This is a genomic window from Balneolaceae bacterium (genome assembly GCA_034521445.1).
In the GTDB taxonomy this organism is placed as follows: Bacteria; Bacteroidota; Rhodothermia; order Balneolales; family Balneolaceae; genus JAXHMM01.
Genome location: JAXHMM010000005.1, coordinates 454,137 through 511,807 on the forward strand (window position 1 = coordinate 454,137; position 57,671 = coordinate 511,807).

At 61.1% G+C, this 57,671-nt stretch carries 47 protein-coding genes, 6 tRNA genes and 1 pseudogene (2 of these 54 cut by a window edge); 23 read left to right on the forward strand and 31 right to left on the reverse strand.

Translation table 11 applies throughout. The features are described from left to right. From U5K31_06045 to U5K31_06070, 6 genes are all read right to left on the reverse strand, one after another. Positions 1-629, reverse strand: the start of a protein-coding gene (locus U5K31_06045; protein MDZ7772289.1) for a GWxTD domain-containing protein. Its footprint begins 1,411 nt before the window's first position; only the first 629 of its 2,040 coding nucleotides appear in the window; it begins with the start codon at positions 627-629; its stop codon lies beyond the left edge, outside the window. Positions 630-730: 101 nt separating this feature from the next. Next, positions 731-2,773, reverse strand: a complete 2,043-nt coding sequence (locus tag U5K31_06050) for a GWxTD domain-containing protein (protein MDZ7772290.1) — start codon at positions 2,771-2,773, stop codon at positions 731-733. A gap of 101 nt (positions 2,774-2,874) precedes the next feature. After that, entirely contained in the window at positions 2,875-4,926 is a 2,052-nt protein-coding gene (locus U5K31_06055) for a GWxTD domain-containing protein (GenBank protein ID MDZ7772291.1), read from the reverse strand. A gap of 98 nt (positions 4,927-5,024) precedes the next feature. After that, positions 5,025-6,143 carry a 6-bladed beta-propeller gene (locus tag U5K31_06060; GenBank protein ID MDZ7772292.1) on the reverse strand — a complete coding sequence of 373 codons (1,119 nt, stop codon included), beginning with the start codon at positions 6,141-6,143 and terminating at the stop codon, positions 5,025-5,027. A 409-nt stretch (positions 6,144-6,552) separates the two neighbouring features. Then, positions 6,553-7,170: a hypothetical protein gene (locus U5K31_06065; protein ID MDZ7772293.1), complete on the reverse strand. Its 618-nt coding sequence runs from the start codon at positions 7,168-7,170 to the stop codon at positions 6,553-6,555. 114 nt (positions 7,171-7,284) lie between these two features. After that, entirely contained in the window at positions 7,285-7,683 is a 399-nt protein-coding gene (locus tag U5K31_06070) for a helix-turn-helix domain-containing protein (protein ID MDZ7772294.1), read from the reverse strand. 154 nt (positions 7,684-7,837) lie between these two features. On the opposite strand from U5K31_06070, the gene U5K31_06075 reads away from it, so the two are divergent. Continuing rightward, positions 7,838-8,077 carry an Arc family DNA-binding protein gene (locus U5K31_06075; protein ID MDZ7772295.1) on the forward strand — a complete coding sequence of 80 codons (240 nt, stop codon included), beginning with the start codon at positions 7,838-7,840 and terminating at the stop codon, positions 8,075-8,077. Between the two features lie 187 nt (positions 8,078-8,264). Here U5K31_06075 and rpoC read toward each other — a convergent pair whose 3' ends face one another. The 18 genes and pseudogenes from rpoC to queA all read right to left on the reverse strand — a co-directional run bounded on the left by rpoC (position 8,265) and on the right by queA (position 24,690). After that, the gene (gene rpoC / locus U5K31_06080; GenBank protein MDZ7772296.1) at positions 8,265-12,713 is read right to left on the reverse strand and encodes a DNA-directed RNA polymerase subunit beta'; all 4,449 of its coding nucleotides are present in this window, start codon (positions 12,711-12,713) and stop codon (positions 8,265-8,267) included. A gap of 70 nt (positions 12,714-12,783) precedes the next feature. Beyond that, positions 12,784-16,602, reverse strand: a complete 3,819-nt coding sequence (gene rpoB, locus U5K31_06085) for a DNA-directed RNA polymerase subunit beta (GenBank protein MDZ7772297.1) — start codon at positions 16,600-16,602, stop codon at positions 12,784-12,786. 180 nt (positions 16,603-16,782) lie between these two features. Continuing rightward, positions 16,783-17,157, reverse strand: coding sequence for a 50S ribosomal protein L7/L12 (gene rplL / locus U5K31_06090; GenBank protein MDZ7772298.1), 375 nt, complete (start codon positions 17,155-17,157; stop codon positions 16,783-16,785). A gap of 50 nt (positions 17,158-17,207) precedes the next feature. After that, positions 17,208-17,729 (reverse strand): 50S ribosomal protein L10, encoded by a 522-nt coding sequence (gene rplJ / locus U5K31_06095; protein ID MDZ7772299.1) that lies wholly within the window; start codon positions 17,727-17,729, stop codon positions 17,208-17,210. A 24-nt stretch (positions 17,730-17,753) separates the two neighbouring features. After that, positions 17,754-18,452, reverse strand: coding sequence for a 50S ribosomal protein L1 (gene rplA / locus U5K31_06100; protein MDZ7772300.1), 699 nt, complete (start codon positions 18,450-18,452; stop codon positions 17,754-17,756). 17 nt (positions 18,453-18,469) lie between these two features. Then, entirely contained in the window at positions 18,470-18,901 is a 432-nt protein-coding gene (gene rplK, locus U5K31_06105; GenBank protein MDZ7772301.1) for a 50S ribosomal protein L11, read from the reverse strand. A gap of 70 nt (positions 18,902-18,971) precedes the next feature. Beyond that, entirely contained in the window at positions 18,972-19,532 is a 561-nt protein-coding gene (gene nusG, locus U5K31_06110; protein ID MDZ7772302.1) for a transcription termination/antitermination protein NusG, read from the reverse strand. Next, positions 19,529-19,711, reverse strand: a complete 183-nt coding sequence (gene secE, locus U5K31_06115) for a preprotein translocase subunit SecE (protein ID MDZ7772303.1) — start codon at positions 19,709-19,711, stop codon at positions 19,529-19,531. The genes nusG and secE overlap by 4 nt, the downstream gene beginning before the upstream one ends. Positions 19,712-19,817: 106 nt before the next feature. Then, positions 19,818-19,890, reverse strand: a tRNA-Trp gene (locus U5K31_06120). A gap of 14 nt (positions 19,891-19,904) precedes the next feature. Then, positions 19,905-21,091, reverse strand: a pseudogene (gene tuf, locus U5K31_06125) (elongation factor Tu). Positions 21,092-21,152: 61 nt separating this feature from the next. Continuing rightward, positions 21,153-21,224, reverse strand: a tRNA-Thr gene (locus U5K31_06130). A 35-nt stretch (positions 21,225-21,259) separates the two neighbouring features. After that, a tRNA-Gly gene (locus U5K31_06135) sits at positions 21,260-21,332 on the reverse strand. A gap of 48 nt (positions 21,333-21,380) precedes the next feature. Beyond that, positions 21,381-21,466: transfer RNA gene (locus U5K31_06140), tRNA-Tyr, on the reverse strand. A gap of 56 nt (positions 21,467-21,522) precedes the next feature. Further along, positions 21,523-21,594 (reverse strand) — tRNA-Thr (locus U5K31_06145). Positions 21,595-21,783: 189 nt separating this feature from the next. Then, on the reverse strand, positions 21,784-22,440 hold the full coding sequence (locus U5K31_06150) for a DedA family protein (GenBank protein ID MDZ7772304.1): 657 nt from the start codon (positions 22,438-22,440) through the stop codon (positions 21,784-21,786). 19 nt (positions 22,441-22,459) lie between these two features. Next, entirely contained in the window at positions 22,460-22,951 is a 492-nt protein-coding gene (gene ispF, locus U5K31_06155) for a 2-C-methyl-D-erythritol 2,4-cyclodiphosphate synthase (protein MDZ7772305.1), read from the reverse strand. Between the two features lies 1 nt (position 22,952). Further along, positions 22,953-23,639 carry a 2-C-methyl-D-erythritol 4-phosphate cytidylyltransferase gene (gene ispD / locus U5K31_06160; protein MDZ7772306.1) on the reverse strand — a complete coding sequence of 229 codons (687 nt, stop codon included), beginning with the start codon at positions 23,637-23,639 and terminating at the stop codon, positions 22,953-22,955. 4 nt (positions 23,640-23,643) lie between these two features. Next, positions 23,644-24,690, reverse strand: a complete 1,047-nt coding sequence (gene queA / locus U5K31_06165) for a tRNA preQ1(34) S-adenosylmethionine ribosyltransferase-isomerase QueA (protein MDZ7772307.1) — start codon at positions 24,688-24,690, stop codon at positions 23,644-23,646. Positions 24,691-24,800: 110 nt separating this feature from the next. Here queA and U5K31_06170 point away from each other — a divergent pair. From U5K31_06170 to U5K31_06215, 10 genes are all read left to right on the forward strand, one after another. Further along, positions 24,801-24,888 (forward strand) — tRNA-Ser (locus U5K31_06170). A 206-nt stretch (positions 24,889-25,094) separates the two neighbouring features. Continuing rightward, positions 25,095-25,610: a hypothetical protein gene (locus tag U5K31_06175; GenBank protein MDZ7772308.1), complete on the forward strand. Its 516-nt coding sequence runs from the start codon at positions 25,095-25,097 to the stop codon at positions 25,608-25,610. A gap of 19 nt (positions 25,611-25,629) precedes the next feature. Next, positions 25,630-26,082 (forward strand): LytR C-terminal domain-containing protein, encoded by a 453-nt coding sequence (locus U5K31_06180; GenBank protein MDZ7772309.1) that lies wholly within the window; start codon positions 25,630-25,632, stop codon positions 26,080-26,082. A 6-nt stretch (positions 26,083-26,088) separates the two neighbouring features. Further along, the gene (gene rsfS, locus U5K31_06185) at positions 26,089-26,487 is read left to right on the forward strand and encodes a ribosome silencing factor (GenBank protein ID MDZ7772310.1); all 399 of its coding nucleotides are present in this window, start codon (positions 26,089-26,091) and stop codon (positions 26,485-26,487) included. Between the two features lie 54 nt (positions 26,488-26,541). Further along, entirely contained in the window at positions 26,542-27,513 is a 972-nt protein-coding gene (locus tag U5K31_06190; protein ID MDZ7772311.1) for a D-glycerate dehydrogenase, read from the forward strand. Positions 27,514-27,529: 16 nt separating this feature from the next. Further along, positions 27,530-31,387, forward strand: coding sequence for a HAMP domain-containing sensor histidine kinase (locus tag U5K31_06195; GenBank protein MDZ7772312.1), 3,858 nt, complete (start codon positions 27,530-27,532; stop codon positions 31,385-31,387). A 38-nt stretch (positions 31,388-31,425) separates the two neighbouring features. Continuing rightward, the gene (locus tag U5K31_06200) at positions 31,426-32,778 is read left to right on the forward strand and encodes an MATE family efflux transporter (protein MDZ7772313.1); all 1,353 of its coding nucleotides are present in this window, start codon (positions 31,426-31,428) and stop codon (positions 32,776-32,778) included. A gap of 94 nt (positions 32,779-32,872) precedes the next feature. Then, positions 32,873-33,982 carry a type III polyketide synthase gene (locus tag U5K31_06205; protein ID MDZ7772314.1) on the forward strand — a complete coding sequence of 370 codons (1,110 nt, stop codon included), beginning with the start codon at positions 32,873-32,875 and terminating at the stop codon, positions 33,980-33,982. Between the two features lie 3 nt (positions 33,983-33,985). Further along, positions 33,986-34,705, forward strand: a complete 720-nt coding sequence (locus U5K31_06210; protein ID MDZ7772315.1) for a methyltransferase domain-containing protein — start codon at positions 33,986-33,988, stop codon at positions 34,703-34,705. After that, positions 34,702-35,850 carry an NAD(P)/FAD-dependent oxidoreductase gene (locus tag U5K31_06215; GenBank protein MDZ7772316.1) on the forward strand — a complete coding sequence of 383 codons (1,149 nt, stop codon included), beginning with the start codon at positions 34,702-34,704 and terminating at the stop codon, positions 35,848-35,850. Before U5K31_06210 ends, U5K31_06215 begins: the two co-directional genes overlap by 4 nt. Positions 35,851-35,911: 61 nt before the next feature. Here the strand turns inward: U5K31_06215 and U5K31_06220 are convergent, their stop codons facing one another. Both U5K31_06220 and acnA read right to left on the reverse strand, forming a co-directional pair. Continuing rightward, positions 35,912-37,186: a histidine kinase dimerization/phosphoacceptor domain -containing protein gene (locus U5K31_06220; protein ID MDZ7772317.1), complete on the reverse strand. Its 1,275-nt coding sequence runs from the start codon at positions 37,184-37,186 to the stop codon at positions 35,912-35,914. Positions 37,187-37,364: 178 nt separating this feature from the next. Then, complete coding sequence (gene acnA / locus U5K31_06225; GenBank protein ID MDZ7772318.1) at positions 37,365-40,079, reverse strand: aconitate hydratase AcnA; 2,715 nt, start codon at positions 40,077-40,079, stop codon at positions 37,365-37,367. A 244-nt stretch (positions 40,080-40,323) separates the two neighbouring features. Here acnA and rplM point away from each other — a divergent pair, with 244 nt between their 5' ends. The 8 genes from rplM to U5K31_06265 all read left to right on the forward strand — a co-directional run bounded on the left by rplM (position 40,324) and on the right by U5K31_06265 (position 49,565). Further along, positions 40,324-40,767, forward strand: coding sequence for a 50S ribosomal protein L13 (gene rplM / locus U5K31_06230; GenBank protein ID MDZ7772319.1), 444 nt, complete (start codon positions 40,324-40,326; stop codon positions 40,765-40,767). A 16-nt stretch (positions 40,768-40,783) separates the two neighbouring features. After that, positions 40,784-41,170 (forward strand): 30S ribosomal protein S9, encoded by a 387-nt coding sequence (gene rpsI, locus U5K31_06235; protein MDZ7772320.1) that lies wholly within the window; start codon positions 40,784-40,786, stop codon positions 41,168-41,170. A 142-nt stretch (positions 41,171-41,312) separates the two neighbouring features. Further along, the gene (gene rpsB, locus U5K31_06240; GenBank protein ID MDZ7772321.1) at positions 41,313-42,269 is read left to right on the forward strand and encodes a 30S ribosomal protein S2; all 957 of its coding nucleotides are present in this window, start codon (positions 41,313-41,315) and stop codon (positions 42,267-42,269) included. A 53-nt stretch (positions 42,270-42,322) separates the two neighbouring features. Continuing rightward, the gene (gene tsf / locus U5K31_06245; GenBank protein MDZ7772322.1) at positions 42,323-43,156 is read left to right on the forward strand and encodes a translation elongation factor Ts; all 834 of its coding nucleotides are present in this window, start codon (positions 42,323-42,325) and stop codon (positions 43,154-43,156) included. Between the two features lie 83 nt (positions 43,157-43,239). Beyond that, on the forward strand, positions 43,240-43,974 hold the full coding sequence (gene pyrH / locus U5K31_06250; protein ID MDZ7772323.1) for a UMP kinase: 735 nt from the start codon (positions 43,240-43,242) through the stop codon (positions 43,972-43,974). A gap of 65 nt (positions 43,975-44,039) precedes the next feature. Continuing rightward, entirely contained in the window at positions 44,040-44,609 is a 570-nt protein-coding gene (gene frr, locus U5K31_06255) for a ribosome recycling factor (protein MDZ7772324.1), read from the forward strand. Positions 44,610-44,686: 77 nt separating this feature from the next. After that, complete coding sequence (smc, locus tag U5K31_06260) at positions 44,687-48,208, forward strand: chromosome segregation protein SMC (protein MDZ7772325.1); 3,522 nt, start codon at positions 44,687-44,689, stop codon at positions 48,206-48,208. Between the two features lie 112 nt (positions 48,209-48,320). Next, positions 48,321-49,565, forward strand: a complete 1,245-nt coding sequence (locus tag U5K31_06265) for a 4-hydroxy-3-methylbut-2-enyl diphosphate reductase (protein ID MDZ7772326.1) — start codon at positions 48,321-48,323, stop codon at positions 49,563-49,565. A gap of 22 nt (positions 49,566-49,587) precedes the next feature. On the opposite strand, the gene U5K31_06270 is transcribed toward U5K31_06265, so the two are convergent. The 5 genes from U5K31_06270 to U5K31_06290 form a co-directional block, all read right to left on the reverse strand. After that, positions 49,588-50,592 carry a hypothetical protein gene (locus U5K31_06270; protein MDZ7772327.1) on the reverse strand — a complete coding sequence of 335 codons (1,005 nt, stop codon included), beginning with the start codon at positions 50,590-50,592 and terminating at the stop codon, positions 49,588-49,590. A 52-nt stretch (positions 50,593-50,644) separates the two neighbouring features. Continuing rightward, on the reverse strand, positions 50,645-50,947 hold the full coding sequence (locus U5K31_06275) for a DUF721 domain-containing protein (GenBank protein MDZ7772328.1): 303 nt from the start codon (positions 50,945-50,947) through the stop codon (positions 50,645-50,647). Continuing rightward, positions 50,944-52,092, reverse strand: a complete 1,149-nt coding sequence (gene recF / locus U5K31_06280) for a DNA replication and repair protein RecF (GenBank protein MDZ7772329.1) — start codon at positions 52,090-52,092, stop codon at positions 50,944-50,946. Before recF ends, U5K31_06275 begins: the two co-directional genes overlap by 4 nt. 9 nt (positions 52,093-52,101) lie before the next feature. Next, complete coding sequence (eno, locus tag U5K31_06285; GenBank protein MDZ7772330.1) at positions 52,102-53,388, reverse strand: phosphopyruvate hydratase; 1,287 nt, start codon at positions 53,386-53,388, stop codon at positions 52,102-52,104. 76 nt (positions 53,389-53,464) lie between these two features. Further along, entirely contained in the window at positions 53,465-54,271 is an 807-nt protein-coding gene (locus U5K31_06290; GenBank protein ID MDZ7772331.1) for a hypothetical protein, read from the reverse strand. Positions 54,272-54,458: 187 nt separating this feature from the next. On the opposite strand from U5K31_06290, the gene U5K31_06295 reads away from it, so the two are divergent. The 4 genes from U5K31_06295 to folB all read left to right on the forward strand — a co-directional run. Next, positions 54,459-54,851 (forward strand): hypothetical protein, encoded by a 393-nt coding sequence (locus tag U5K31_06295; protein MDZ7772332.1) that lies wholly within the window; start codon positions 54,459-54,461, stop codon positions 54,849-54,851. A gap of 18 nt (positions 54,852-54,869) precedes the next feature. After that, positions 54,870-55,733, forward strand: coding sequence for a peptide chain release factor N(5)-glutamine methyltransferase (prmC, locus tag U5K31_06300; protein MDZ7772333.1), 864 nt, complete (start codon positions 54,870-54,872; stop codon positions 55,731-55,733). A gap of 406 nt (positions 55,734-56,139) precedes the next feature. Then, a complete protein-coding gene (gene dnaA / locus U5K31_06305; GenBank protein MDZ7772334.1) occupies positions 56,140-57,585 on the forward strand; it encodes a chromosomal replication initiator protein DnaA in 1,446 nt (481 codons plus the stop codon). An 11-nt stretch (positions 57,586-57,596) separates the two neighbouring features. After that, positions 57,597-57,671 carry the 5' portion of a dihydroneopterin aldolase gene (gene folB / locus U5K31_06310; GenBank protein ID MDZ7772335.1) on the forward strand. Its footprint extends 285 nt past the window's final position, so 75 of the gene's 360 nt are visible here — the first part of the coding sequence; the start codon lies at positions 57,597-57,599; the stop codon falls past the right edge of the window.

Below are 57,671 nucleotides of genomic sequence, written 5' to 3' on the forward strand. Positions count from 1 at the left end.
CTTGAGGCGTCCTGACCTGAAATACTAAACGTGTCGGCAAATTTGCGCTCGGGCTCCCCGTAGCGCACGTAGGCCACCCCCCGGTCGTCGGTGCCGTAGACGCTGCCGTCCCCTCTCGTGTAGTGCTCGCGGGCGTAGGCAATGCGCTGCCAGTGCTCCACCAGCCGCTCATTGTAGGGCGTGGCCGGCGTCGGGTCCACCGAGCTCCACCACCGGGTCATCCGCTCCAGCAGCGCCGGGTCATTGTCTTCCAGCAGCCGGTTCCACTCGGCCTGCCGATCATCGCCCAGCAGCGGCTCCAGGTAGGCCAGCTCGGCCATGACATGCTCTTTCTGGAAGGTTACGTCCTCCCCGGATAGCCCCCACTGGTACATCGCCGAGGCGGCCTGGTAGTAGTCCTCCATCCCCTGCTCGGTGGCCAGGCGGATGTAATTGCGGCCCACCCGCAGGCTCGGGTGGTCCAGCTCCACCTTGGCCGAAAGCCAAATGTCCAGGGCCTCCTTGTAGTCGCCGCGCTCTTCGGCCTCCAGGCCTTCTTCGAAGAGTTGCTGCGCGGTGGGGGGATCTGGCCCAGTGGCCGTGGAAACAGGAGTAAAGGAAAGGAGGAGGGCAATGAGTAGGGCTACCATGACGTATGGTTTCTTTATGAGTAGGATAGTATCATACAAAAGCTGCCGGCTAATTTCCAGTATCCTTAGATAAATCATAAGGATAACCGGGGAAAGGACTACTAATTGGCCTGCCCGGATTCCTCGGCCTCCACCACCTCAAACTCTATTTCCCGGTAGGCCTCCTGCCCGCCGGTATGGTCGGTGGCCCGCATGCGCAGCACGTACCGTCCCGGCTCAAGTCCCGCCGCCTTGATCGACAGATCCTCGGTGAAGCGGGCCTCGGCCTGCTCGAAGTTCAGGGTCAGGCTGAGCTGATCCTGCCGCTCCCGGGTCCACCCCAGGAAGTTGACCGGGCGGATTTCGTAGTCCAGGCTGAAGTCGCGGATGCCTTCCGCATTTTCTTGCAGGTGATACACCTCCACGTGCAGGGCCAGCTCCTGGCCTTCGGGGATCTGCTTGTCATTCGCTACCACGAAGGGCAGGAAACTCCCGGCAGAGGCGCTGTCCTTCAGGGCGTAGCCCAGGATCAGGTCGCCCATCTGCAGCTTCGAGGGGTCCGGGTCCAGCGGCTCCGGCTGGGGGACGGTCAGCCGCCCCAGGCCCCGCAGATGATCCGGGAAGGGCGTCTCCACCTGGGGCGCGCTTTTGGGGTTGCGATTGTGCAGCTCGGCGTAGAACACCTGTTCGGCGCTGTCGCCGGCAAAGGGAATGGTAAAGGCCGAGCCGCTGGCCACCTGCATGTCCGACCCGTCGATCCGCAGGGGCGGCCGGTAGCGGGTGCCCGAGAGCGTGCGCCCGTCGGGTCCCTGCAGGCGCACGCCGTGGAACAGCTGGTAGCTGCCTAGCATGGCACGCACCTGGGCCGAGTCGCTCAGTCCGGCAAACATCGAATCCTGGTTGGCCGCAAGATCCTCCAGGAACCGCTGCTGCGGGCGGCTCTCAAGGAAGGTGGCAAAGACCGGCCCGCCGGCCTCGCCCAGCAGCCGGTACTGGTGGACCTCCAGGGGGATATCGCCCAGGTCCTTGGTAATCGTGGAGGCCTCCTCGGGGGCCTCTTTTGCGCGCTCGCGTGCATCATGCACATGGCGCTGCTGGGCGATTTGGGGGTAGTGCTTGCCCGGAGGGTTACCCCCATTGTATCGGAATAGCTCTCTATCCAACCGGCTGAAGTTTCGGGACAAGATGGGATCCATTCCGATCATCTCCCTGTACACTAGATACTGCAACAACATGGCCGGGTTGATGGGGTAGTCGACGGCCCCGCCCATTCCCTGGTAGGCAAATCGGGAAGAGAGGGTAAACGCAGAGTTCGGGATGAGCTCATCCAGCGTCGACACCTGCCGAAAGGGACCGCCCTGTACCTCTCCAAAGAGTTGAAGCACGTTATCCCGCGTGCCCAGGTATTGACCCTCGTACACCCATACCTCGTAGCGGGGTGGGGGGATGAAAAGCTGCCGTACCGCATTCTTCATGGCACGGGCAAAAGAATAGCCTCCCCCCATGCCCCAAGCAGCCAACAATTGATTGGTCAAACTTGAGGCGTCCTGACCTGAAATACTAAACGTGTCGGCAAATTTGCGCTCGGGCTCCCCGTAGCGCACGTAGGCCACCCCCCGGTCGTCGGTGCCGTAGACGCTGCCGTCCCCTCTCGTGTAGTGCTCGCGGGCGTAGGCAATGCGCTGCCAGTGCTCCACCAGCCGCTCATTGTAGGGCGTGGCCGGCGTCGGGTCTACCGAGCTCCACCACCGGGTCATCCGCTCCAGCAGCGCCGGGTCATTGTCTTCCAGCAGCCGGTTCCACTCGGCTTGCTGATCTTCGCCCAGCAGCGGCTCCAGGTAGGCCAGCTCGGCCATGACATGCTCTTTTTGGAAGGTTACGTCCTCCCCGGATAGTCCCCACTGGTACATCGCCGAGGCGGCCTGGTAGTAGTCCTCCATCCCCTGCTCGGTGGCCAGGCGGATGTAGTTGCGGCCCACCCGCAGGCTCGGGTGGTCCAGCTCCACCTTGGCCGAAAGCCAAATGTCCAGGGCCTCCTTGTAGTCGCCGCGCTCTTCGGCCTCCAGGCCTTCTTCGAAGAGTTGCTGCGCGGTGGGGGGATCTGGCCCAGTGGCCGTGGAAACAGGAGTAAAGGGAAGAAGGAGGGCAATGAGTAGGACTACCATGAGAAATGGTTTCTTTATGAGTAGGATAGTATCATACAAAAGCTGCCGGCTAATTTCCAGTATCCTTAGATAAATCATAAGGATAACCGGGGAAAGGACTACTAATTAGCCTGCCCGGATTCCTCGGCCTCCACCACCTCAAACTCTATTTCCCGGTTGGCCTCCTGCCCACCGGTATGGTCGGTGGCCCGCATGCGCAGCACATAGCGGCCCGGCTCAAGTCCCGCCGCCTTGATCGACAGATCCTCGGTGAAGCGGGCCTCGGCCTGCTCGAAGTTCAGGGTCAGGCTGAGCTGATCCTGCCGCTCCCGGGTCCACCCCAGGAAGTTGACCGGGCGGATTTCGTAGTCCAGGCTGAAGTCGCGGATGCCTTCCGCATTTTCTTGCAGGTGATACACCTCCACGTGCAGGGCCAGCTCCTGGCCTTCGGGGATCTGCTTGTCATTCGCTACCACGAAGGGCAGGAAACTCCCGGCAGAGGCGCTGTCCTTCAGGGCGTAGCCCAGGATCAGGTCGCCCATCTGCAGCTTCGAGGGGTCCGGGTCCAGCGGCTCCGGCTGGGGGACGGTCAGCCGCCCCAGGCCCCGCAGATGATCCGGGAAGGGCGTCTCCACCTGGGGCGCGCTTTTGGGGTTGCGATTGTGCAGCTCGGCGTAGAACACCTGTTCGGCGCTGTCGCCGGCAAAGGGAATGGTAAAGGCCGAGCCGCTGGCCACCTGCATGTCCGACCCGTCGATCCGCAGCGTCGGCCGGTAGCGGGTGCCCGAGAGGGTGCGCCCGTCGGGTCCCTGCAGGCGCACGCCGTGGAACAGCTGGTAGCTGCCTAGCATGGCACGCACCTGGGCCGAGTCGCTCAGTCCGGCAAACATCGAATCCTGGTTGGCCGCAAGATCCTCCAGGAACCGCTGCTGCGGGCGGCTCTCAAGGAAGGTGGCAAAGACCGGCCCGCCGGCCTCGCCCAGCAGCCGGTACTGGTGGACCTCCAGGGGGATATCGCCCAGGTCCTTGGTAATCGTGGAGGCCTCCTCGGGGGCCTCTTTTGCGCGCTCGCGTGCATCATGCACATGGCGCTGCTGGGCGATTTGGGGGTAGTGCTTGCCAGGCCCCGGTGGCAGACCAACCCCATTGTATTTGTGCAATTTTTGGTCAAGCTGCATAAAATCTCGAGCAAATATGGGATCCATAGATGCTACTTCTTTATATATCATTTGCTGCAGGAGCATAGCTGGATTGATTCTTAAATCGGTTGACCCAAACAGTCCTTGGTAAGCATGTCTTGAAGTAAGAGTAAACGCGGAATTTGGTATAAGCTCATCCAGCGCCGATATCTGCTGAAAGGAACCGCCCTGTACCTCTCCAAAGAGTTGAAGCATGTTATCCTGCGTGCCCAGGTATTGACCCTCATAAATCCATACCTCATAGCGGGGCGGGGGGATGAAAAGCTGCCGTACCGCGTTCTCCATAGCACGCGCAAAGGTTTCATTTGGGGGACGATTCCAAGCCACTAAGAGTTGATTGGTCAAACGTGAGGCGTCCTGACCTGAAATACTAAACGTGTCGGCAAATTTGCGCTCGGGCTCCCCGTAGCGCACGTAGGCCACCCCCCGGTCGTCGGTGCCGTAGACGCTGCCGTCCCCTCTCGTGTAGTGCTCGCGGGCGTAGGCAATGCGCTGCCAGTGCTCCACCAGCCGCTCATTGTAGGGCGTGGCCGGCGTCGGGTCTACCGAGCTCCACCACCGGGTCATCCGCTCCAGCAGCGCCGGGTCATTGTCTTCCAGCAGCCGGTTCCACTCGGCTTGCTGATCTTCGCCCAGCAGCGGCTCCAGGTAGGCCAGCTCGGCCATGACATGCTCTTTTTGGAAGGTTACGTCCTCCCCGGATAGTCCCCACTGGTACATCGCCGAGGCGGCCTGGTAGTAGTCCTCCATCCCCTGCTCGGTGGCCAGGCGTATGTAGTTGCGGCCCACCCGCAGGCTCGGGTGGTCCAGCTCCACCTTGGCCGAAAGCCAAATGTCCAGGGCCTCCTTGTAGTCGCCGCGCTCTTCGGCCTCCAGGCCTTCTTCGAAGAGTTGCTGCGCGGTAGGGGGATCCGGCAACGTGGTTCCGGGAGCATGCGTGAAGGTAAGAAGGAGGACAATGAGAAAAACAGTCATAATACTGTTATTTCGTTATGACAGGGGATATATGTTACCAGTAATATTTCGAACCGGTGTCCATATTATTCAACAAGTGTCCATGACCATTAACAAATTTAATCAAGTGTCAAAGACGCTCGGTATACCTTCTGCATGGTACTATCTTCTCCCACAAAATAAAAATGACCTGTTTTATCAAGAGCCAATACTCTATTTAAGGTAATTGAATCGCTATCATTCTCAACCAATGAGGGGATGGTTGCAAATGATACCAATTTATCGTTAGTATCAAATATTTCTAATCCAATATTTGTATCTCCATTATTGGTATAACTGACAAAATGATACGTCCTATTTTCTTTCCTGAATAATCCAAGACTCCTATTTATAATTCTCCCAAATAATGTTTGACCACGATAGGACAACTGATAATTAAACGGTTCTTCTTTTTCCCTTAAAGGGTCAATTTGCAGCGCCTGATATCCCTCGATCTCAGTGTCAAATATCCAGGTCCCATCTTCCGGCAGATACTTGTACCTGTAAAGGGTTCCGGCATAGAGAAAGGGAGTAAGATACAAGTTCTGCTCATCATCAAATACAAAGTGCCCCGGCTTGCCTTGCGACAGATAGTTAAAATCAACAGATGAACTATACTTCAAATTCTCATAGCTGCCGAAGCAACTAATCTTTTGATATTCAGAGTTATAAAGATGGAACAGACAGTCACTATCCTCAGCTTCATCGTACAGTTTATATAAGAAAAGATACCTGGTTTCATTGTTACCAAGTACCGGCAAGAAATTTCCCCGTGGAAATACAGGACTTATCGGATAGTATGAATTACCGACCTCCCCCTCCGGAGTAAAGGTAGATATAATGCGATTGATCCCATCTACTACCATTAGTTGGTACTCGCCGTCCGCTGCCTGAATGATTTGGAAGTCATTGACATCCATAAATTCCCCTGCCCCTCTGCCACGACTTCCAATGCCCCTAATAAATGTACCCGTGCTGTCAAACTTGTGTATCGTTAATCTGGACTTATCAGAAATATACATATTTTTGTTTTCATCAATCCGTAACTCATGAATGACCCCCAATGGTCTTCTTATACCATCAATAGTCCCTTCACTATCAATCGCCACTTCAACTTCGGGATATACTATCGTTTCATTCACTTTTCGATTATCGTGTTCCACGCCACTACTGCAGCCTGCAACAACTGCAAATATCACAATAAAATATATACAGCTTGGTCTCATTCTGAAAAGAAATTAATGAAAACGCATGAATTATGGGCTTCCCGTGACTGTACACGGGATGCCCATAGTATACTACACCTCACACGGTATTTGGGGCCCGCTTGGAGGCTGGATGCAATCACACTCAGGACCGAATGGCATACATTCATACCACACGTTGCCATCAACTTCATGTCTAATAACCATACACCCAGCTGTACCCGCCTCAGTTAGAGTTGAACATGAAAAGCCAGGCTCGTTTGGGTATAAGCAGACGTAGCAATCCTCCTCACCATATGCATTGACGGTGTTGTAACTGATAAATGACGCAGCACATATACAGAGTGCAACGGCCAGTCTGATTAGTCGTTTTCTAGTTTTCATAGCGGTACCTCGATTTTGGTTAGTTGGTATTTGGAGTGGCTCCTATTGCTTCATTGATGGTGCTCATCTTTGATCCTACGCTGGTTATTCGGGTAGCCAGGTAACTTCGATGGACTACCTCCCGGGCATGCAGGTCAGCGAACACCAGCATTTGGTAGGTCGGTAGTTCCTGCCCCTGAAAGGTGGCTATCCTGTCAATCTGGCTATTTCTGCCTATGCGGGAGGGCACATCGTATGCAGCAATCTCCAGAAACCGAGCGGCGGCTGCCGCATCCGACTCTCCTACAATGACTACGGGCTGAATGGCGACGTCTTCCCGCTCTTGGAGCAGACTGATGTACTCATGTACTTCATTGATGCAGGGGGTGCAAACCTTGGAGTTGACCAGTAAAAGGGCCAGGTAGTCCGAATCATCTAAATTGTAGCGTGAACGGTCAGCTTCCGGCCGGTAGGGCTCCAACTCTTCGAACAGGCCGGCAGGTTCTATAGGGATCTTCCGGGTCGTGATCTCCTCCAGTTGCGTTTCCCGTTGCCGATGCTCGCGCTGGTTTTGGATTTCGATCACCGTCAATCCCAGGAAGTAGGCGGCGAATCCCAACAGGAGTGTGATTCCGGTATAATAAAAGAGCTTTTGCATGAGCGAGGGAGCCTTGATAAGCTTCTACAATCAAGCTATTCCCCGCAACCCGTGCTGTCAATTTATTTTAGTACCTATTTTTACTCCGATGAATTACTACATCAAACAGATTAGTTATTCTTTCGCTCTCGATTTCAGAATATCCACTTTCTGTTTCCACTCCTCATATACTTGTTGCCGGGTATGAGTGTTCAGGCTGCGATAGGCGCGGGGACTCATCCTAATTTGATTGTTCAAAAACGCGTTCAGACTGTTTTGTCCGCTATGGCCGATTTCGATGGCAACAAAATGACACTTTTTGTCGGGATACTCCTTTAAAAGATGCAGGGCCCGTTTCATCTTTATTTGCAGGTGCGCTTTTTTGGGAGGGAGTTGATACCGCTTTATAAAGTGCCGGTAAAAGTTCTTGGGATTTTCATATCCGCATTCTTCGGCCCACGTACTTACCCCGCGGATAGTCGACAAATCATTTTCCAGGATCTCGATGGATTGCTTAATGTTCTTCTCGCCCATGGTCAGCCTCTTGCACATTGGTTATATCCCTTGCAAAGAGCGGCGTTCTGGTGCTTACATGTACGTTCTCTTGGAAAACGCCTACTATATATGTACAATTTACACGAGGGGGGGGCTAATGCAAATATTTGAAATACGATACAAACCGACACACATGCCCAGCATAACTGTCAAAAATATACCTGAAGATATCTACGGGAAGGTGAAGGAACAAGCTGCCGCTCATCACCGGAGCATCAACAGCGAAATCATCGCCTGCCTGGTAAAGAGCGTCACTTCTACCAGACCTACTCCAGAAACCATTCGCCAACAGGCACGGAGGGCTCGTGCGATTGCCAGGGGAAGTCTATCTGCGGAAGAGATCAGAAAAGCCATTGAGGAGGGACGCGCATGATCGTGGCGGATGCCAGTATCTTGGCGCCATTCTGGAAGAAGAGCTGGGGATCCCCCTGGTTACCAACGATACCCAATTGGTAAAACTATTTCCCGACATCGCCCGGTCCCCCGGGCAGTTTCTAGAAAATTAAGCCTCCCGGCGATAACCGGGAGGCTTTTCGTAAAGTTGCGTTGTAATCTGAAGCCTAGGAGTCGTCCTCTTCGGTTTCGGCGGCTTTCTCGGTTTCGGCTTCGTCGGCCTCTCCGTCTCCGGATTCCTCGGCCTCGGCTTCCTCCTCTTCGGCTGCGGTGTCTTCGGCCTTGGCGGCTGCTTCCTCGGCCTCCCCGGAGCCTTCCCCGTTGCCCTCGGCGTCTTTGCCGGCGCTGAGTTCTTCGAAGATTTTGGCCACTTCCTGCTCCTCTTCGTCGAGGTCTTTTTTAGAGCCCACGATAAGGTCGTCGTACTTGCGGAGACCGGAGCCGGCAGGCACCTTGTGTCCGACGACGACGTTCTCCTTGAGTCCCTGCAGGTGGTCCTTCTTGGCTTCGATGGCCGCCTGGGTAAGCACCTTGGTGGTCTCCTGGAAGGAGGCCGCCGACAGCCAGCTCTCGGTGGAGAGGGCCGCGCGGGTGATGCCCAGCAGGATGGGTTTGGAAATGGCCGGTTCGGCCTCGCGGGTCTCAAGCTCCGCCTCACCTTCCTTGATCAGCTCGTTGTTGGCATCACGTACCTCGCGGCGGTCCAGGATGGCGCCCTGTTTCAGGTCGGATCCGCCGGGATCGGTGACCACGAACTTGCCGATAAGCTCATCGTTGCGGTTGTTCAGCTCGAAGCGGTCCACCTTGTCCCCTTCCAGGAACATGGTGTCGCCCGGATCGGTGACTTCCACCTTCTGCATCATGGTGCGCACGATCACCTCGATGTGCTTGTCGTTGATCTGCACGCCCTGCAGGCGGTAGACCTCCTGGATTTCGTTCACCAGGTACGACTGCACCGCGTAGGGACCCAGGATGTTGAGGATCTCCTCGGCCGGGATGGTTCCGTCGGAGAGCTGCTGGCCGGCCGTTACGTAGTCGTTCTCCTGCACCAGGATGTGCTTGGAGAGCGAGATGAGATACTTCTTCTCGTCTGTGCCGTCCTTGCTCTCGACAAAGACCTCCTGCTTGCCGCGCTTACGGCCACCCATGCGGACGATGCCGTCGATCTCGGACACCGCGGCGGGTTCGTTGGGCGAGCGCGCCTCGAAGAGTTCGGTCACGCGGGGCAGGCCGGCGGTAATGTCCTTCGACTTGCCAGTCTGGCGCGGGATCTTGGCCAGCACCTGTCCGGCGCTGACCTCCTCGCCGTCATCCACCACGATGTGGGTCTCGACGGGCAGGGTTTTCTCGCGGACCCGGTCGTCGTCGCCTTTCACCAGCAGGGTGGGCACCAGCGAACGGTCCTTGGAATCGATAATCACCTTCTCGCGGTGACCGGTCTGGGAGTCGGTCTCCTCGGAGAAGGTAATATCCTCCATGATATCCTTGTACTCGACCTTGCCGTCTATTTCGGAGTAGATGTTGGCGTTGTAGGGGTCCCACTTGCAGAGGGGCACGCCCTTTGGAACCTCGTCGCCTTCTTCCACGAGCAGCTCGGAGCCGTAGGGCACGTTATAGGTAGTGAGCACCTTGCCCTCTTCGTCGACAATCTTGATTTCGCCGGCGCGGCTGAGTATCACGTTGTGGATCTCCTCCCCGTCATCGTATTCCACGACGCGGACGTTTTCGAATTGCACCTTGCCTTCAAATTTGGCCTTGTGCTGCGACTCGGATTCCATGCGGGAGGCGGTTCCACCCACGTGGAAGGTACGCAGCGTAAGCTGAGTGCCGGGCTCGCCGATGGACTGCGCGGCGATAACGCCCACGGCCTCGCCCACCTGCACCATGGTGCCGCGGGAGAGGTCGCGTCCGTAGCACATGGAGCATACGCCCCGCTCGGTTTCGCAGGTCAGCACGGAGCGGATCTCCACCTCCTCGATGGAGGTTTCGGCGATCTTTTTGGCCACTTTTTCGTCGATGAGCTCGTTGGCCTCGCAGATCAGCTCGTCGCTGATGGGATCGTAGATGTCGTGCAGCGAGACGCGCCCGAGGATGCGGTCCTCAAGGCTTTCGATCACGTCCTCGTTGTCCTTCAGGGCCTTCATCTTGATGCCCCGCAGGGTGCCGCAGTCGTTTTCGTTAATGATGATGTCCTGGGAGACGTCCACCAGGCGGCGGGTCAGGTATCCGGCGTCGGCCGTTTTGAGGGCCGTATCGGCCAGGCCTTTCCGGGCGCCGTGAGTAGAGATGAAGTACTCCAGCACGGTCAGCCCCTCCTTGAAGGAGGAGAGGATGGGGTTCTCGATGACCTCGTTGCCCGACTGCATGGAGCTCTTCTGGGGCTTGGCCATCAGGCCGCGCATGCCGCCCAGCTGGCGGATCTGCTCCTTGGAGCCCCGTGCGCCGGAGTCGGCCATCATGAACACCGGGTTGAAGCCCGCCCGGTCGTTGGTGAGCTCGCTGAAGAGCGTCTCGGAGACGCGGTTGGTGGTGCTGGTCCACTTGTCGATCACCTGGTTGTAGCGCTCGTTGTCGGTGATGAAGCCCATCTCGTAGCGCTCCGTAATCTCGGACACCTCGCCCTGGGCCTTTTCGATAAGCTGCATCTTCTCGTCCGGGATGACGATATCCTCCAGGTTGAAGGAGAGTCCCCCGGTGGTGGCTTTCTCAAAGCCGAGGGTCTTCATCTCGTCCAGGAATACGGAGGTGCGGGCCGTACCCACGGCGGCGTGGATGTCCGCAATAACCTTGCGGAGCTCCTTCTTGCCGAGGGTTTTGTTCTTGAATTCGATTTCCGGGGGACAGATCTCGTTGAAGAGTACGCGCCCGGTGGTGGTTTTGATGATTTCGTATTCGGTCTCCCCCTCCTCGTTGGTGTGGGAGATGCGCACGTTGATCTTGGCGTGCACGTCGATGCGACCCTGGTCATAGGCCACCAGCACCTCGTCGGTATTGGCGAAGGTCTTGCCCTCGCCGCGCTTGTCGTTGGCCATCTTCGTCAGGTAGTAGATGCCCAGGACCATGTCCTGCGAGGGCACGGCGATCGGACCGCCGCTGGCAGGACTCAGAATGTTATGGGAGCCCAGCATGAGCACGGAGGCCTCCAGGATGGCGTCATGGCTCAAGGGCAAGTGGACGGCCATCTGGTCGCCGTCGAAGTCGGCGTTAAAGGCGGTACACGAGAGCGGGTGCAGCCGGATGGCCTTCTCCTCGATGAGCACCGGCTGGTAGGCCTGGATGCCCAGCCTGTGGAGGGTGGGCGCGCGGTTCAGCATAATGGGATGCCCGTCGATCACGTTTTCGAGCACCTCCCAGACCACCTGGTCGCGGCGGTCCACCACCTTCTTGGCGCTTTTGACCGTCTTCACGTAGCCGCGCTCAATGAGGCGGCGGATGATAAAGGGCTTGTACAGCTCCACGGCCATCTCCTTGGGGAGGCCGCACTCGTGCATGTCAAGTTCGGGGCCGACTACAATCACCGAGCGGCCGGAGTAGTCCACGCGCTTGCCGAGCAGGTTCTGGCGGAAGCGTCCGCTCTTGCCCTTCAGCATGTCACTGAGGGATTTCAGCGGCCGGTTGTTGTTGCGCACCGCGTTGGACTTGCGGGAGTTGTCGTAGAGCGAGTCCACCGCCTCCTGCAGCATGCGCTTCTCGTTGCGCAGGATCACGTCAGGCGCTTTAATGTCTATCAGGCGCTTCAGGCGGTTGTTGCGGATGATCACCCGGCGGTAGAGGTCGTTCAGGTCGGAGGTGGCGAAGCGTCCGCCCTCCAGGGGCACCAGGGGACGAAGTTCGGGCGGGATGACGGGAATGACCCGCTGGATCATCCATTCGGGTCGGTTCTCCGTATGCTTGTTGGCCGCGCGGAAGGATTCAATAACCTGCAGGCGCTTCAGCTTTTTCTTCTTGCGCATCTGCGAGGTCTCGTTGCGCACCTCGTAGCGCAGGCGGTAGGCCAGGGAGTCCAGCTCCAGGTTGGAGAGCAGGTCCTCCATCGCCTCGGCGCCCTCCTTGGCGACGAATTTGTCCTCGTCCTCGTCGTCCAGCTCGTAGTGCTCCTCGGGGAGCTGGTCGAGCAGGTCGTAGTACTCCTCCTCGGAAACGAGGTCCCCGCGCTTGTAGCCCAGATCGCGCGTCATGCCCGGGCGGGTAATCACGTAGGTCTCGTAGTAGACGATCTTCTCCAGGTTCTTGGAGGAGTAGCCCAGCAGGTAGGCGATCTTGTTGGGCAGGGACTTGAAGTACCAGATGTGCACCACGGGCACGGTCAGGGAGATGTGTCCCATCCGCTCGCGGCGCACCGCCTTGCGGGTAACCTCCACGCCGCACCGGTCGCAGATGATCCCCTTGTAGCGGATCCGCTTGTATTTGCCGCAGTGGCACTCGTAGTCCTTCACCGGACCGAAGATCTTTTCGCAGAAAAGACCGTCCATCTCCGGTTTGAAGGTGCGGTAGTTGATAGTCTCGGGGGTCAGGACTTCGCCGTGGGAACGGGAGAGGATCGTCTCCGGCGAAGCCAGGGAGATCCCGATGTTATCGAAGTCTTTGGAAACTGTTAAGGTGTTGGTAGTCGGCAAGGAAGTACCTCCGAATTGACTTTATTTAACAGTATAAAAAGTGATTCAGGTTGGTTGGCGCCGGGGCGGCCTAGTCTATATGGATTTCGAGGCCCAGACCCATGAGTTCGCGCAGGAGCACCTTGAAAGACTCCGGCACGTCGCCTTCGGGCAGGTTATCGCCCTTGACGATGGCCTCGTAGACGCGCGAGCGTCCTTTTACGTCGTCGCTCTTCACAGTGAGCATCTCTTTGAGGATGCTGGAGGCGCCGTAGGCGTAGAGCGCCCAGACCTCCATCTCGCCGAGACGCTGTCCGCCGAACTGCGCCTTGCCTCCCAGCGGCTGCTGGGTGATAAGGGAGTACGGCCCGATGGAGCGCGCATGCATCTTGTCTTCGACCAGGTGGTTGAGCTTCAGCATGTAGATGTAGCCCACCGTGGTCTGCTGGTCGAAGGCCTCGCCCGTGCGTCCGTCGTAGAGGGTCACCCGCCCGTCTTTGGGCAGGTCGGCATCCTCTAGAAGACCCTGCACCTGGTCGTAGGAGGCGCCGTCGAATATGGGCGAAGCGAACTTCACGCCCAGCTTCTTGCCCGCCCAGCCCAGGATGGTCTCGTAAATCTGACCGAGGTTCATCCGGGAGGGCACGCCCAGGGGATTGAGCAGGATGTCCATGGGGGTACCGTCCTCCATGTAGGGCATGTCCTCTATGGGGACCACCTTGGCGACCACGCCCTTGTTGCCGTGGCGTCCGGCCATCTTGTCGCCCACCTGCATTTTACGCTTCTTGGCCACGTAGACCTTCGCTTTCTGGATGATGCCGGGGGGCAGGTCGTCGCCCACCTGAATCTGGTATTTCCTCCTCTTGGCTTCGGTGTCGAGTTCGCGCCGGAGATCCCGGTAGTTGGAGAAGAGCAGCCTTACGTGCTCCACCAGGTTCTCGTCGGTGGCCCAGTCGATGTTTTCATTGATGTTGACCGGATCGAGCTCCTCGAAATCGGACTTGCGGTACTTCTCCCCTTTGGGAATCAGCTCCACGCCGTTGAAGTTGTAAACTCCCGGGGAGGTCTTGTCACGCAGCAGGGAGTAGAGCTTGTCGACCATTTTGGAGTTGAGCTCGTCCACCTTTTCGGCGTGCCGCTCATTCTCCAGTTCAACCTGCTTTTTCTCTTCCTTGCGTGAGATCTGTTCGTCGCGCTTGCGGCTGAAGAGCTTGGTGTCGATCACCGTGCCGGAGACGCCCGGGGGCGTCTTCAGGGAGGCGTCCTTCACGTCGCCCGCCTTGTCGCCGAAGATGGCGCGCAGCAGTTTCTCTTCGGGGGTGGGGTCGGTTTCGCCCTTGGGGGTGATCTTACCCACCAGGATGTCGCCGTGGTTGACCTTGGCGCCGATGCGGATGATGCCCTGCTCGTCGAGATCGGCCGTAGCCTCCTCGCTCACGTTGGGAATCTCGCGGGTCAGCTCCTCCTCTCCGCGCTTGGTGTCTCGCACCTGCTGCTCAAATTCAGTGATATGGATGGAGGTGTAGATATCGTCCTGGACGATGCGCTCGCTGATCACGATGGCATCCTCAAAGTTGTAGCCCCTCCAGGGCATGAAGCCCACCAGCAGGTTGCGTCCCAGCGCCAGTTCGCCTCCCTGGGTGGCGCAGCCGTCGGCCAGGGTTTGACCACGGGATACCTTGTCGCCCACATTGACGATGGGCTTCTGATTGATGGTGGTGTCCTGGTTGGTGCGTTCGAACTTGGTCAGGTCGTAGGTCTTTACGCCCTCGTCGAAGTAGCAGTCCTGCTCCATTTCGGTCCGGTCGTACTTGACGCGTATCTCGGTGGAGGAGACGTAGACCACTTCGCCCTCGCCCTCGGCGGTGATGATGGCGCGGGAGTCCTTGGCGGCGCGGTGCTCGAGCCCCGTGCCGACCAGCGGCGATTCGGGACGGAGCAGCGGCACAGCCTGGCGCTGCATGTTGGAACCCATGAGCGCGCGGTTGGCGTCGTTGTGCTCGATAAAGGGAATGAGCGCGGCCGCCACTGAGGTAATCTGGTTGGTTGCCACGTCCATGTAGCCGATGTCGTCGGGCTTGGCCAGCTGGTAGTTTCCATCGCGGAAACGCGAGAAAATATTGTCGTTCTTGAAAACGCCCTTCTTGTCCAGCGGCGCATTGGCCTGGGCGATCACGGTCTCGTCCTCCTGCTCGGCCGAAAGGTATTCGATATCGTCGCTCACCTTGCCCTCCTTCACCTTGCGGTAGGGGGTCTCGATGAAGCCGAAGTCGTTGATCTTGGCGTGGACGCAGAGGGAGGAGATGAGTCCGATGTTGGGACCCTCGGGGGTCTCAATGGGACAGAGCCGCCCGTAGTGGGTGTAGTGTACGTCCCGCACCTCGAAACCGGCGCGCTCGCGGGTCAGTCCCCCGGGGCCGAGCGCCGACATGCGGCGCTTGTGGGTCAGTTCGGCCAGCGGATTGGTCTGGTCCATGAACTGCGAGAGCTGGTTGGTTCCGAAAAAGGTGTTGATCACGCTGGAAATGGTCCGCGCGTTCACCAGGTCCTGCGGCGTCAGCTGCTCGGCGTCGCGGGAGTTCATCCGTTCCTTGATGGTGCGCGACATGCGGGCCAGGCCGATGGAAAACTGTTGACCCAGCTGCTCGCCGATCGTGCGCACGCGGCGGTTGGAGAGGTGGTCGATATCGTCCACCTGCGATTTCATGTTCTTGAGGCGGATCACCTCCCTGACGATGGCCACGATATCCTCCTTGACGAGGTAGCGCGTGTCCATGTCCACGTCCAGCTTGAGACGTTTATTGAGACGGTAGCGTCCCACCTCGCCCAGGTCGTACTTCTTGTCGCTGAAGAAGAGACGTTCGAGCACCTGGCGGGCGGTTTCGGGATCGGGCATCTCGCCGGTACGGATCTGCTTGTAGATCTCGCCCAGGGCCGTCTCCTCGCTGTGGGCGGGGTCCTTGCGCAGGGTGTTCATCATCACGTCGCGCTCGGAGTCCTCCGGCGCCAGGGTCTGCACGCGGAAGGCCATTTTGTCGTGTTCCTTGAGCGCCGAGTAGTCGTCATCGGTCAGCTCATGGTCGCGTTCGAAAAGGGTTTCGCGGCTTAGGGCCTCGGTGACCTCGCCGGTCTCCTCGTCCACAACCTCCTCGACCTTCTCGATCACGATGTCGTTGGCCAGGCGCTTGCCCGTCACCTCTTTCTTGTACTCCTTCTTGGTGCTGAATTCCACCTTCTCGGAGAGACCGTCGAAGAGACCGAAAATCTCCTCCTCGGTGGAGTAGCCCAGCGCGCGAAGCAGCGTGGTGGCCGGGACCTTTTTCTTGCGGTCGATGTAGGCCCAGAGCACATCGCGGATGTCGGTGGAGAACTCGATCCACGATCCCTTGAAGGGAATGACCCTCGCGTTGTAGAGCTGCGTGCCGTTGGGGTGCACGTTCTGCCCGAAAAAGACGCCGGGCGAACGGTGCAGCTGGCTCACGATCACGCGTTCGGCCCCGTTGATGATGAAGGTGCCGCGTTCGGTCATCCAGGGCAGGTCGCCCAGGAATACCTCCTGCTCGATAGTTTCGGTGGTCTCATCGTCGTCGTCCACGGCCGAAAGGCGCATCTTGGCCTTCAGCGGGACGGCGAAGGAGAGTCCCCGCTCCTGGCACTCCTTCATGGAATACTTGGGAGTGTCCACCGAATAGTGGATGAATTCCAGGATATGCGTCTCACGGGAGTCCTGGATGGGGAAGTTCTCATTGAAAATTTTCTGGAGACCCTGGTTCTTCCGGTCTTCCGGCGCGATATCGAGCTGTGTGAACTGCCCGAATGACTCCAGCTGGATATCCAGGAAGTCGGGGTAGTCCAGCACGTGCTCGGTACTGGCAAAAGACAGGCGGTCGGTGAACGGAATTTTCTCCATGTCGCTGTGTTTACTCAAAGGAACCTCTCCTTTTCGTTAATTTGATGGTGATGGGCCGGTCATCGTAAGGGTGCAGCGCACACTCGGGGCGGTTCACGTCCGGCGTCCAAAAAGACGCCAATAGCCAATACCGTAATGCAACGATACTGGCTAGTGGCAGATTGTACAAGCTGGCGCTATTTACTTGAGCTCGATCTCAGCGCCGGCTTCTTCCAGTTTGGACTTGAGCTCTTCGGCTTCATCCTTGCTCACGCCTTCCTTGACGGGGTTGGGAGCGTTGTCCACCAGTTCCTTGGCCTCTTTCAGGCCCAGGCCGGTGATGGAGCGCACCTCCTTGATCACGGCGATTTTCTTCTCGCCGGCCGACTTGAGAACCACGTCGAACTCGGTCTGTTCTTCGCCGCCCTCGTCGCCTCCGGCGCCTCCGCCGGCAACCACGGCCGTAGCGGCGGCGGGTTTGATGTCATACTCCTCCTCCAGAACTTGTGCAAGTTCGTTCGCTTCCTTAACGGTGAGGTTTACAAGTTGTTCAGCTATTTCTTTAACGTCAGCCATTGGTTTTGTCTCCGGTTGGTCTTTGTAGATTAAAAATCCAGGTTAGTTGGTTATTCGCCTTGTTCGGCGATGCTTTTCAGGGCGCCCGCGAGCTTCTCGCCGGGTGCGTTGAGGGCACGGACAATGTTGGAAACCGGGGCAAGGAGCAGGGCGGCGATATCGCCGAGTACTTCTTCCTTCGATTTCATGGCCGCCAGCTCGCCGAGCCGGCTCTCATCGTAGTACTCTCCGTCGATGAGGGCCGCCTTGAACTGCGGTTTGCCGTTGTCTTCCATAAACTTCTTCAGCACTTTGGCCGGTGCCGCAAACGCCTCATCCACAAAAGCAAAGCCGTTCTGCTCCACGAGGTGGGGATAGAGGTCATCGTAGCCCTCCTTCTCCTCCATCGCACGCTTCATCAGGGTGTTCTTGTACACCTTGTAGGTGACGTTGCTTTTGAAGAATTCGCCTCTAAGCTCGTTGATGGTCGAGACGGACATGCCGGAGTAGTTGGTGACGTAGATCGCCCCCGCCTGCTCCAGGTTCTCCCGTATCTCTTCAACGGTCGCTTTCTTTTCTGCTAGTGTAGGCATGGTTCGTGTTCGGTTATAATTCGCTTAGGCAGACATCACGGAGGAACGCTCCAGCGGGATGCCGGGTCCCATGGTGGAACTCATGGTGGCGCTTCGGATGTAGAGCCCCTTGGCGGAAGCCGGCCGCAGGCGCATGACGGTCCGCAGGAACTCCAGCGCATTGTCGCGAAGTTCGGCGGCGTCGAAGCTTACCTTGCCGATGGAGGCGTGCAGAATGCCGTACTTGTCGACGCGAAAGTCGATCTTGCCGGCCTTCACCTCTTTGATGGTTTCGGCCACGTCGTTGGTCACCGTACCGCTCTTCGGGTTGGGCATCAGTCCCCTGGGTCCCAGTACGCGGCCCAGCTTTCCGATCTTGCCCATGACATCCGGTGTTGCGACGATGACGTCGACGTCGGTCCAGCCATCCTCGATCTTTTCGATGTACTCATCGAGTCCCACGTGATCGGCGCCCGCCTGTTCGGCTTCCTCCTGCTTGGCCTCGTTGACCAGGGCCAGCACACGCACCTCTTTACCGGTGCCGTGGGGGAGGGAGACCGATCCGCGCACCATCTGGTCCGCGTGCCGGGGGTCGACCCCCAGGCGCAGGTCCAGGTCGACGGAGGCGTCGAAGTTGACCTTGGAGGTCTTCTTCACCAGGTCGACCGCTTCTTCCAGGGTATACTCGAGATCCTGGTCGATGAGTTCGGCTGCCGCTCGGTATTTCTTTCCTCGTTTTGCCATGATAGGGTTGCTCAAACTTACTTGTCTCGTTGCACTCTCAGCCCCATGCTGCGGGCGGTACCGGCGATCATCTCGGCGGCGCGCTCCACTTCAAAGGCGTTGAGATCTTGCATTTTCTGTTCGGCGATCTCCTTGCACTGGGTCCAGGTGACCGATCCCACCTTGGTGCGGTTGGGTTCGCCCGAGCCGGACTTGATGCCGGCGGCCTGTTTCAGCAGCACGGCGGCGGGAGGAGTCTTCGTAATGAAGTCGAAAGACTTGTCCATGTACACAGTGATCTCGACCGGAATGATGGTCCCGGCCTTCTCCTGCGTAGCGGCGTTGAAAGCCTTGCAGAACTCCATGATATTGATCCCGGCCTGTCCCAGGGCGGGTCCCACCGGTGGGGCGGGGTTCGCCTGGCCGCCTCGGATCTGAAGCTTGAGAACTTTGTCTACTTTTTTAGCCATTAGGATTCAGTGCTTCTGCGTTGCGTGTGGTTTACCGCGTAATAGCTCACGTTGCATCTGTGTGTTTCGGTCACGTTGCAGGTTCTACCTGGTTCACATCAACTTCAACCGGGGTCTTTCGACCGAATATGCTTACCAATACCCGTAATTTCAGTTTGTCGGCGTTTACTTCCTGGATGGTGCCGTCAAAGTCCTTGAAGGGACCGTCGACCACCTTCACCAGGTCTCCCTCGCTGTAGGGGATCTCCACGACGCCCTCCTCCATCTCATCGGAGTCCTGCACGCGTCCCAGGATGCGGTTGACTTCCTGCTCACGCAGTGGACTCGGGCGGACGTCGTTTTTGCCGCTTTTCAAAAAGCCGATGGTGGAGGGCGCGCCCTGCACCAGGTTGTTCAATTCCTCGTCGTACACGGCCTTGACCAGCAGATAGCCGGGGAAGAAGTTCTTCTCGCGGGTCCTCTTTTTGCCCCGGCGGATTTCAACCACCGTCTCGGTGGGTATCATGATCTCCTCCACCTTGTCCTGCAGATCCTGCAGATCAAGCTCCCGCTCCAGATACTCCTTCACCTTTTTCTCATGGCTGGAGAAGCAGCGAACCACGTACCACTTGTAGCGGTTGTCTTGCGTCATGAATAAATGGCCTCTAAAATGGTACTGTACACCTGGTCAACGCCGAAGATGAAGAGGGAGAGAATGATGGTGAAAACCACCGTTATGATGGTGTAGTCCAACAGCTCCTGCTGGTCCGGCCAGGAGACTTTCTTCATCTCCTTCTGGACGTCTACCAGATATTGCTTGATGCTGTTCATGTAATTCCTTGCTGACTGTCCGTGGTTGCACGGGTGGCAGGACTTGAACCCGCATCCCGACACGTCGGGATTTGGATTCCGCTATTCTGCCATCTGTGCTCGTTTGCACGGGTGGCAGGACTTGAACCCGCAACCTGCGGTTTTGGAGACCGCTGCTCTGCCAATTGAGCTACACCCGTAATGGCCTGTGCCTCTATTCGATAATTTCAGTTACCACGCCGGCGCCGACCGTACGGCCGCCCTCGCGGATCGCAAAGCGCAGCCCGTCTTCCATGGCCACCGGCTGGATCAGCGATACCGTCATGTTCACGTTGTCGCCCGGCATCACCATCTCCACGCCCGACGGCAGCTCGCAGGAGCCCGTCACGTCGGTCGTCCGGAAATAGAACTGCGGACGGTAGCCCTGGAAGAACGGCGTGTGACGCCCGCCCTCGTCCTTGCTGAGCACGTACACCTCGCACTTGAACTTCTTGTGCGGGGTGATCGAGCCCGGCTTGCAGAGCACCATGCCCCGCTGAAGCTCCTCCTTGTCGATGCCGCGAAGAAGGATCCCGGCGTTGTCGCCGGCCTGGCCCTCGTCGAGCATCCGGCGGAACATCTCAATGCCGGTCACCACCGAGCTCATCGGGTCTTCGACAATGCCCACAATCTCCACCTCGTCGTTGAGCTGCACCACGCCCCGCTCGATGCGGCCCGTGGCCACCGTGCCCCGGCCGGTGATGCTGAACACATCCTCCACCGGCATCAGGAACGGCTTGTCTATGTCGCGCTCCGGGGTCGGAATGGTCTCGTCAACGGCGTCCATCAGGTCCAGAATCGCCTGCTCGGCATCCTCCTCCCCGTTCAGCGCGTTCAGCGCGCTGCCCTGGATCACCGGAATCTCGTCGCCGTCAAACTCATAGCTCGAGAGCAGCTCGCGTACCTCCAGCTCCACCAGCTCGATCAGCTCCTCGTCGTCGACCAGGTCCGTCTTGTTCATGAACACCACGATCTGCGGAACCCCCACCTGGCGGGCCAGCAGAATGTGCTCGCGGGTCTGCGGCATCGGACCGTCCGTGGCCGCCACCACCAGGATCGCCCCGTCCATCTGCGCCGCGCCCGTCACCATGTTCTTCACGTAGTCGGCGTGGCCCGGGCAGTCCACGTGGGCGTAGTGGCGCTTGTCGGTCTCGTACTCCACGTGCGCCGTGGCAATGGTAATGCCCCGCTCCTTCTCCTCCGGAGCGTTGTCGATGTCCGCAAACTGCTTGGCAACCCCCCGTAGTGCTTGGCCATCACCGTCGTAATGGCCGCCGTCAGCGTCGTCTTCCCGTGGTCGACGTGGCCGATCGTTCCAATGTTTACGTGGGGCTTGGTCCGTTGAAAGGTCTCTTTTGCCATGGTACCGTTGGTTAGGTTTAGTCGTTAGAAATCGCGCGGCGGCGCGCCGCCTGGTCGAATGAGCCGTTAGTCGGATTTGAACCGACGACCCCTTCCTTACCATGGAAGTGCTCTACCCCTGAGCTATAACGGCATGTCCGCATCGTGCGGAGATCAATAAAAGGGACGAGCGGGCGACCGGGCTCGAACCGGCAACATTCAGCTTGGAAGGCTGACACTCTACCAATTGAGTTACGCCCGCTGGTAGTTCCCCGGCGGTCGGCGCTGCCGCCCGGACCGGGGCCTCTGCTGGTGGGGGGAGGAGGATTCGAACCTCCGAAGGCTTGCGCCAACAGATTTACAGTCTGCCCCAGTTGGCCACTTTGGTATCCCCCCGGTAGTCGTTCGGATATCACAATGTTAAGGTTCAAAGAACAAAATAAAACCGGATGAGCCAGCGGCCGGATTCGAACCGACGACCGGCTGTTTACAAGACAGCTGCTCTACCCCTGAGCTACGCTGGCATGGCGGCCTGGCCCATCAGAATACCCGGGCCAAAAAGGTGACGCCGGCTTGAGTCTGTGTCCATGCTGTTCTTCCTCCCGCCTCGGTACCCCGCACAGGGCGTACCTATCCATTGGGCGAAAGACCCGAAAGCTAAAGACAGTTTTGTTCTTTGTCAACAGTGAAACTCTCATTTCTTGTACTTTCCCTCAGGGGGCTTCGTCGCCCTCCCCGTCATCCCCTCCGCTCCCGCTCCGCAGGCGCACCCAGGCGAGGCGCGCAAGGAGTCCAAGGGCCAGCAGCACGAGCACGGCCTGTCCCCAGGCCGAGAGATAGTCCCCGATGACCCGCCAGTTCTCGTGCACCACCCACCCGAAGGCCAGCAAGAGGGCGTTCCAGAGCAGGGAACTCACCGCCGAACTGAGCACCGTTCGGGCGGGGGGCGTGTGCGAGATGCCCGCCGTGAGAGCAATGACCGACCGGGTGCCGGCCAGGAAGCGGTTGGCCACCACCACGCCCTGTCCCCATCGCTTCATCCACGCCTGCGTGCGCGTAATATATTGCAGCGGGACGAAGCGCACGAGCCAGTGCCGTTTTTTCTCCTCCAGCTGGGTGCCCCAGCGGCTGCCCAGGGCATACATGGTCATGAAGCCGGCCACCGAAGCAACGGTGGTCAGCAGGTAGACCGGCGTGAGGCCGATGACCGACTCTGCCGCCAGGTAGCCTCCGAAGGCCACCAGCACGTCGCCCGGGATGGGCGGGACGACATTTTCCAGGTAGGCCACCGCAAGGAAGACCCCGTAGATGCTTATCGGGGGCAGAGCGTAGATCCACTCAACCAGTTCCGTTGTCAATTGCTCCAGCATGCGCGGTGGTAAGGTGTATTCAGCCGTGAAAGGGCACCAGCAGGGCTACGGCGCGGGCCGATATGCCCTCCCCGCGGCCTTCCGGGCCCATCCCCTCTCCAGTGGTGGCTTTTACGGAGAGGCGGTTCGGGTCGGCGTCCAGCTCCCCGGCCATCACCTCCCGCATACGGGAGATGTGGGGGGCAAGTTTGGGTTGCTCGGCCACCACGGTGCAGTCAATATTGCCCACGCGCCAGCCGCGCTCCTTAATCATGCGCGCGGCCGCTCGCAGAAAGGCGCGGCTGTCGGCCCCGCGGTACTGCGGGTCGGTATCGGGAAAGTGGGTGCCGATGTCGCCCAGCGCCAGCGCCCCCAGCAGGGCGTCGCATACCGCGTGAATGAGCACGTCGGCGTCGGAGTGGCCGGCCAGCCCCTGTTCAAAGTCGATCTCTACGCCTCCCAGCACCAGCGGGCGCCCCTCCTGCAGCCGGTGGATATCGTAGCCGTAGCCTATGCGTACCTTGTCTTCCATGTCAATGCTCCTCCAGCAGCAGCCGGGCCAGTTTAAGGTCCAGGGGATAGGTGATCTTGAAATTCTCGCGGCTCCCCTCCACCATGCGCACCTCCCCGCCGGCGCGCTCCACCAGGGAGGCGTCGTCGGTGCCCGTGAAATGCTCTTCCCGCGCCTGCTCATAGGCGCGCACCAGCAGTTCGCGGCGGAAAACCTGGGGGGTCTGCGCCTGCCACAGCTCCCGGCGCGAGGGAGTCTCCACGATGCGCCGGCCCTTGCCGGTCCGCTTGATAGTGTCCCTGGCCGGCACCCCCAGCACCGCGCCCCCGCAATCGGCGGCCGTCCGGCAGCAGGCGTCGATCTGCGCGGGAGTAACGAAGGGTCGCACCGCATCGTGCACCAGCACCAGCTCCGCATCGCCCGCCTCGACCAGAGCGTTCCGGATGGAGTGCTGCCGCTCGTCGCCCCCCTCCACCACGGTGGCGGCCAGTGAACCGGGCAGTGCGTGGTCAAGGATGGCGCGCGCCTGTTTCATGCGTTCCGGGGAGGCGGCCACGACCACGCGGACCAGTCCCTCGAGCTGCAGGAATCGCCGCAGGGTGTGTTCCAGGATGGTGCGGCCGGCGATCTCCAGGTAGGGTTTCGGAACCTCGAGGCTCATGCGGCTGCCCGAGCCTGCGGCCGGCAGAATAAGGACTTTGGAATCCACGTCTTCAGACAATGAACATGGCGTCGCCGAAGGAGAAAAAGCGGTAGTCGTTCTCCTGTGCCTCCTCGTAGGCCTCCATCATGAAATCGTAGCCGGCGAAGGCGGCCAGCAGCATCAGCATGGTGGACTCCGGGCGGTGGAAGTTCGCAATCATCGCTTCGGTGATCTTGAAATTGTAGGGCGGGTAGATGAATTTGTCGGTCCAGCCGGTGCCGGGCTTCGAAATACCGCTGGCCGTGATACTGGTCTCGATGGTGCGCACGGCCGTGGTACCGCACGCCACCACCCTGTTTTCCTTGCTCCTGAGGGCCTCGTTGATGCGGGCGGAGGTCTCATCGGAGATGAAGTAGTTCTCAGAATCCATGCGGTGCTTGGTCAGGTCCTCCACCTCCACCGGCCGAAAGGTGCCCCAGCCGATGTGCAGGGTGATGGGCAGCAGGTCCACGCCTTTCTTCTCCAGCTTCTCCACCAGCTTGGGGGTGAAGTGCATGGCGGCCGTCGGGGCGGCCACCGCTCCGCGTTCCTTGGCAAAGATGGACTGGTAGCGCTCCTTGTCCTCCTCGGTGGGGTCGCGATCGATGTAGGGCGGAAGCGGCATCTCGCCGATCTCGTCCAGGCGCGCGTAGAGCTCCTCGTTGGTGCCCTCGAAGAGAAAGCGTATGGTGCGTCCCCGGCTGGTGGTGTTGTCGATCACCTCCGCCATCAGGTCCTCCCCGAAATAGAGCTTGTTGCCGATGCGGATCTTGCGGGCCGGCTCCACGAGCACGTCCCAGAGCTTGTTCTCCGGCATGAGTTCCCGCAGCAGGAAGACCTCGATGTCGGCGTCGGTCTTCTCCTTTTTGCCCTTCAGCCGGGCGGGGAAGACCTTGGTGTTGTTGTAGATCAACACGTCGCCCTCGCTGAGGTACTTGTGGATATCGGAAAATTTCTCGTGCTTGATGCTCCTTTCCTCACGGTCAAGCACCATCAGCCTGGCGGCGTCGCGCGGCTCGACCGGCTCTTCGGGCACATGGTAATCTTCGGTCTCAAACTTGAAATCAGTAAGCTTCATTATCGGGCTGAGGGCTTTTATTTGATTGGAATTACCTATATCTTTCAAAAATTCAAAGCTTGTAAATATACTCCATTTAGCAGCGGAGGACAAGTTTCATATTCCCATTCGGAGGTGTGCCAGAGCGGTCGAATGGGGCGGTCTCGAAAACCGTTGAACCGCTTTGCGGTTCCGGGGGTTCGAATCCCTCCACCTCCGCAACCGGGCCTGCCGTGCGGGAACGCCCGGCAAGAGCCCTCTGTTGGCTTTTACAGCGCCAGATGCTATACTTGAATGGAAGGTGCCGGTTCCGGCGCAGCGCGCATACTTAAGACGGATGCTGCACGTTGTTCACAGGCCGCCTGCACCCTGCGCCACCGAGGGTCCCGGCAAACGAAGCATACCAAGGATTCACCCGCTGACTTATGAAAAACATCATCCGCATCCCTCTTCTTCTGCTCCTGTTCACCGCGGTCTTCGCCTCCGCCGCCACGGCACAGCTGCGCGAAGACGCACGCTCGTCCGCCGACCTGACCGGTCCGGTGGTGGGGCAGCACAGCATGGAGGCCGGCAGCTGGGAAAACCTGTTCAACATGCACATGAGCCACTCCTATGAGATGATGTTTTCAAGCTTCGGGGGCTCGGTCCAGAACGTGAACGCCTACACCAACACCATGCGCTTCGCCTTCACCGACCGCCTTTCCGGCCGTGTGGATCTCTCCCTGATGCACTCCCCATTCGGAAACAGCATGATCGGGGGCAACACCGGGGGGCTCGGCGCCGAATTCCTCATCCGCAACGCCGAACTGAACTACGAGCTCAGCGACCGCAGCAGCATCCACCTGCGCTTTCAGCAGATTCCCGCCATGGGCATGAATCCAGGCTCCTACTACGCCAACCCCTTCTACCGGCCCTACGGCAGCCCCTTCGGGAACTATTGACCTCCCTTCAGCCCGGCAGATGAGCAACACGAACGGCGATGCACATAACCTGGTCCTGAATGCGGCCATCGGCTTTCTCAGCCTGCTCCTTTTCCTGCTGCTCTTCGGACTGGCATCCCGCGTGATCTTTCCGCGCATACAGAGCGAGCGTTCGGGGCAGCAGGCCCAGCTCATCGGCGAGGTGATCCAGCTGGAGGTGCTCAACGGAGCGGGCATCGCCGGCCTGGCCAACGACTTTACCTCGGCCCTGCGGCGTAACGGCTTCGACGTGGTGGAGACCGGAAACTTCGACAACTTCGACATGCAGCAGACCGTAGTGATCGCGCGAACCCTGAACACCGAGAACGCACGGCGGGTGGCACGCGCCCTTGGAATATCCCAGGAGAATGTGCTGGTGGAGGCCTCCGACGACTTCTACCTGGACGCCACCGTCGTCATCGGATCCGACTATCAATCCCTCAAGCTGAACTGAACTTTCATGCCCGAAAGCGCCCAACAGTTTTCCACCCGAGACGATTCGAAGACTACCGACAGCCAGCGGCTGGTGGAGGTGATTACCAACGCCCTGCTGGAGAAGAAGGCTGAGGAGGTGGCCGTGCTCGATGTGCACGAGCTGACCACCCTGGCCGACCAGTTCGTGGTGTGTCACGCCAGTTCCGACGTGCAGATCAAGGCGCTGGCCGACAACGTCAACCGGTGCACCTCCGAGGAGCTCGGCGAGAAGGCGTGGAAGGAAGAGGGGCGCGACACGCGCCGCTGGGTGATACTGGACTACGTAAACGTGGTGGTGCATATCTTCCGGAAAGAACTGCGCGAATACTACGCCCTGGAGCGCATGTGGAACGACGCCGAGATCACCCGGGTTTCCGAGAGCTGACCGCGGCACCCCGCGCCCTTCCGCGGCACTCCCTCATCCCAAGCCTGAGTCCCCATGGCCAAGCGCGTTCTTGTCACCGAACCCATCGTGGATTCCGTACTCGACTTTCTGCGGGATCGCTACTCCGTGGAGGTGGGGCGGCGCGGCAGTCTTGACACCGAGGAGGCCCTGGCCGAGGCCGTGCCCGGTTTCGACGCCCTCCTGCCCATGCTCTCCAATCCCGTTACCGGACGCGTGCTGGAGGCGGGAGACCGCCTGCAGGTGGTGGCCAACCACGCCGTGGGATATAACAACATCGACCTGGAGGCGGCGCGGCGCCTTGGCATTCGCGTGGCCAACACCCCCGATGTGCTCACCGAGGCGAGCGCCGACTGCGCCATGGCCCTGCTGCTTGCCGTCACCCGCCGCATCTGCGAGGCCGAGGACTACCTCCGCGCCGGCCGCTTCGAGGGCTGGGAACCCCTGGGCTTTCTGGGGATGGAGCTCGGGGGACGCACCCTGGGCATCTTCGGCATGGGACGAATCGGTACCGCCCTGGCCCGCCGCGCCCGCGCCTTCGGCATGGAGATCCGCTACCACAACCGTTCGGAGGCGGATCCCGAAACGGTGCGCGAGCTGGAGGCCGAGTACGCCGATTCGCTCCAGGAACTGGCCCGCTCGGCGGACGTGCTGAGCCTCCACTGTCCCCTGACCCCGGAGACCCGCCACGCGGTGGACCGCCGCATCCTGGAACATATGCCCTCCCACGCGGTACTCATCAATACGTCCCGCGGACCGGTGGTGGACGAGGCCGCCCTGGCGGAGGCCCTGCACGAGGGCGTGATTGCCGGTGCGGGCCTGGACGTCTTCGAGCGGGAACCGGAAGTCCACCCGCGCCTGCTGGAGGCCCCCGGCTGCGTGCTCACGCCCCACATCGCCAGCGCCACGCGCCGCGCGCGCCGCGACATCGGCATGTTGGCCGCGCGCGCCATACAGGGGGTGCTGGAAGGACGGCCCGGGGAGGAGATTCCCAACCTGGTGGCCTGAATATGCCCGACGACCCATGAATATCCCTTCCCTTGCAAAACGCCGGTGGCTCGTGCCCCTGGCCCTGCTGCTCTGCGTGGCGGCCATAGAGGGCTGGCGCTGGCTTGAGCGTCCCGCACCAGGGGGAGCGGACGACGCAGGACACGTGCGACTCGCCGAAGCCTCCTCCCTCTTCCTGCAGGAACAGCGGGAGCTGATGCAGCGCAGCCAGGAACTGGCCGGCAGCCTGCAGGGACGGCTCGGTACCGGCGGACGGACGGAGGGCGGCGTGGAGGCGCTGCTGGCGCGCTACGACGACCTGTGGGGGCTTTCGCTGGTGGCGGGCGACTCCTCCCTGATCTGGCACGGCTATCCGCCCTCCCCCGACGGGCTTCCCAACCCTTCGCAGCAGGAACCCAGCATACGCATCGAGCAGCGGAACAACGTGCTCTACTGGAAGTGCCGGATCCCCATCACCGTACGCGACAGCAGCGGGGTGACCGCCCTCGACCTCTACACCAGCCGGCGTATCATGCAGAGCACCGCCCTTCCCATCGGCTCGGGCAGCGAGTACCGCTTCACCCGTCCGCTGGAGGAGGCCGGCGCACCGCAGATCGGCATCCGCCTCTTCAACCCCATGCCCGACAGCGTGCTTGCCCACAGGCGGCTTGACCTGATGGAGGGAGACTCCGCCGGAGCCGTCTTCCTCCCGGTACAGGACGACGCCCCCGCCCGTATCCGCGCCTGGATGATGGGGACCGTATTCTGGCGCAGCCTCTACCTGCTGGCTGCTTTTTTGGCGGCGGGCGTGATGCTCATCCGGACCTTCCCCCTCTCCGATCCCTGGGGAAGGCTGGGGACCCAGGCGGGCGTGATCGCCCTGGGCTGGGGAGGGGTGAGGGTGTTTGACCTTCCCGGCCGCGCCCTGACCTACCTGGCCGGCAGCGACGCCGGCCCCTTCCTTCGCGAGCTCTGCACCTTCTCGGCCGACGCCCTGGCGGTACTTCTGCTGGGGCTCAGCGTCTACCTCACCCTCAAGGTGCGCAGCCTGCGCTTCCGGTCCAACTCCTTCCTGAGCAACCTCTCGCTGGCCGGCCTCACCGGGGCCGCCTCCTGCGGGCTCTTCCTTTCGGTGGTGGACCGTACCTATACCATGCTGACCACCGCCGGCGCGACGCTGGACGACCTGCAGATTATCCCGCCCGTGCCCACGCTGCTGCTCTACGTCTCCGTGGGCGTCATGATGGCGGGCCTCTTCCTGCTGCTGCTCACCCTCATCCGCCTGATGCTGCTCTCCGCGCACGACCAGCGCAACCTGCCGGCGGTCATGCTTGTCATTGGATTCACCCTCGGCATGGGCGGTTTCTACCTGCTGGCGCCCGGGGCCGTGCGCATGCCGGGTACGGGTCTTTACGGATGCCTCTTCTTCGTGCTGCTGACCGCGGGACTGCGATACGGCATGCGCGGTGGCCACCTCTTTCCCCTCAGTTCGGTGCGGGGTCTGGTTTTCGGCAGCATCGCCATCACCCTGGCCGCCGCCCCTGTCTTCCAGAGCGCCCTGAGGCATAACACCGAGGTGCGCCTGCAGGAGGCGGCCGCAGAATTCGCGGACCTCGACGACAGCCGTGGCGCCCGAACCACCATGGACCTGCTCAACACACTGGGCAGCGCCTTCTCGGGGGTGGACGCCGACTCGCTCGTAAACCAGCAGATCTTTGTGGGCCTGCTTTTCAACGACACCATCGAGGACTTCATCGCTGAGCGTCCCGGCTACTACTCCTACGACGTGCACTTTGTCACGGCCGGCCGCACCAGCCTGGCCAGTTACTCCACCGACCTCAACTCTCCCTCCTGGCTGGAAATCTACCCGGTAGACCGCCTGCAGGCCGTCACGGAGATGCAGCAGATCGGCCCGGCCAATCCGCGGCCCGTGGTGCAGCGTCCCCAGCTCATCACCTCCGCGCAGTACCAGAGCTTCCACCGGGGCTGGCTGCCCCTCTACGGCCCCGGCGGGGATCCGGTGGCCTGGATCCTCGCCTCGGTCTACCGCGAACGCCCCAACTTCGACAAGCCCATGCGCGCCGTACTGGCCTCCCTCTACCAGAGCGACTGGAAGGAGTCCTACCTGCTGCAGGAATTCCAGGGCGACACCCTGCTGCGCAGTTCCCGGCGCGGCCTCACCGGTTACTACCCCAGTCGCAACCGCCTGCCCGCGGAGGTGCGGAGGGCACTGGAAGACGACTCCCTCTTCACCCACACCGAGGAGCGGGACCGGCAGACCTACCGCAACCTCTACCGCACCGCCGACTCCGGCCGCGTAATCCGTGCCACCACCCTCCTGCCCGATTTCCGCAACCGCCTCTACCACTACTTCCAGTTCAATTTCGTACTGCTGCTTATGGGACTGGGCGCCATCGCCTTGCGGGAGGCCACCCGCAGCGGCAACACCCGCCTGCTGGAGAAGAGCAGGCGCTTCCGCCACCGCCTGCTCGACCGCTTCCTGGTGGCCGTGCTGCTCTTCCTGGGCATCCTGGTACTGGCCACCCACTATGCCCTGCAGGAGCAGAACAAGGAGTCCGTGCGCCAGTCGCTCTACGACAAGATGGACGAGATGGGCAGCCAGGTGGAACGGACCCTGCATTCGCGCCCGCAGCAGAGCGCCGCCGGCCGGCCCCTGCTCGATTCCCTCGCCTTGCCCTTCGATGTGGACGCCTCCCTCTACCGCGGACAGGAACTGGCCGAGAGCACCACGCCGCAGATCTACCGCCAGCACCTTCTGCCCTCCACCATGCCCTACGGCATTTACCGGCAGCTCTACGTAGAGGGTCAGGCGGACGCCTTCCAGAACGTCTCCCTCGCCTCCCAGGATCTGCTGGTGGGCTACCGCGCCGTGCGCGTTGCCGGTCAGCCGCCCTCCGCCGCGCTGGCCATACCCACCTTCCTCGCCTCGCCCAAATTCGAACAGCAGCTGCTGGAGACCACCAGCTACCTCATTTTCATCTACCTGGTGGTCTTCGGGGCCTTCATCGGCGGGTCCCTGCTCATCACCCGCGAGCTCACCGCCCCGCTGCGCGAAATCCAGGACGGACTGAACGAAATCTCCCGGGGCAATTTCGACACCACCATTCCCGTAACGGGCGACGACGAGATCGGCAAGCTGGCCGCCGCCTACAACGAGATGATCCGCCGCCTGCGGCAGGTGCGCCAGGAGCTGGTCGAGGCCGAGCGCGAGGCGGCCTGGAAGGAGATGGCCCAGCAGGTGGCCCACGAGATCAAGAATCCCCTGACCCCCATGAAGCTGAGCGTGCAGCACCTGGAACGCCAGCTCTCAGGCGAGGACATTAACGAGGAGGAGCTGCGCGCCTCGGTGCGCCGCACCACCGAAAACCTGATCGAGCAGATTGAGACCCTTAACACCATCGCCTCCGACTTCTCCAAATTCTCCCAGCCGCTGGACGGCGAATTCAGGGAGGTGGATCTCAACGCGGTGGTGCGCTCGGTGGCCGAACTCTACGACAGCGACCGGAGGGTGCAGATCCGGAGCGAGGTGACCGGCCTGCCGCTGATCATCCTCGGGGTGGAGGACGAGCTGCGTCGCGTGGTGGTGAACCTGGTCAAAAACGCCTACGAGGCCATGCCCGAAGGCGGCGCCATCGTCCTGCGCACCTACCAGAAAAAGGAGAGTGCCTTCCTGGAGGTGGAAGACAACGGGAGCGGTATTCCGGAATCCCATAAAAACCGTATATTCGTCCCCAACTTCTCCACCAAGTCCAGCGGTACGGGCCTGGGCCTGGCCATCGCCAAGAAGGTGGTCGAGGCGCACGAAGGCAGCATCTCCTTTGCCTCCATCGAAGGGCAGGGGACCACCTTCGTCATCAAGATCCCGCTGAAGTAACGCCTGCGGCGCCGCACATTTCCGAAGCAACCCCCGACGTGGTTTCCTACCTGCGATCCGAAAAGAAAAACCTGCGCCGCGAAGCCGGCGTGACCCTGCGCATAGGCCTGCCCGTAATCGCAGCCCAGCTGCTGCAGATGTCCATGAATTTCGTGGACACCGTCATGGCCGGAAACCTGTCGGCGGAAGACCTCGCCGCGGTGGCCGTGGGCGGGGCGGTCTATTTTCCTTTTATCATGCTGGCGGCAGGCATACTCATGGCGGTCACCCCCATCGTGGCCCAGCTGGTGGGCGCGCGCCGCCTGGAGGAGATCGGCGCCAATGCGCGCCAGGGACTCTGGCTCTCCCTGCTGCTGGCCGTGCCTCTCTTTTTTCTAATACGGAATCTGGGATTCGTCATGGAGCTGCTCGATGTGACCCCCTCCCTCATCCCCGTGGCCCAGGGCTATGTGAAGGCCTTCTCCTGGGGGGTCTTCCCGCTGTGCGGCTACATGGCCCTGCGCTACTTCAACGAGGGCATGTCGGTGACGCGCCCCAGCATGTACATCGCCGGACTGGGCGTGCTGATCAACATCCCCGGCAACTGGGTGCTCATGTACGGCGAGCTGGGCTTCCCCGCCCTGGGCGCCACGGGCTGCGGCTACGCCTCGGCCATCGTGAGTCTGGCCATGTTCGCCGCCATGCTGGCCTTTACCGCCACCCACCCGCCCTACCGGCGCTTTCGCATCTTCACCGGGCTGCGGCGCCCGCAGTGGGACTACATCCGCGAGATCGTGCGCGTGGGGCTGCCTATTGGACTCAGTTCCACCATGGAGGTGACCATGTTCGCCGTGGTGAGCCTGCTCATGGGCTCCCTCAGCGCCGTGGCCGTGGCGGGCCACCAGGTGGCCATCAACTTCTCGGCCATGACCTTCATGGTGCCCTTCGGACTGGCTACGGCCATCACCACCCGCGTGGGCAACGCGGCCGGCAAGCGCTCCCTGGAGGAGGCGCGGCGCCGCGGCTTCACCGGCATCGCCCTGGCCACCCTCTTCATGAGCGCCGCCGCGGTGCTCATGTTCACCCTCCCCGGGCTCATCGTCTCCATCTATACCAGCGACCCCGCCGTGCGCGAGGTGGCCGTGGGCCTGCTCTACATGGCCGCCATTTTCCAGATTTCCGACGGACTGCAGGTGAGCGGCTACGGGGCGCTTCGGGGTCTGAAAGACACCCGCGTGCCCATGTACGTGAACCTGGTGGCCTACTGGATCGTCGGACTGCCCCTGGGCTGGTGGCTGGGTATTACGCGCGGGATGGGTCCGGAGGGACTCTGGATGGGGCTTATCGCCGGGCTCACCGTAGCCGCCGTGCTGCACAACGTGCGCTTCTGGCTGCTGACGCGAGAGGCCTAGTCCCCCCGCGGCCCTCCCCGATCCCCCGCCGGCGTGGAATGTTTCGGCGGCCGTGTGCGTATTGCAGGTAGTCACCCGCCCCCAACCCGGTCTCATGGCAGCCTACATCAACCACATATCCACCGGCGTGCCGGAGCACTGCTACACCCAGGATTTCCTGCGGCGGCGCATGCGCGAGTACGTGGGCACGCAGGAGGTCACCCGGCGCATCATCGACCGCATCTACGCGCGGTCGGGCATCGAAAAGCGCCACACCGTGGTGCGCGACTTCCACGCCAACGGCAACCCGCGATTTTTCTTCCGCGACGACGGCACCATGGAACGCCCCTCCACCGGCGCCCGCAACCGCCGCTACGTGGAGCACGCGCGTCCCCTCTACAGCCGGCTGGCCCGCGCGGCCCTGGAGGAGGGGGAGGCCGATCCCTCCGGGATCACCCACGTGATCACCGTCTCCTGCACCGGCTTCTACGCTCCCGAACCCGCCTTTCATATCATACGCGACCTGGGGCTCCCTCCCTCCACCCAGCGCTTTCACGTGGGATTCATGGGATGCTTCGCAGCCTTCCCCGCCCTCCGCATGGCACGCGCCTTCTGCGAGGCCGACCCGGGGGCGCGCGTGCTGGTGGTCTGCCTGGAGCTTTGCAGCCTCCATTTCCAGGGACGCGACCGCACCGACAACCTCATCTCCGAGTCGGTCTTCGCAGACGGGGGCGCCGCCGTGCTGGTGGAGCCTGAACCCCGCAGGCCCGGCCCCTCCTTTCGGCTGGACCGCTTCCGCACCGATATTGCCGACGACAGCGAAGGCGACATGGCCTGGATCATCGGCGACACTGGTTTTGACATGGTGCTCTCCTCCGCCGTGCCCGACATCCTGCGGGAACACATCCGTGCGGCGGTGGCGCCCCTGCTCGACGGGGAGGATCTTTCCCCGGCGCAGGCCAGCCGCTGGGCGGTGCACCCGGGTGGACGCGCCATCCTGGACAAGGTGGAGCAGGAGATGGGACTGGCACCCGAGCAGATCGCCGCTTCACGGTCCGTACTTCGCGACTACGGCAATATGAGCAGCGCCACCATCCTCTTCGTGCTGAAGCGCCTGATGGAGGAGCCGTCCGGCGGAGAGGCCAACAGGGGACGCACCCTGGCCCTGGCCTTCGGTCCCGGGCTGACCATCGAGAGCGCCCTGCTGACCCGGGTGGGGGACTGACCCGTGGCGCCGCTGCTGCTGCATAGCCGACGGCCGGAGCTCACCGAGGAGATGGACCGCCCCGACTGCGACCCCGAGCGCCTGCGGCGCACCTACCGGCAGTTCGCCATACTCAACCGGCTCATCTCGCGCTGGGACCACCTCTACCGCAGCGAGGTGCGTCCCCTGCTGGCCTCCCGCCCGGAAAACATGGGACCCGCGCGCCTGCTCGACATAGGCTTCGGGGGCGGCGACATTCCCGCGCGGCTGGCCCGTCTTGCGAGGGGCGACGGGTTCCGCCTGAAGGTCACCGCCGTGGACAGCGACCCGAGGGCGGTGGACTACGCCGCGGAGCGCCACGCCGGCAGCGGCGTGCGCTACCGTCTCGCCTCGCCGGCCCAGCTGCTGGAAAAGGGGGAGGCGGGAGACTACGACCTGGTCACCTCCAACCACCTGATGCACCACCTGGCGCCGGGTGAGCTGGGAGAGCTGCTTGGGCAGGCCCGCCGACTCAGCTGCGGACCCGTCCTGTTCTGCGACATCGAGCGAAGCGACTGGGCATGGTTGCTTTTCGGGCTGCTCTCGCGCCCCTTCTTCCACCGCTCGTTCATCACCCGCGACGGACTGCGCTCCATCAGGCGCAGCTACACGCGCCGGGAGTTGCGTGCGGCGGCGCCCCCGGGGTGGGAGGTACGCGCCCTGCCCCTCTTCCGCCTGCTGCTGGTCCACCGGGGGGAGCCGTGAGCGCCGACCGCCACCATAGCGTGATCGTGGCGGGCGGAGGCGCCGTTGGACTCCTGCTGGGACTGGCCCTGCAGCGCGAGGGGGTGGACTGCCTGGTGGCCGAACGGCGCTCCGAACCCGTGGCGCACTCCCGTTCCCTGGGCATCCACCCCGTCTCCCTGGAACTCTTCGATGAGCTGGGCCTGGCCGAACCCTTCCTGGAGGAAGGCGTGCACATCCGCCGCGGCGTGGCCCTGGACGGCCGGCGCCGGCTGGGGACGGTCACCTTCGAGCGCTGTCCCCCTCCCTACCGCTTTATCCTGTCCCTGCCGCAGTACCGCACCGAGGCCCTGCTGGAGAAAGCCCTCGCCGGGCGCGCCCCGGGCGCATTGGTCCGCGGCATGGAGCTGGCCGGTTACCGGGAGGAGTCCGGGGGGGTAACGGTGGAGGTCGTACACGAGGGGCGCAGGCGGACCCTTACCTGTGAGCTGCTGGTGGGCTGCGACGGCAAGGAGAGCGCGGTGCGCCGGGGCGCAGGCATCGCCTGGGAAGGGGGGCCCTACCCGCATACCTACGCCATGGGCGACTTCCGCGAGAACACCGGTTTTGGCAGCGACGCGGCTGTCTTTCTCTGCCGGCAGGGACTGGTGGAGTCTTTCCCCCTGCCCGGCGGGCACCGCCGGTGGGTGGTCAAGACCCGCAACTACATGGGAGAGCTGGAGCGTCCCTGGCTGGTCCGGGAGATCAATCTGAGGACGGGACACAACCTGGAGGGCGAGGAGCACGTCATGCTGGGAAGTTTCGGCGTGCAGCGCTACCTGGCCGGCCGCGCCGGACGGGGACACGTGTTCCTGGCCGGAGACGCCGCACAGGTTGTGAGTCCCATAGGCGGACAGGGTATGAACCTGGGATGGCTGCAGGCGCGCGACCTGGCCCGCACCCTGGGCGAGGCGCTGGAGCGGCCGGGATCACGGGAAAAGCTGGCCGAAGCCTACAGCCGACGCAGCCGGCGGCGGGCGCGCAAAGCCATACGGCGGGCGGAGTTCAACATGTGGCTGGGACGGCGCAGCGCGCTGGCTCCGCTGCGCAACGCGCTGGTGGCGGCCGCCCTGCACACGCCCCTCTCGCACTTTCTGGCCCGCATGTTTACCATGCGACGTCTGTAAAGTCAGAAAGTCTAACAAGTCATAAAGTCCTACAAGTCAGAAAGTGGACCTGTCGGACCTTCTAACTGTAGTCAGACGTTCCGGACTTTTCGACTTGTTGGACTTCAGGACTTTTGGACTTTTCGACTTTATGACTTGGAAGAGAGATTGCGACGCGGGTTCCGTTGGAGCCGTCGTAGTCGAGGGTGGCTCCCAGCTTTTTGCGAAGCACCCCGATCACCCAGATGCCCACCGAGCGGGGACTGTCGGGCGCGGCGGCGTCGAAGTGCTCCGGGAGCCCCGCCCCGTTGTCGGTCACCGTCAGCGTGATGCGCTCCTCCTCGTCCGCCTCCATCTGTATCCGCACAACGGCCCCGCTTTTTCCAGTCCCGTCCTCCCGCGGGAAGGCGTGCTTGTAGACATTGGCCAGCAGTTCGTTGAGGATCATCCCGCAGTACATGGCCTTCTCCGAGGAGAGGATTACGGGGGCGCCGGGGGCGATCTCCAGGTCCAGCGAAATTTTCGGGTCGCCGGCGGCCAGCAGGGTTGCGATCTTGCCGGTGAGCGCCTGCAGGTATTGGCCGAGGTCCACCTGTTCGAACTCACCCGACCGGCTCACCATGTCGTGCATCTCGGTGATGGAGATCAGCCGCGAACGGGTGTTGTGGAGGGCCCGGCGGGCGGCGGGATCCTCCACGTGCGGCATCTCCATGTCGATGAGGGCGGCGATGGTGGCCAGATTGTTCTTGATGCGGTGATGGGATTCGCGAAGCAGCAGCCCCAGGTCGCGCACCTCGTTGGTGAGGCTCTCGATCTGGCGGGTGCGCAGGATGGCCCGGGAGATGTGGGAGGCCAGGGCCCGGAACACGGGAACGTCCCCTTCCGAAAAATCGCCCCCGCGGCGGTTCAGGGCCTGCAGCGCGCCGATCGCCGTCCCGTCCGGCCCGAGGAGGGGCACGCAGAGGATGCTGCGGGTCTCGAAATCGGGACTCAGCTCGCCCCAGAAAAGCTCCGACGCGGCGGGATCGTTGGAGAGATAGGGCTTGCGGTGGCGAACCACCCAGCCCCCGATGCCCTCCTCGGGCGGAATGGCGCGCCCGCGAATCTGCTCGCTTACGGGACCCTTGGGCAGGGCCACGTAGAGCTCGTCCGTCTCCTCGTCGCGCAGCATGAGGGAGCCGGCCTCGCAGCGCATCACCTCGCATACGGCGTCCATGCTTTCCGAGAGAAGGGTCTGGAGCTCCGAGGCGCGGTTGATGGCCTCCATGGTTTCCAGCAGCAGGGTGAGGTCCCCGGAGCCCTGCCCCTCCGATGCCCTGCCGGACGGCGGATTCCGGCCTTCCCCCTTTTCCCCCATGTTGGTCATCGGATCCCTCCGCATCCCGCCGGGCCAAGGCCGGCCGGGTGGCTGGTATGGTTGGTTAGCTGGTTAGGAACCCGGTAACATGGCGAAAAATCGCCATTACGGCAAGGGCACGCCGCGCCATACGCCGGTTGCAGGCGCCCGGTCGCCATGTGGGACGCAGGGGACTGATTCAGGCTCCCTTCTCCGAACGCCGGTATTCCCGAAGCACATAGTGAAGGATCCCGCCGTTGCGGTAGTAGTCGATCTCCACCGGCGTGTCGATGCGGCAGACCGTATCGAAGGCGACCGTCTCTCCGCCCGGCTTTTCGGCGGTGACTTTTACGGTCTGCCGCGGCCGCAGGTCGTCGTCCACCTCAATGCGGAACACCTCCGAGCCGTCAAGCCCCAGGCTTTCGTGGGTCTCGTCCCCGGTAAACTGCAGGGGCAGCACGCCCATGCCCACCAGGTTGGAGCGGTGGATGCGCTCGTAGGAGGCGGCGATGACCGCCTGCACGCCCAGCAGGATGGTGCCCTTGGCGGCCCAGTCGCGCGAGGAGCCGGTGCCGTACTCGTGGCCGGCCAGGGCCACCAGGGGCGTGTCCTGCTCGCGGTAGCGCATGGCCGCGTCGAATATAGTGGTGATTTCGTCGTCCGGGAAGTAGCGGGTGTAGCTGCCCTCCCTGCCGGGGGCGAGCTGGTTCTTGAAACGCACGTTGGCGAAAGTGCCCCGTGTCATGACCCGGTCGTTGCCGCGCCGCGAGCCGTAAGAGTTGAAGTCGGCCGGCTCCACGCCCCGCTCGACCAGGTAGCGTCCGGCCGGGCTATCCCCGGCGATGTTGCCGGCGGGAGAGATGTGGTCGGTAGTGATGGAGTCGCCCACCTTGACCAGGACCCGGGCACCCTCAATGGGGGTGATAGGCTCGGGCTCGGCGCTCATGTCCTTGAAAAAGGGCGGCTCCTGAATATAGGTCGAATCTTCCTTCCACTCGTAGAGCTCGCCGCCGCCCACGGGGATGGCGTCCCACTCCTCCGACTCGAAAATCTCCCCGTACTCCTTGTGAAAGAGCTCGGGGCGGATGGCGTTGTCCAGGTGCTCGGCGATCTCATCGGAGGTGGGCCAGATGTCGCGCAGGTAGACGTCGTTGCCCTCGGGGTCGGTGCCCAGGGGCTCGTGCGCCAGGTCGATGTCCACCGTGCCCGCCAGGGCGTAGGCCACCACCAGCGGCGGGGAGGCCAGGTAATTCGCCTTCACATACGGGTGGATGCGTCCCTCAAAATTCCGGTTGCCCGAGAGCACGCCCGCCACGATGAGGTCGCCCTCCCGGACGGCCCGCTCCACGGCTTCGGGGAGGGGGCCCGAGTTGCCGATGCAGGTGGTGCAGCCGTAGCCCACCAGGTTGAATCCCAGCCGGTCGAGGTCGTCGGTCAGGCCGGCCTCATCCAGGTAGTCGGTGACCACGCGGGAGCCGGGCGCCAGCGACGTCTTCACGTAGGGCGGTACGCTGAGTCCGCGCTCCAGGGCCTTTTTGGCCAGGATGCCCGCGCCCAGCATCACGCTCGGATTGGAGGTGTTGGTGCACGAGGTGATGGCCGCGATGACCACGTCGCCGTGCTCCATCTCCACCTGCCGCCCGTTGGTGTAGAGGCCCTTGTTGGCCAGCTTCTCCTGCGGCAGGTTGAAGCCCATGGTGGGGTCGTCGCTGGTCAGGGCGTTTTCGAAGGTCTCTTTCATGCGAGGCAGGGCGATGCGGTCCTGGGGACGCTTCGGCCCGGCCAGAGAGGTCTCCACCTCCGCCAGATCCAGCTCCAGGGTGTCGGTAAACTCGGGATCGGGGGTGTCCGCCGTCCGGAAAAGGCCCTGCGCCTTCATGTAGTTCTCCACCAGCTGCACGTGCTCCTCGGAGCGGCCGGTGCGCCGCAGGTAGCGCATGGCCTCGGCGTCCATCGGGAAGAATCCCATGGTGGCCCCGTACTCCGGCGACATGTTGGCGATGGTGGCGCGGTCGGGCAGGCTCATGCCGGCGAGACCGTCACCGTAGAATTCCACGAACTTGCCCACCACCCCGTGGCGGCGAAGCATCTCGGTAACGGTGAGCGTCAGGTCGGTGGCCGTGATGCCTTCGCGCAGTCGGCCGGTCAGTTTCATGCCCACCACCTCGGGCACCAGCATGTAGATGGGCTGGCCCAGCATGGCGGCTTCCGCCTCGATGCCGCCCACGCCCCAGCCCAGGATGCCCAGTCCATTGATCATGGTGGTATGGGAGTCGGTGCCCACCAGCGTGTCGGGATAGGCTACCGTGGCGCCGTCCGCTTCGGTGCGCGTGAACACGCCCTTGGCCAGGTACTCCAGGTTTACCTGGTGGACAATGCCGCGTCCCGGAGGCACCACCTTGAAGTTATCGAAGGCCTTCTGTCCCCACTTGAGAAACTCGTAGCGCTCGCGGTTGCGCTCGAACTCCTTCTCCACGTTATGCATAAAAGCGTACTCCTGCCCGAACATGTCCACCTGCACCGAGTGGTCGATGACCAGGTCGACGGGCACCTGCGGATTGATGGACTGCGGGTCGCCTCCCATGCGCTCCATGGCCGACCGCAGCGCGGCGAGGTCCACCACTGCGGGCACGCCTGTGAAATCCTGCAGCACCACGCGCGAAGGCTTGAAAGGTATTTCGCCCTGCGGGTCGGCGGGATCATAGCCGGCCAGGGTGCGCACGTCCTCTTCGGTCACCAGGTAGCCGTCGCATTCGCGCAGCACGGCCTCCAGCAGGATGCGGATGGAAAAGGGGAGGCGCCGCACATTCCCGTAGCCCATCTCCTGCAGTTTATGCAGGCTGTAGTAGTGGGCGGTGCCGGCGGGAGTTTCGAAGGGGGTCCGGGTGGACTTGAAGATGTCGCTGGTGCTCATGGTCTCTGGAAAACTCGGTTCATGGGAATACAGGCGGTTATTTTACCGCCGTAAAGGTACGAAACCTTTTCCAGAATATCCCGATTCCCCGGCACCTAAACTGTGCTCCCGAACCTCTCTTCCGCGTAGGGATTTCCCCCGTCCCGAGGGAAGAAGCATTTTGCGGTACACGTTGCAAATGGTTCCAAAGAAGCATATTTTGCGAGACTTCATCCAAAAATAATTGCAAAGTCTCTTTTTTACCGTGGATACTATCAGCAACAAGACCTTTTCGGCCACGCCTGCAGACATCGACAAGAAGTGGCTGCTGGTGGACGCAGAGGACCAGCCTCTGGGGCGCCTGGCCAGCAACGTGGCCCGGCTGCTGCGCGGCAAGCACAAGCCGGAGTATACCCCCCATATGGATACCGGGGACAATGTGATCGTGATTAACGCCGACAAGGTGTCGCTCAGCGGCAAGAAGATGCAGCAGAAAGCCTACTTCCGCTACACGGAGTACCCCGGCGGCGAGCGCTCCGCCACGGCCGAGGAGATGATGGAAAAAGACCCCACCTTCCTCGTGACCAACGCCGTGAAGGGCATGCTGCCCAAGAACCGGCTGGGCAGCAAGATCATGACCAACCTCCGCGTCTACGCCGGGCCGGTGCATTCGCACGAGGCACAGCAACCCGAAATCGTCGAATTTTAGACTGCACGCTACTGTAATGGAACAGAAAAATTTCATCGGAAGACGGAAGACCTCCACGGCCCGACTCTACATCCAGCCGGGCAACGGAGACTTCGTCGTGAACAAAAAGAACCTGGACGACTACTTTTGCACCCAGGCCCACCGCAACATCGCCTCCTTCCCCCTGGAACTAACCGAGATGGCTGGCAAATTTGACATCAAGGTCAACGTAAGCGGGGGCGGCATCACCGGGCAGGCCGGCGCCATACAGCACGCCCTGTCGCGTGCCCTGGACGACCACGACGAGGAGCTGCACGGCATACTCAAGGAACACGATCTTCTGACTCGCGACGACCGGATGGTGGAACGCAAGAAGTACGGTCAGCCCAAGGCCCGCAAGCAGTTCCAGTTCTCCAAGCGCTAGGCCGTCACGACCCACATCCGTACCGCATCCTTTTACAACTATCACACATACGCAGCGACCAGCGCGCCGGGTGCTCCGACCCGTCGGGAGTTAGCGCCTGGGTGGACCTGCGTAGAAGCATAACTCAACTACAAATAGACTCATGTCCAACGTACCTGATCTGCAAGAAATGTTGAAATCAGGAGCCCATTTCGGGCACCTGACCCGCCGCTGGAATCCGAAGATGAAGGAATTCATCTTCATGGAGCGGAACGGGATCCACATCATCGACCTCAAGAAAACCGCCCATTTCTTCCAGGAAGCCCTCGACGAGGTGGGCAAGCTGGCGCGCGCCGGCAAGACGATCCTTTTCGTCGGCACCAAGAAACAGGCGCAGGACATCGTCCGCACCGAAGCCATCCGCTGCGGCATGCCCTTTGTTACCCACCGCTGGCTGGGTGGCATGCTCACCAACTTCTCCACCGTCCGCAAGAGCATCTCGCGCATGGAGGAGATCGACCGGATGAGCGAGGACGGCACCTTTGAGGAGCTGACCAAGAAGGAGGCTCTCATGCTCGATCGCGAACGCGAAAAGCTGGAGCAGACCCTGGGCGGCATCGCCAACATGAACCACATTCCCGGGGCCATCTTCGTGGTGGACACCATCAAGGAGGACATCGCGGTCAACGAGGCCGTGAAACTGAACATCCCCATCGTGGCCATGGTCGACACCAACAGCGACCCTGACATTCCCGACTACATCGTTCCCTGCAACGACGATTCGGCGCGCACCATACAGCTGATCGCCTCCCACGTGGCCGACGCCATCATTGCCGGCAACGCCGAGCGCGAGGCCCACAAGGAGGAGGAACTGATGGAGCAGGCCGCCGAGGAGGCGCGCAGGGCCGAAGAGAGCCGGCAGCCGGACTCATCCTCAGGAGGACGCCGCCGCACCCGGCGCAAGCGCGTCGAAAAGGCCGCCTCCTCTCCCGAGACCGACATCACGCCCCAGGATGAGGAGGACGAGGGCGACAAGAAGGCGGCCGGGCTGAAAGCCAAAGACGAGTCCGGCGACACTGACGCCGGGGAATCCGGCGACGGTGCGGGCGAAGAGGAGTAGAGCTCCCTCCCGCCCCACATCCATTCACCTGAAACGCTGAAGCCAACAGCACTATGAGCATCTCTGCAAAAGACGTAAAAGAACTGCGCGAACAGACCGGGGCCGGCATGATGGACTGCAAGAAGGCCCTGCAGGAAGCCGACGGCGACTTCGAGAAGGCCATCGAAATCCTGCGTAAGAAAGGACAGAAACTCTCCGAGAAGCGGGCCGACCGCGAGGCCAACCAGGGCCTCATCGTCAGCCGCGTGAGCGGGGACGGTTCCAAGGCGGCCGCCCTGGAGATCAACTGCGAGACCGACTTCGTGGCCCGCAATGAGGATTTTCAGGAACGTGCCGAACAGTTTCTCGAGCTGGTCTACGACCGTGAAATTGAAAGTGTGGAGGAGCTGCTGAAGACCGAGGTGGATGGTCTGAGCGTAGCCGACCACCTGAAGGACATGGTGGGCAAGATCGGCGAGAAGATTAAGATCAACCGCGTGGTGCTGGCCAAATCGGACGGCGAGCTCATCTCCTACATTCACCCGGGCAACCAGCTCGGCGTGCTGGTGGAGTTCGAGGGCGCTGTGGAGAACTCCGACATCGGCAAGGATGTGGCCATGCAGGTTGCGGCCATGAAACCCCTTGCGGTGACCCGCGAGGGGGTGGACAGCTCCATCGTCGAGAAGGAGCTGGAGATCGCCCGCGACCAGCTGCTCAACGAAGGCAAGCCCGAGGAGATCGCCGACAAGGCGGCCCAGGGCAAACTGCGCCGCTTCTACGAGGAGCGCGTACTGCTGGAGCAGAAATTCGTAAAGGACAACAGCCTGTCGGTCCGGGACTACCTGGAGAAGAACGACACGCCGCTGGTGCGCTCCTTTCACCGGCTGCAGCTGGGCGAGGACGGGTAAGCCGACCGCGGCACAAATTAGGGCTACCAATTCGGTAGCCTTTTTTTTATATATAACCGATCCATAACAGAGGCAAAAGCACTGTGGGAAGCAAATACCAACGCGTTCTACTGAAACTGAGCGGCGAAGCACTTCTGGGCGAGCAGGGACACGGCATCGACGGCAACATTCTCAGCCAGTATGCCGATGAGATCAAGACGGTACACGACGAGAATATCGAAATCTGCGTGGTAATCGGCGGCGGCAACATCTTCCGCGGCGTCAAGGGCGCTACCGAGGGGATGGACCGCGTGCAGGGCGACTACATGGGCATGCTGGCCACCATGATCAATTCCATGGCCCTGCAGGACGCGCTGGAACAACTCGGCGTGCACACCCGGCTCATGTCGGCCATCCGCATGGAGGAGGTTGCCGAGCCCTACATCCGCCGCCGGGCCATCCGCCACCTTGAGAAAGGGCGTGTGGTCATATTCGGGGCCGGCACCGGCAACCCCTACTTTACCACCGACACCGCCGCCTCCCTGCGCGCCATCGAGGTGGAAGCCCAGGTAATCCTGAAGGGCACCCGCGTGGACGGCATCTTCGATTCCGACCCCGAAAAGAATCCTGATGCCGAAAAGTTCTCCACCATCAGCGGCGACGAGGTGCTGGACCGCCGCCTGTCGATCATGGACCTGACCGCCTTTACCCTCTGCCGGGAAAACGAGACGCCCTTCATCGTTTTCAACATGAATGTGCCGGGCAACCTGAAGCGCGTGGTGCTGGGCGACAAAGATGTGGGCTCCACCGTGGTTTGGGAAAATACCGAGAATTTGTAAATTCATTCTGGCTTGGGGGCCCCGCGGCCCCGCTGAAGGCGCAATCCTAACCCTTTGAGCGTACCATGATTCCTCCCGAACTTCAGCAGATCATCGACAAGACCGACAACAAGATGGACGAGTCGGTGGGCTATTACAAGAAGGAACTCTCGAGAGTGCGGGCCGGCAAGGCCCAGACTTCCCTCCTGGACGGGGTAAAGGTGGACTACTACGGCACGCAGACCCCCCTTAACCAGCTGGCCAACGTCAGCGCCCCGGAGGCTCGCCTGCTGACCGTGGAGCCCTACGACAAAACCGCCATGGAGGAGATCGAAAAGGCGATCATGTCCTCGGGACTGGGGCTCAATCCCAACAACGACGGCAACATCATCCGCATCCCCCTCCCCATCCCCTCCGAGGAGCGCCGGAAGGACCTGGTCAAGCACGTGAAGGAGATCGCCGAGAACACCCGCATTTCCATCCGCAACGTCCGCCGGGACGCCAACGACGAGATCAAGAAGAAGGTGGAGAAAGAGTCGCTCCCCGAAGATTCCCGCTACGAGTCCGAGGAAGAGATCCAGAAGATCACCGACAAGCATACCCAGACGGTGGACAAGCTCCTGGAGAAGAAGGAACAGGAAATCATGACCGTGTGACGGCCGGCGTCACCATCGGCCGCCGCCCCGGGTTCGGGTTTCGGCGCATTCGGCGCATCTTCACAGCGACCTAAAACATGTACATTTCCGAACTGGAATTGCAGGGCTTCAAGAGCTTTGCGTACAAGACGCGCATCAGGTTCGACAGCGGTATCACCGCCATCGTTGGACCCAACGGCTGCGGGAAGTCCAACGTGGTCGACGCCATGCGGTGGGTGCTCGGGGAACAGCGTCCCACCATGCTGCGCTCCTCCACCATGAGCAACGTCATCTTTAACGGCACCTCCAAGAAAAATGCCCTGGGTATGGCGGAGGTCGACCTCACCTTTGTAAACAACAAAGGCCTGCTGCCCACCGAATACAACGAGGTGACCATCTCCCGCCGCCTCTACCGCTCCGGGGAGAGCGAATACCTGATCAACGGCACCACCTGCCGGCTGAAGGACATCCACGACCTGTTCATGGACACCGGCATGAGCTCCGACGCCTACTCGGTGATCGAGCTCAAGATGGTGGAGGAGATCCTCAACGACCGCAACAACGACCGGCGCCGCCTCTTTGAGGAGGCGGCCGGGGTGACCCGCTATAAGGACAAGCGCAAGAAGACCTTCCGCAAGCTGGACGACACCATGGGCGACCTGCAGCGGCTGGAGGACATCCTCAGCGAGGTGCGCAAGAAGGTGAATTCCCTGGAGAAGCAGGCCGAGAAGGCGAAGGCCGCCAAAGAATACCGCGAGGAGCTGACGTTCCTGGACAAGGCCCTGCACCGTTTTGAGTACGCCAACATCCAGGAGGAGCTGGAGCCGCTGCAGGAGCGCATCGCCAACGCCGAGAAGGAGAAGAAGGAGATCATGGGCAGCGCCGAAGAACTGGAGCAGGCTGCCGAAAAGGCGCGCGCCACGCTCACCGACAAGGAGCGCGAACAGTCGGAGGCGCAGCGGCGCGTCAACCAGCTGCAGTCGTCCATCCGCGACCTGGAGACCTCCCTGAAGATCACCCGCGAAAAGATCAGCAACGAGGAGGGGGTGATCGGGCAGTATACCAAGGACATCGAGCAGGGCGAGGCGGACCTGGAGGAGCTTCGCGGGCTGTTCAAGAGTACCCGGAAAAAGCTGGAGGGCTTCGACAGCGAGCTGGAGCGCGCTGAAAACAACCTGGAGGCCTCCAAGGAGCGCTACGCAGAGATACAAAAGGAATTTACCGAGGCGCGCGAGGAGCTGGAAAAGCTGGAGAAGGAACGCGCCCGCTGCACCGAAAAGATCGGCGAGCTGCAAAACCGGCGCGTGCGACTTGAGTCGCGCATCGAAAACAGCGAGGACGATGACGAGCGCATCGCCGGGGAGATCGACGGCCTGGAGAAACGCATCGAAGAAATTGCCGGCGAGCGCGAAGAGCTGAAGAAGAAACACCACGAGGCGGCCGAGTCCCGCGACAGGCAGGAAAAGAAACGGACGGAGGCGCGCGGGCGACGAGAGGAGTTGTCACGGCGCGTCGAGGAGCTCAAGGAGAAACGCCGTGGCCTGCGCAGCAACCTCGATTCCCTGCAGTCCGAAATCGAGCTGCTCCAGGAGCTGGCCGCCTCCAACGAAGCCTTTCCCGCGGGCGTACGCTACCTGCTGGAAGAGCATGCCGGCAACTTCGAGACCCTGGAGGTGCTGTCGGAACTTATTTCCACCGACCAGGCCCATGCCGTGGCCCTGGAAGCCGCCTTGGGCGAGGCTCTCAACTACGTAGTGGTGGAGAGCCTGGAGGACGCCCGGCGCGCGGCTCGCCTGCTCAAAGAGCATGAGAAGGGCAGCGCCACCTTCGTCCCCCTCGACCGCCTCTCCGACGACTACGAGAGCCTGGAGGGATCGCTGGCCGGGGCCGTCGACTGTCCCGACCGCTGCCGGCCCCTGGCGCGGCTGCTGCTGGGACACGTGAAGATGTACGATACGGTCGAGCAGGCCTGGGAAGAGGTGGCCGTTACGCGCGGCGCTGGTGTCACCCCCGAAGGCGAGGTGGTCACCTCCGGCCGTTTCCTGAAAAGCGGCAGCACCGGCAGAAACGCCGGCATCCGGGTGGGACTGCGCGACAGGATCGAGAGCCTGGAAGACCGCGCCGGGGCCGCCCGGTCCGACCTGGACGACCTCGAGAAGGAACTCGGGGAGGTACAGGAGGAACGCGGGAATATCGACGTTCAGGCCCTGGAAACCGACCTTCGGGAGCGCGAGCAGGAGGTTCGGGGACTCGAAACGAAGCTCAGTGAACTGGATTCCCGCCAGGAGATCTACCGTAAGAATATCGAGGAGCTGCGAGGCCGCCGCGAGAAGGTAGGCAAGGACGCGGATGAGCTGCGCGAGGAACTCGGGGAGCTGGAGCCCCGCCGCAGGGAACTGGAACAGCGTCGCGGGGAGTTGACCGAAAGGCAGGAGGCCAGGCGTGGGGAGCTGAAGGAGCTGGAAGAGGAGCGCTCCATCGCCCAAAACCGCTACAACGACGCCCGGCTGAAGCACCAGGACCTGAAGAACAAGGTGGAGAACCACGAGAAGGAGATCCGCCGGGCCGAGAGCGGCATCGCCAGCCTGAAGGAGCGCCTGGAGCACCGCTCCGAGAAGACCGAGGAGGCGCGCGAACGCATCCGGGAGTACAAGTCCTCCATCGCCGAGTCGGAAGAGCAACTGGAAGCGTTGAAGCAAAAGAAGAACGAAGCCGACAAGGAGCTTGAGGCGGCCGAGGAGAGCTCAGCCAAGGCGCGGGGACGCATCAATGAGGTGGAGAAGGAACTCAAGGAGGTGCGCCGGCGCAAGGAGGTGAACATGGAGCTCATCCACCACCTCTCCATGGCCAGGGAGAAATTCGAGATGCAGGCCGAAAACCTGTCGGACCACATCTGGGAGACCTACGACATGCTGATGGACCAGATCGAGGTGGAGCTGCCCGAGGACCGCAAGCCCGACGAGGTGAAGGAGCGGCTGGCCTTCCTGCGGCAAAAACTCAACAAGATCGGCGAGGTGAATCCCCTGGCCATCGAGGAGTACGAGGAGGAGAAGGAGCGGCTCGACTTCTACGAAGAACAGATCGGCGACCTGCGGCAGGCGGAGGAGGAGCTGCGCGAAACCATCGAGGAGATCAACAAGACCGCCACCGAGCGGTTCAACACCACCTTCGAGAAGATCCGCGAAAACTTTGTGGATGTTTTCCAGACCCTCTTCAGCGAAGACGACCACTGCGACCTTGTCATCGACGAGGAGGCAGAAGATCCGCTGGAGGCCACCATCGAGATCAAGGCCAATCCCCGTGGTAAACGACCCTCCACCATCAACCAGCTCTCAGGCGGCGAGAAAACCCTTACCGCCATCGCCCTGTTGTTCTCCATCTACCTGGTCAAGCCCTCCCCCTTCTGCGTACTGGATGAGGTGGACGCGCCGCTGGATGACGCCAACATCGAGCGCTTCGCCGCCATGATCAAGCGTTTCAGCCAGGACACCCAGTTCATCATCATCACCCACAACAAGAAGACGATGAGCAAGGCGGAGATGATGTACGGCATCACCATGCCGGAAACCGGCATCAGCCGGCTGGTGGGCGTGAAGATGGACGAAGTTACGGAAGCCTGAAAGTCTTGAAGTCATAAAGTCTGGAAGTCGGGGAGTCGGGGAGTCGGGAAGTCCCATCCAATTTCCTTATATTTCAGGGTAGAATTCTCACCGTTCCGAATCCCCATCCTGAATGGCTCGAAAGAAGTTCGACATCCCTGAGATTTACCGGTCGCCCGTCATCCGAAAGGTGAAGGAGGCCAACAAGGTGGTGGACCCCCGCAAGAAGGATCTGGAGCCCACCCTGCTCGATTTCGGGCCGGTTCACTTCTACATCCCCCGTCACTTCGGCTTCTGCTACGGGGTGGAAAATGCCATCGACATCGCCTACAAGACGGTGGAGGAGCATCCCGAGCGCGACATCTACCTGCTCAGCGAGATGATTCACAACCCCACGGTGAACGAGGACCTGCAGGAGCGGGGCGTGAAATTCCTCTTCGAGACCGACGGCTCGGAGCTCATCCCCATCGAATCGCTCGACGAAGACGACATCGTGATCGTGCCCGCCTTCGGCACCACGCTTGAAATCCAGGAGAAGCTCAAAAAACAGGGGATTGATCCCTACGAATACAACACCACCTGTCCCTTCGTGGAGAAGGTCTGGAAGCGCGGGAGACAGCTGGGCAACAAGGGCCATTCGCTGGTCATCCACGGCAAGCACTACCACGAGGAGACCCGCGCCACGTTCTCGCATACCTCCGAGCACTCGGCCTGCGTAGTGGTGCTCAACCCCGGGGAGGCGCAGGTACTGGCCGACATCATGACCGGCAAGCGTCCCAAAGAGGATTTCGAAGAGCATTTCGGGCACAAGAGCACGGAGGATTTCGACCCGATGGTGGACCTGCAGCACTTCGGAGTTATTAACCAAACCACCATGCTGGCAACCGAAACGCAGGAGGTCATGGACATCCTGAAGGAGGCGGCCGCCGAGCGATTCGGGGAGGCGGAGGTATTGGACCATTTCGCGGACACCTCCGACACCCTCTGCTACGCCACCAACGAAAACCAGTCGGCCACCCTCGCCCTGGCGGAGACGGATGCAGACCTTGCCCTTGTGGTAGGGGGTTACAACTCCTCCAACACCATGCACCTGGTGGAGATCCTGGAGCACGCCTTCCCCACCTACCACGTGCGCGACGCCGGGGAGATGGCCTCCCCCCACCTGGTACGCCACTACGACCAGTGGGAGGATATCCTGAAGGAGACGGAAGACTGGATGCCGACGGCGGCCGAGCCGCTGAAGGTGGCTCTCACCTCCGGGGCCTCCTGTCCCGACGTGCTGGTGGACGAGGTGCTGGTGAAGATCCTGGACTGGCACCAAGGCACACGTCCGCTGGAGCAGGTCCTCGCGCCCTTCGAAAAAGAGCTGGCGGAGTAGCCGACCGGGCCCTGTGGCGTGATCAGTTGTCCATCACAATGAAGTAGGCCACTTCGCTGGGCTGTTGGGATCGCAGACGCAGGTTAAGGTCTTTGGCCGAGATCTCCAGCTCCGGCGTGACGAACCCGGTGGAGTCGCTCAGGATCTGCTCGTAGGTCACCCAGGCGTTGAAAGGCACCTGATCTTCCACAAGTCGGTACTGGTCGATGGGCACGTCGTAGGTTACCGTCAGCACCGACGGACTGTAATTTACGCTTCGGCCGGGGGGCAGGTTTTGTGTCGTGATGGGTACCCGAACTTCAGCCTCGGTGAATTCCGACACGTCCATCTGATAGGAGACGGCCTGGCGGTCCAGCTCGATCAGCTCGCCGGGATCCTGCAGCTCCAGTTCCCGGCTCACGTCCCCCCCGATGCCTGTGATGGCGGTGGGCCGGGTAGGCCAGCTGGTCAGCGTGTCGACCAGCGAGGCCGCCCCGGTGATCGTGACGCTGTCGGGCACCACCCGTGCTTCGCTTACCTGCCCGAAACGCTCGCGGAAGCCGAGCTCAACGTGCGGGGTGACGGACACCGTGCGGGAGACCCGCTCCTCCATCTCCAGGCTGAGGGTAAGAGGCTGCACGCGCTGGACGGTGATCCCGGGCCTTGTGATGTGGCGTCGGACCTCGTCGGAGAGGTTGATTTCGCTTTCGGTGACATCCACGTAGATGGGCGTGGGGTTGTTGTAGAGGGTGATCAGGTCCCATCCCTCCCCGGTCACGTTCACGGTCACCATGTCGGGAAGCTCCTCCACCAGCGCGCGGTCGGCGGGCATGTTGCCCAGCTCCAGGGGCATGTTAAGGGTGAGGGGGAATTCGCTGCTCAGCTCCACCAGCAGCCAGAGTCCCAGCGCCAGGACGAAGGCTACGACAAATACCGCCACCTTCTCACGTCTCACGTCGGGCACGCCCTCGTCGTCCGGGCGGCGCACGATGCGGTTCCAGCGGTCGAGGAATTTTTCCTTCAGTTGTTCAAAGGTAGATTTGCTCATGGCTCGGCTTGTATTCGCAATAATATAGATCGGGCGGCCAAAGCAGTCAAACTCAGGAGCGCACTACAATTTCCTGAATAATCTCCTCCTCCACCTCCTCGTTGAGCTTGCGGGCGATATTGTAGCGCTTCATATGAATTTCATGCCGCCAGGCCGGGTTCTTCACGTGCACCACCAGCTTGCCGTGCTCGAAATGCACATCCTCCGTCTCCCGCGCGATGCGCTCGCCCACGGTGCGCTCCCAGAGGGAGAGGATCATTCCGCGTTTGAGACGCTTGCGGTGCGGATAGTCGTCCAGGAAATCCTTGACGAGTTCCCGCAGGGATTTGGGGGGGTCGGAGCGGAATCGGCTCATCCGTCGGAGGCTTGAGGTTGCATCGGAGTTACCTCGCCCTGCTCCACGCGGTACCTGCGGTTGCGCGTCCCGTCGAAGTCCAGGAATTTCTCAAGGGGCGCGGGGTTGGCCGAGGTGATAAAGGTCTGCCCGGCATGGTCCCGGATTGCACTCAGCAGCACTTCGGTTCGCTGCTCGTCGAGGTCGCCGAAGACATCGTCCAGCAGGAAAATGGGCAGGTCGTCCAGTTCGTCCGAAAAATACAAAAGCTGAGCCAGTTTCAAAGCAAGGGCAAAGAGGCGGTGCTGTCCCTGAGAGCCGTACTTGCGCAGCTCGAAATCGTCGAGGTAGAACACCACTTCATCGCGATGCGGTCCCACGGTAGTCACCTCGCGCTCCAGCTCGTGGTCGAGGGCCTCCTCCAGGGCCTGGTGGTAGCGCTCCTCTACAACCTCGGCGTCCTCCGACGGCTCGCAGAGGGTCTGGTACTGCAGGTGGGGACGATGGCGCATGCCGGAGATCAGCTCGTACTCCCTTGCCAGGTATTCCTCGAAACGGTTGAGCACCTGGGTGCGGCGCGCCACGATGCGCGAGCCGTACGCTACCAGCTGGGCGTTCCAGGGTTCCAGGTAGGCTGTCAGCACGTCCCGGGAGCCGCGGAACTCCTGCAGCAGGGTGTTTCGCTGGCGCCGCGCGTTGCGGAAATCGTAGAGGTCGCGCAGGTAGCGCGAAGAGAGCTGGCTGATGAAGGAGTCCACGAAGGAGCGACGCTCCGTGGGACCCTCGCTGGTCAGTTTCTTGTCGCCGGGCGCCAGAACCACCACCGGCACCATGCCGATGAGATCCGACAGCCGGTCCAGGGGACTTTCGTTGACAAAGATCTTCTTGCCCTCCCCGCGGGAGTAAGAGCATCCCACCTGGAAGCTGGAGCGTATGTTGCCCTCGAAATCGCCTTTAACCGTAAAATAGGGGGCGTCGTGGTTTACCACGTAGCGGTCGCTGCCGGCGATGAAGCTGCGCGACATGCACAGGTAGTGAATGGCGTCAATGATGTTGGTCTTTCCCGCGCCGTTGGGTCCCGTAATCACGTTCAGGTGGGGCGCCAACGAAAGTTCGGTGAACTCGTGGTTGCGGAAATTTTCAAGCGCAAGTCGCGTGATGATCATGGGAATGGCCTAAAAGCCGAAGGCATCCCGGCCCATGAAGATGGCATTGGATCCCAGCTGTTCCTCGATGCGCAGCAGCCGGTTGTACTTGGCGGTGCGGTCCGTTCGGCTCAGGGAGCCGGTCTTGATCTGACCCGCATTGACGGCCACGGCCAGGTCGGCAATGGAGGTATCCTCGGTCTCCCCCGAACGATGGGATATGACAGCGGTATAGTCGTTCTTATGGGCCATTTCAATGGCGTCCAGGGTTTCGGTGAGAGTTCCGATCTGGTTTACCTTGATCAGGATGGAGTTGCCCACCCCGCGTCGGATGCCCTGGGACAGGCGTTCGGTATTGGTTACAAAGAGATCGTCGCCCACCAGCTGCACGCGTTCTCCCACAGCGGCCGTGATTTTTTCCCAGCCCTCCCAGTCGTCCTCGGCCATGGCGTCCTCAATGGAGACGATGGGCCAGCGCTCCGACCACTTGGTCCAGTAGGCCACCATCTCGTCGGCATCCCGACGCGAGCCGTCGCTCCATTGAAAGGTATAGATGCCGTCGTCGGGGTTGTACAGTTCGGATGTGGCGGGATCGAGGGCCAGCAGCACCTCCTCGCCTGGCGTATAGCCGGCGGACTCCACGGCGCGCAGAATCACTTCCACGGCCTCCTCGTTCGATTTCAGGTCGGGCGCAAAACCGCCCTCGTCCCCAACCGCCGTGGCATAGCCGAGGCCGGAGAGCACGTCCCTGAGATGGTGGAAAATTTCGGTGCCCATGCGCAGGGCCTCCGAAAAGTTTGGCGCCCCGGCCGGCATGATCATGAATTCCTGCAGGTCCACGTTGTTGTCGGCGTGGGAGCCCCCGTTGATGATGTTCATCATGGGCAGGGGCAGCACCTTGGCGTTCACCCCGCCCACATAACGCCACAGGGGAAGGTTCAGCGCGTTGGCCGCCGCATCGGCGGACGCAAGGGATACGCCCAGGATGGCATTGGCGCCCAGGTTGGATTTGTTATCGGTGCCGTCGAGCTCGATAAGGGTGTTGTCGATCTCCGCCTGGTTGAATATCTCGATTCCGCGCAGCTCCTCGTCGATCATGCCGCCGACGATATCCACAGCCTGGCTCACGCCCCTGCCCATCCAGCGGGGTGAGTCGGTGTCGCGCAGCTCCACCGCCTCGTGCTCGCCGGTGGAGGCCCCGGAGGGAACCGCCGCGCGGCCAAAGACGCCGGACTCCAGGATCACATCCACCTCGACGGTTGGATTGCCCCGCGAATCGATAATCTGCCTGCCCAGAATCTGCTCAATGTAACTCATGCCCGCTGTCTTAGGGTTCCGGATGGGTTGGAGCCCCAAGGTACGAGGATTTCCCAAGCTTGAAAAGAAGGAAGGGTTACCACATGCTGCCGAAGATGAGACTTATCTGCGGTGTTCCGAAAAACTTTTGGGCGTCGTGAAAGGGCTCGCGGTCCACGAGGGTGCCCTCGCTGTTGGTTATCCCCTGGTAGGGTTCCAAAATCTGCAGCCCCTGCTGGAAGTAGTAGAAGAAATATCCGAACTCCACGCGGGTAAGGTGGCGAAAGTTCTCTCCGAAGTCGACGCCCACCTTGAATTCGGCCGAAAGGCCCCATTGGGACGCTCCGTCGCTCCAGCCAGAAAAGAAGTCGTTGATCTTCTCCACCCGAGGTACGCCGTTGACTTCGACGACATTTCGAAATCCGCTATTGTCAACGTCGTTGAAGTAGGGATAGGTAAAGCCTAAGGCCGGTCCGGCGGCCGTTGATATGAATAGGCGGAAATTGTCGTCGATCTGACGGGCGAACATGCGATGTTTGATGCCCACCAGAAAGGGAAAGCCGAGGGCGCGATTGTACTTGTTGGGGATGACGCGCTGCCCGGTAAAGAAGTCCTGGAAACTCTGCTCGCTCACATCGCGGATGCCGGTGATGCCGACGCTGAGGGTCAACTCGGTGTAGGGTGACAGGATGCGCGAGTAGTGGCCCTGCAGCCCCAAACCGAAATTGTTGACTACCAGGTTGGCGCCCAGGCCGTTGCGCAGGCCTTCGCCCCAGAGAGTGCGGGGTTCTTCGATGTCGAGTACCTCGGGCTCCTGAAGCTGGGCGTGGGCCGGCGGCGTCGCGGCAACGGCAAGCAGGAGCATGAGCATTAGCGGGGCAAAACCCTTCGTGATCGTATGCATGGCCTTAGGTCCTTAGTCGAGTATAGGGGGTACGCGACATTATAACTCCAAAACTACAAAAAAAGTATACGACTAAATAGTCCCCGATGACCTCACCAACCATTTGACAATTGATGAATAATGGCGTTTATTCAGGCTGTTTACGAGGTATGCATATCCTAACTTTCGAATACTGTACAAACCCCCTATGAGTTCAGCCAATAAGTACATCATTTTTGGGCCTGCCGGCACGCTGCGACGAATGCCCAACCAGCTATTCTCAAGCATCGAGCCCAAGCACCTATACAAGTACGAGTCCGACAAAACCAAGGACGTGGTGCATGTCGCCGTATACGAAGAGTACGAGAAGCAGATCAACGCCAGCGTCACCCTCACCTGCATCATCGAGTTTACGGGCAAACAGTGCCGCTTCGAACTTAACAAGACCGGGGGACGCATGGGCTTCCGCGGCTCCTCCCTGGACGAAGAAAAACGCACCATCGACGACGAGGTGACCGACTTTATTCTGGACTTTTCCAAGCGGTTCGGGCTGACGGTGCAGGAGGAGAAAGAGCAGGAGCCCAAGGAAGAGGAGTCCTGATCCCATCACGTCTCTGACATGAAGGCCACCCGTACCGAAGACTGGACTGTGCTCTCCATGATGGAGTGGGCAACCGATTATTTCGCCGAGCGCGGTATTCCCGACGCCCGCCACAGCATCGAGTGGCTGCTCGCAGAGGTGCTCGAAGTCAAGCGTCTCGACCTCTACCTGAAATTCGACCGCCCGCTGAGCCGCACCGAACTGGAGGAACTCCGCCCCATGGTCAAGCGACGCGCCTCCCATGAGCCCCTGCAGTACATCACCGGCTACACCGATTTCATGAATGCGCGCATCACGGTAGGTCCCGAGGTACTGATCCCCCGCATCGAGACCGAACAGCTCGTAGAAATCATCCTGGAGTACGAGGAGGCCGACTCGCTTCGCGCATTGGATCTGGGCACAGGCTCGGGCTGCATTTCCATCGCCCTCAAGCAGGAACGTCCGGGGTGGGAGCTTCACGCGGTGGAGCTTTCCCCGGAGGCCCTGAAGACGGCCCGCCGAAACGCCGAGGCCAACGGAACGGACGTGCATTTCCTGCATGGCGACATGACGGCCTGGCGGGAACTCCCGCTCGAGGGCCCTTTCGACCTGATAGTCTCGAATCCCCCCTACGTGCGTCCGGGAGAAAAGGACGGACTCCAGAAACAGGTGGCCGACCACGAACCCGCAGAGGCCCTCTACTGCGAAGACCTGAAAGCCATGTACGGTTCCATCCGGGACGCCGCCGCGGAACTGCTTGCAGACGACGGACGCCTCTACCTGGAAATTCACGAAAACAACCCGGGGGAGATCCTCGATCTTTTCGACCGTTCCGGCTGGCAGGCGCGCATGGTGAAGGACTACGAAAAAAAGCCGCGCTTCGTCCTGGCATCCAGGACCTAGGGACGGATCTGCCGCGCCTCCTCCCGCCGGGTTCACCCTCACCGGCCGCCCTTCCAGCCGCAGGTTCCGCATGAAATAATTAGTGTGGATAACTTGTTGAAAACTTTTTGTATTGTATTAAGGCAATGTTACCAAAAGGTTAAATCATAGGTAGGGAGACCTCAGGCAATGTCAAGGGCAATTTGATAGAAAAGCCGATAAAATATTAAGTCCTTGGGAGACAACGCCTTACGATGTTTAGGGAAATGTGGATAACTTTTGGATAACGGCCCACAAAATTTTTGACATCTGCCCCGGAAATTATCATCTTCATCTCAGCCGCAAGGGGAAAGCCGCTAATTTTGTGTGGATAACTGCGGATTCCCATCCGAGATAACTATAGAACCATTTGAGGAGGTCTAGGGATTTGAGTACGATTTCTGCGGACACCGCATGGGAGCAGTGTCTCGAAATTATTCAGGATAACATCAGCTACCAGAAGTACAAATCCTGGTTCGAGCCCATCGAACCGGTCAAGCTGGATGACAACACGCTGACCATACAGGTGCCCAGCCAATTCTGGTACGAGTGGCTGGAAGAACACTACTACGGGATGCTCCGCTCAACCCTGGCGAAAGTGCTGGGCGAAAACGGAAAGCTGGAATACTCGGTGGTGCTCGAAAAGTCGGACAACCAGAGCGACACACGGTCGGTCCGCCTCCCCCAGCGCCCCATGCCCCCCAACAAGGAGCAGGACATCAACGGCTACTCTGAGTACAGCCCCGGCAAGATCGAGAACCCCTTTGTCATCCCGGGCATCCGCAAGACCAAGATCGACGCCAATCTCAACAACAACTACGTCTTCGAACGCTACATCGAGGGCGACTGCAACCGGCTGGCGCGCTCGGCCGCCATGGCCATCGCCGAGAACCCCGGCAACAACTCCTTCAATCCTTTTTTCATTTACGGGGGCACCGGCCTGGGCAAGACCCACCTGATCCAGAGCATCGGCAACAAGATCAAGCAGGAGTACGGCAACGAGGTGGCGGTGCTCTACATCTCCTCGGAAAGCTTCACCAACGAATTCGTGCAGGCCATCCGCAACAACCGGGCCAGCGAATTCACCATGTTCTACCGCCAGATCGACGTGCTCATCGTTGACGATATCCAATTCTTCAGCGGCAAGGAGAAGACCCAGGAGGAGTTTTTCCATATTTTCAACGCGCTGCACCAGGACGGCAAGCAGATCATCCTCTCCAGTGACCGCGCCCCCCGCGAGATCCCCGACATCGAAGAGCGGCTCATCTCCCGCTTTGGCTGGGGACTCAGCGCCGACCTACAGGTGCCGGAGTACGAAACACGCTTCGCCATCCTGGAGCGCAAAGCCGTGGACAACGGCATCGACCTCTCCCACAACGTACTGGAGTTTATAGCTCACAACTTCAAGTCGAATGTACGCGACCTGGAGGGGGCCATCATCAAGTTGCTGGCCCACTCCTCCCTGCAGCACGTCGACGAACTGGATTTGGGCATGGCCAAGAAGGTGCTCAAGGACATGATCAAGGAGTCCAGCACCCAGATCTCTATCGAGGCCATTCAAAATTACGTGTGCGAATACTTCGGCATCGACACCAACAAAGTGCGCGAAAAAACACGCAAGCAGGAGATCGTTGAAGCCCGCCAGATCGCCATGTACCTGGCCAAACAGTTTACCGACTCCAGCCTCAAAACCATCGGCCTGCATTTTGGGGGACGCGACCACTCTACGGTCATCCACGCCATATCCACTGTGGAGGAGCGCATGCAGACCTCCCCCAAGCACAAGCGCATCGTCGAGGAGCTCAAGCAGAAAATCGAAGTCGCCAGCCTCTGATTTCCACGCGGATGGACACCCTTCGCCTTAACGCGCTTCGCTACAAGGCTCCCCACGGCTACCATGAGGAGGAGCGCCGACGGGGC

Excerpts from the sequence above, each read along its gene's own strand:
- U5K31_06270 (MDZ7772327.1), bottom strand. The coding sequence starts at position 50,592 with ATGAGCAAATCTACCTTTGAACAACTGAAGGAAAAATTCCTCGACCGC.
- U5K31_06205 (MDZ7772314.1), top strand. The coding sequence starts at position 32,873 with ATGGCAGCCTACATCAACCACATATCCACCGGCGTGCCGGAGCACTGC.
- U5K31_06150 (MDZ7772304.1), bottom strand. The coding sequence starts at position 22,440 with ATGCTGGAGCAATTGACAACGGAACTGGTTGAGTGGATCTACGCTCTG.
- U5K31_06295 (MDZ7772332.1), top strand. The coding sequence starts at position 54,459 with ATGAGTTCAGCCAATAAGTACATCATTTTTGGGCCTGCCGGCACGCTG.
- rpsI (MDZ7772320.1), top strand. The coding sequence starts at position 40,784 with ATGGAACAGAAAAATTTCATCGGAAGACGGAAGACCTCCACGGCCCGA.
- U5K31_06180 (MDZ7772309.1), top strand. The coding sequence starts at position 25,630 with ATGAGCAACACGAACGGCGATGCACATAACCTGGTCCTGAATGCGGCC.
- U5K31_06290 (MDZ7772331.1), bottom strand. The coding sequence starts at position 54,271 with ATGCATACGATCACGAAGGGTTTTGCCCCGCTAATGCTCATGCTCCTG.
- eno (MDZ7772330.1), bottom strand. The coding sequence starts at position 53,388 with ATGAGTTACATTGAGCAGATTCTGGGCAGGCAGATTATCGATTCGCGG.
- U5K31_06275 (MDZ7772328.1), bottom strand. The coding sequence starts at position 50,947 with ATGAGCCGATTCCGCTCCGACCCCCCCAAATCCCTGCGGGAACTCGTC.
- rpoB (MDZ7772297.1), bottom strand. The coding sequence starts at position 16,602 with ATGGAGAAAATTCCGTTCACCGACCGCCTGTCTTTTGCCAGTACCGAG.
- U5K31_06190 (MDZ7772311.1), top strand. The coding sequence starts at position 26,542 with ATGGCCAAGCGCGTTCTTGTCACCGAACCCATCGTGGATTCCGTACTC.
- smc (MDZ7772325.1), top strand. The coding sequence starts at position 44,687 with ATGTACATTTCCGAACTGGAATTGCAGGGCTTCAAGAGCTTTGCGTAC.
- frr (MDZ7772324.1), top strand. The coding sequence starts at position 44,040 with ATGATTCCTCCCGAACTTCAGCAGATCATCGACAAGACCGACAACAAG.
- rplL (MDZ7772298.1), bottom strand. The coding sequence starts at position 17,157 with ATGGCTGACGTTAAAGAAATAGCTGAACAACTTGTAAACCTCACCGTT.
- nusG (MDZ7772302.1), bottom strand. The coding sequence starts at position 19,532 with ATGACGCAAGACAACCGCTACAAGTGGTACGTGGTTCGCTGCTTCTCC.
- U5K31_06075 (MDZ7772295.1), top strand. The coding sequence starts at position 7,838 with ATGCCCAGCATAACTGTCAAAAATATACCTGAAGATATCTACGGGAAG.
- rplA (MDZ7772300.1), bottom strand. The coding sequence starts at position 18,452 with ATGGCAAAACGAGGAAAGAAATACCGAGCGGCAGCCGAACTCATCGAC.
- rpsB (MDZ7772321.1), top strand. The coding sequence starts at position 41,313 with ATGTCCAACGTACCTGATCTGCAAGAAATGTTGAAATCAGGAGCCCAT.
- secE (MDZ7772303.1), bottom strand. The coding sequence starts at position 19,711 with ATGAACAGCATCAAGCAATATCTGGTAGACGTCCAGAAGGAGATGAAG.
- prmC (MDZ7772333.1), top strand. The coding sequence starts at position 54,870 with ATGAAGGCCACCCGTACCGAAGACTGGACTGTGCTCTCCATGATGGAG.
- U5K31_06175 (MDZ7772308.1), top strand. The coding sequence starts at position 25,095 with ATGAAAAACATCATCCGCATCCCTCTTCTTCTGCTCCTGTTCACCGCG.
- queA (MDZ7772307.1), bottom strand. The coding sequence starts at position 24,690 with ATGAAGCTTACTGATTTCAAGTTTGAGACCGAAGATTACCATGTGCCC.
- U5K31_06065 (MDZ7772293.1), bottom strand. The coding sequence starts at position 7,170 with ATGCAAAAGCTCTTTTATTATACCGGAATCACACTCCTGTTGGGATTC.
- rplK (MDZ7772301.1), bottom strand. The coding sequence starts at position 18,901 with ATGGCTAAAAAAGTAGACAAAGTTCTCAAGCTTCAGATCCGAGGCGGC.
- U5K31_06050 (MDZ7772290.1), bottom strand. The coding sequence starts at position 2,773 with ATGGTAGTCCTACTCATTGCCCTCCTTCTTCCCTTTACTCCTGTTTCC.
- U5K31_06195 (MDZ7772312.1), top strand. The coding sequence starts at position 27,530 with ATGAATATCCCTTCCCTTGCAAAACGCCGGTGGCTCGTGCCCCTGGCC.
- ispF (MDZ7772305.1), bottom strand. The coding sequence starts at position 22,951 with ATGGAAGACAAGGTACGCATAGGCTACGGCTACGATATCCACCGGCTG.
- rsfS (MDZ7772310.1), top strand. The coding sequence starts at position 26,089 with ATGCCCGAAAGCGCCCAACAGTTTTCCACCCGAGACGATTCGAAGACT.
- U5K31_06055 (MDZ7772291.1), bottom strand. The coding sequence starts at position 4,926 with ATGACTGTTTTTCTCATTGTCCTCCTTCTTACCTTCACGCATGCTCCC.
- rplJ (MDZ7772299.1), bottom strand. The coding sequence starts at position 17,729 with ATGCCTACACTAGCAGAAAAGAAAGCGACCGTTGAAGAGATACGGGAG.
- acnA (MDZ7772318.1), bottom strand. The coding sequence starts at position 40,079 with ATGAGCACCAGCGACATCTTCAAGTCCACCCGGACCCCCTTCGAAACT.
- recF (MDZ7772329.1), bottom strand. The coding sequence starts at position 52,092 with ATGATCATCACGCGACTTGCGCTTGAAAATTTCCGCAACCACGAGTTC.
- U5K31_06070 (MDZ7772294.1), bottom strand. The coding sequence starts at position 7,683 with ATGGGCGAGAAGAACATTAAGCAATCCATCGAGATCCTGGAAAATGAT.
- tsf (MDZ7772322.1), top strand. The coding sequence starts at position 42,323 with ATGAGCATCTCTGCAAAAGACGTAAAAGAACTGCGCGAACAGACCGGG.
- U5K31_06220 (MDZ7772317.1), bottom strand. The coding sequence starts at position 37,186 with ATGGGGGAAAAGGGGGAAGGCCGGAATCCGCCGTCCGGCAGGGCATCG.
- U5K31_06265 (MDZ7772326.1), top strand. The coding sequence starts at position 48,321 with ATGGCTCGAAAGAAGTTCGACATCCCTGAGATTTACCGGTCGCCCGTC.